Origin of the sequence: Paenibacillus sp. SZ31, from assembly GCF_012912005.1 — a bacterium.
Lineage (GTDB): Bacteria > Bacillota > Bacilli > Paenibacillales > Paenibacillaceae > Paenibacillus.
Genome location: NZ_JABBEA010000008.1, coordinates 115344 through 173014, shown reverse-complemented (window position 1 = coordinate 173014; position 57671 = coordinate 115344). Strand labels below are relative to the sequence as shown.

At 46.0% G+C, this 57671-nt stretch carries 42 protein-coding genes (1 of these 42 only partly in view); 27 read left to right on the top strand and 15 right to left on the bottom strand.

Translation table 11 applies throughout. The features are described from left to right. Positions 1–1766, top strand: the 3' portion of a protein-coding gene (locus HF638_RS17145; RefSeq protein WP_169481286.1) for a carboxylesterase/lipase family protein. Its footprint begins 478 nt before the window's first position; the window shows 1766 of its 2244 coding nt (coding positions 479–2244); its start codon lies beyond the left edge, outside the window; its stop codon occupies positions 1764–1766. 499 nt (positions 1767–2265) lie between these two features. Here HF638_RS17145 and HF638_RS17140 read toward each other — a convergent pair whose 3' ends face one another. Continuing rightward, positions 2266–3852 (bottom strand): choice-of-anchor I domain-containing protein, encoded by a 1587-nt coding sequence (locus HF638_RS17140; RefSeq protein WP_169481285.1) that lies wholly within the window; start codon positions 3850–3852, stop codon positions 2266–2268. Between the two features lie 231 nt (positions 3853–4083). Here HF638_RS17140 and HF638_RS17135 point away from each other — a divergent pair, with 231 nt between their 5' ends. After that, a complete protein-coding gene (locus tag HF638_RS17135; RefSeq protein ID WP_169481284.1) occupies positions 4084–5043 on the top strand; it encodes a helix-turn-helix transcriptional regulator in 960 nt (319 codons plus the stop codon). 111 nt (positions 5044–5154) lie between these two features. Beyond that, positions 5155–6348, top strand: a complete 1194-nt coding sequence (locus HF638_RS17130) for an MFS transporter (protein WP_169481283.1) — start codon at positions 5155–5157, stop codon at positions 6346–6348. A 72-nt stretch (positions 6349–6420) separates the two neighbouring features. Here the strand turns inward: HF638_RS17130 and HF638_RS17125 are convergent, their stop codons facing one another. Together HF638_RS17125 and HF638_RS17120 are read right to left on the bottom strand one after the other, a co-directional pair. Then, positions 6421–6984, bottom strand: coding sequence for a DUF1697 domain-containing protein (locus HF638_RS17125; RefSeq protein ID WP_169481282.1), 564 nt, complete (start codon positions 6982–6984; stop codon positions 6421–6423). A gap of 33 nt (positions 6985–7017) precedes the next feature. Continuing rightward, entirely contained in the window at positions 7018–7668 is a 651-nt protein-coding gene (locus tag HF638_RS17120; RefSeq protein WP_169481281.1) for a hypothetical protein, read from the bottom strand. Between the two features lie 326 nt (positions 7669–7994). On the opposite strand from HF638_RS17120, the gene HF638_RS17115 reads away from it, so the two are divergent. Continuing rightward, entirely contained in the window at positions 7995–9629 is a 1635-nt protein-coding gene (locus HF638_RS17115) for a DUF1593 domain-containing protein (protein WP_169481280.1), read from the top strand. 85 nt (positions 9630–9714) lie between these two features. On the opposite strand, the gene HF638_RS17110 is transcribed toward HF638_RS17115, so the two are convergent. Continuing rightward, positions 9715–10278: a TetR/AcrR family transcriptional regulator gene (locus HF638_RS17110; protein ID WP_169481279.1), complete on the bottom strand. Its 564-nt coding sequence runs from the start codon at positions 10276–10278 to the stop codon at positions 9715–9717. After that, a complete protein-coding gene (locus HF638_RS17105; protein WP_169481278.1) occupies positions 10271–11485 on the bottom strand; it encodes an MFS transporter in 1215 nt (404 codons plus the stop codon). The genes HF638_RS17110 and HF638_RS17105 overlap by 8 nt, the downstream gene beginning before the upstream one ends. 219 nt (positions 11486–11704) lie before the next feature. On the opposite strand from HF638_RS17105, the gene HF638_RS17100 reads away from it, so the two are divergent. Both HF638_RS17100 and HF638_RS17095 read left to right on the top strand, forming a co-directional pair. Continuing rightward, positions 11705–12511: an alpha/beta fold hydrolase gene (locus tag HF638_RS17100; RefSeq protein ID WP_169481277.1), complete on the top strand. Its 807-nt coding sequence runs from the start codon at positions 11705–11707 to the stop codon at positions 12509–12511. A gap of 24 nt (positions 12512–12535) precedes the next feature. Further along, positions 12536–13519, top strand: coding sequence for a sensor domain-containing diguanylate cyclase (locus HF638_RS17095; RefSeq protein WP_169481276.1), 984 nt, complete (start codon positions 12536–12538; stop codon positions 13517–13519). Between the two features lie 126 nt (positions 13520–13645). Here the strand turns inward: HF638_RS17095 and HF638_RS17090 are convergent, their stop codons facing one another. Then, complete coding sequence (locus HF638_RS17090; RefSeq protein ID WP_169481275.1) at positions 13646–15133, bottom strand: right-handed parallel beta-helix repeat-containing protein; 1488 nt, start codon at positions 15131–15133, stop codon at positions 13646–13648. 102 nt (positions 15134–15235) lie between these two features. Here HF638_RS17090 and HF638_RS17085 point away from each other — a divergent pair, with 102 nt between their 5' ends. Further along, a complete protein-coding gene (locus HF638_RS17085; RefSeq protein WP_169481274.1) occupies positions 15236–15892 on the top strand; it encodes a DUF2625 family protein in 657 nt (218 codons plus the stop codon). A gap of 147 nt (positions 15893–16039) precedes the next feature. Here the strand turns inward: HF638_RS17085 and HF638_RS17080 are convergent, their stop codons facing one another. Then, the gene (locus tag HF638_RS17080; protein ID WP_169481273.1) at positions 16040–17380 is read right to left on the bottom strand and encodes an MFS transporter; all 1341 of its coding nucleotides are present in this window, start codon (positions 17378–17380) and stop codon (positions 16040–16042) included. Between the two features lie 270 nt (positions 17381–17650). Between HF638_RS17080 and HF638_RS17075 the strand changes: the two genes are divergently transcribed. Continuing rightward, complete coding sequence (locus HF638_RS17075) at positions 17651–18034, top strand: VOC family protein (RefSeq protein WP_211175676.1); 384 nt, start codon at positions 17651–17653, stop codon at positions 18032–18034. A 405-nt stretch (positions 18035–18439) separates the two neighbouring features. Here the strand turns inward: HF638_RS17075 and HF638_RS17070 are convergent, their stop codons facing one another. Beyond that, positions 18440–21091 carry a cation-translocating P-type ATPase gene (locus HF638_RS17070; protein ID WP_169481272.1) on the bottom strand — a complete coding sequence of 884 codons (2652 nt, stop codon included), beginning with the start codon at positions 21089–21091 and terminating at the stop codon, positions 18440–18442. Positions 21092–21408: 317 nt separating this feature from the next. Here HF638_RS17070 and hcp point away from each other — a divergent pair, with 317 nt between their 5' ends. The 6 genes from hcp (at position 21409) to HF638_RS17040 (ending at position 28982) form a co-directional block, all read left to right on the top strand. Next, the gene (gene hcp / locus HF638_RS17065; RefSeq protein WP_169481271.1) at positions 21409–22701 is read left to right on the top strand and encodes a hydroxylamine reductase; all 1293 of its coding nucleotides are present in this window, start codon (positions 21409–21411) and stop codon (positions 22699–22701) included. A gap of 298 nt (positions 22702–22999) precedes the next feature. Then, a complete protein-coding gene (locus HF638_RS17060) occupies positions 23000–24403 on the top strand; it encodes a PTS transporter subunit EIIC (protein WP_169481270.1) in 1404 nt (467 codons plus the stop codon). Between the two features lie 230 nt (positions 24404–24633). After that, a complete protein-coding gene (locus HF638_RS17055) occupies positions 24634–26259 on the top strand; it encodes a helix-turn-helix domain-containing protein (protein ID WP_169481269.1) in 1626 nt (541 codons plus the stop codon). A gap of 102 nt (positions 26260–26361) precedes the next feature. Beyond that, complete coding sequence (locus HF638_RS17050; protein ID WP_169481268.1) at positions 26362–27378, top strand: ABC transporter substrate-binding protein; 1017 nt, start codon at positions 26362–26364, stop codon at positions 27376–27378. Between the two features lie 6 nt (positions 27379–27384). Next, complete coding sequence (locus tag HF638_RS17045; protein WP_169481267.1) at positions 27385–28410, top strand: NAD(P)/FAD-dependent oxidoreductase; 1026 nt, start codon at positions 27385–27387, stop codon at positions 28408–28410. Positions 28411–28583: 173 nt separating this feature from the next. Next, entirely contained in the window at positions 28584–28982 is a 399-nt protein-coding gene (locus HF638_RS17040; protein WP_076332907.1) for a hypothetical protein, read from the top strand. 598 nt (positions 28983–29580) lie between these two features. On the opposite strand, the gene HF638_RS17035 is transcribed toward HF638_RS17040, so the two are convergent. Then, a complete protein-coding gene (locus tag HF638_RS17035) occupies positions 29581–30555 on the bottom strand; it encodes an ABC transporter substrate-binding protein (protein WP_169481266.1) in 975 nt (324 codons plus the stop codon). Positions 30556–30755: 200 nt separating this feature from the next. Between HF638_RS17035 and HF638_RS17030 the strand changes: the two genes are divergently transcribed. Together HF638_RS17030 and HF638_RS17025 are read left to right on the top strand one after the other, a co-directional pair. Continuing rightward, positions 30756–32606, top strand: coding sequence for an AraC family transcriptional regulator (locus HF638_RS17030; protein ID WP_169481265.1), 1851 nt, complete (start codon positions 30756–30758; stop codon positions 32604–32606). Between the two features lie 218 nt (positions 32607–32824). Next, positions 32825–33595, top strand: coding sequence for an SDR family NAD(P)-dependent oxidoreductase (locus HF638_RS17025; protein ID WP_169481264.1), 771 nt, complete (start codon positions 32825–32827; stop codon positions 33593–33595). A 107-nt stretch (positions 33596–33702) separates the two neighbouring features. On the opposite strand, the gene HF638_RS17020 is transcribed toward HF638_RS17025, so the two are convergent. Next, positions 33703–34335 carry a TetR/AcrR family transcriptional regulator gene (locus tag HF638_RS17020; RefSeq protein WP_169481263.1) on the bottom strand — a complete coding sequence of 211 codons (633 nt, stop codon included), beginning with the start codon at positions 34333–34335 and terminating at the stop codon, positions 33703–33705. A gap of 164 nt (positions 34336–34499) precedes the next feature. On the opposite strand from HF638_RS17020, the gene HF638_RS17015 reads away from it, so the two are divergent. The 3 genes from HF638_RS17015 to HF638_RS17005 all read left to right on the top strand — a co-directional run bounded on the left by HF638_RS17015 (position 34500) and on the right by HF638_RS17005 (position 38270). Continuing rightward, positions 34500–35042, top strand: coding sequence for a CueP family metal-binding protein (locus HF638_RS17015; RefSeq protein WP_169481262.1), 543 nt, complete (start codon positions 34500–34502; stop codon positions 35040–35042). A 181-nt stretch (positions 35043–35223) separates the two neighbouring features. Then, complete coding sequence (locus HF638_RS17010) at positions 35224–36225, top strand: ABC transporter substrate-binding protein (RefSeq protein WP_169481261.1); 1002 nt, start codon at positions 35224–35226, stop codon at positions 36223–36225. Next, complete coding sequence (locus HF638_RS17005) at positions 36222–38270, top strand: iron ABC transporter permease (RefSeq protein WP_169481260.1); 2049 nt, start codon at positions 36222–36224, stop codon at positions 38268–38270. The genes HF638_RS17010 and HF638_RS17005 overlap by 4 nt, the downstream gene beginning before the upstream one ends. A gap of 285 nt (positions 38271–38555) precedes the next feature. Here HF638_RS17005 and HF638_RS17000 read toward each other — a convergent pair whose 3' ends face one another. Both HF638_RS17000 and HF638_RS16995 read right to left on the bottom strand, forming a co-directional pair. Next, entirely contained in the window at positions 38556–39728 is a 1173-nt protein-coding gene (locus tag HF638_RS17000; protein WP_169481259.1) for an aminotransferase class I/II-fold pyridoxal phosphate-dependent enzyme, read from the bottom strand. Between the two features lie 96 nt (positions 39729–39824). Continuing rightward, positions 39825–41897 carry a methyl-accepting chemotaxis protein gene (locus HF638_RS16995; protein ID WP_169481258.1) on the bottom strand — a complete coding sequence of 691 codons (2073 nt, stop codon included), beginning with the start codon at positions 41895–41897 and terminating at the stop codon, positions 39825–39827. Between the two features lie 268 nt (positions 41898–42165). Between HF638_RS16995 and HF638_RS16990 the strand changes: the two genes are divergently transcribed. Next, complete coding sequence (locus HF638_RS16990; protein WP_169481257.1) at positions 42166–43911, top strand: methyl-accepting chemotaxis protein; 1746 nt, start codon at positions 42166–42168, stop codon at positions 43909–43911. A gap of 96 nt (positions 43912–44007) precedes the next feature. On the opposite strand, the gene HF638_RS16985 is transcribed toward HF638_RS16990, so the two are convergent. Then, complete coding sequence (locus tag HF638_RS16985) at positions 44008–44727, bottom strand: SDR family NAD(P)-dependent oxidoreductase (RefSeq protein ID WP_169481256.1); 720 nt, start codon at positions 44725–44727, stop codon at positions 44008–44010. Positions 44728–44960: 233 nt separating this feature from the next. On the opposite strand from HF638_RS16985, the gene HF638_RS16980 reads away from it, so the two are divergent. Continuing rightward, positions 44961–46913, top strand: a complete 1953-nt coding sequence (locus tag HF638_RS16980; RefSeq protein ID WP_169481255.1) for an AraC family transcriptional regulator — start codon at positions 44961–44963, stop codon at positions 46911–46913. A gap of 182 nt (positions 46914–47095) precedes the next feature. Here the strand turns inward: HF638_RS16980 and HF638_RS16975 are convergent, their stop codons facing one another. Continuing rightward, on the bottom strand, positions 47096–47926 hold the full coding sequence (locus HF638_RS16975) for an AraC family transcriptional regulator (protein ID WP_169481254.1): 831 nt from the start codon (positions 47924–47926) through the stop codon (positions 47096–47098). A 180-nt stretch (positions 47927–48106) separates the two neighbouring features. Here HF638_RS16975 and HF638_RS16970 point away from each other — a divergent pair, with 180 nt between their 5' ends. The 3 genes from HF638_RS16970 to HF638_RS16960 all read left to right on the top strand — a co-directional run bounded on the left by HF638_RS16970 (position 48107) and on the right by HF638_RS16960 (position 51344). Beyond that, the gene (locus tag HF638_RS16970) at positions 48107–49048 is read left to right on the top strand and encodes a dihydrodipicolinate synthase family protein (protein WP_481856161.1); all 942 of its coding nucleotides are present in this window, start codon (positions 48107–48109) and stop codon (positions 49046–49048) included. Between the two features lie 459 nt (positions 49049–49507). Beyond that, positions 49508–49867 carry a hypothetical protein gene (locus HF638_RS16965; protein ID WP_169481252.1) on the top strand — a complete coding sequence of 120 codons (360 nt, stop codon included), beginning with the start codon at positions 49508–49510 and terminating at the stop codon, positions 49865–49867. Positions 49868–49901: 34 nt separating this feature from the next. Then, positions 49902–51344 carry an exosporium glycoprotein BclB-related protein gene (locus HF638_RS16960; protein WP_169481251.1) on the top strand — a complete coding sequence of 481 codons (1443 nt, stop codon included), beginning with the start codon at positions 49902–49904 and terminating at the stop codon, positions 51342–51344. Positions 51345–51490: 146 nt separating this feature from the next. Here HF638_RS16960 and HF638_RS16955 read toward each other — a convergent pair whose 3' ends face one another. Beyond that, positions 51491–53452 (bottom strand): AraC family transcriptional regulator, encoded by a 1962-nt coding sequence (locus tag HF638_RS16955; protein ID WP_169481250.1) that lies wholly within the window; start codon positions 53450–53452, stop codon positions 51491–51493. 213 nt (positions 53453–53665) lie between these two features. Between HF638_RS16955 and HF638_RS16950 the strand changes: the two genes are divergently transcribed. The 3 genes from HF638_RS16950 (at position 53666) to HF638_RS16940 (ending at position 57601) form a co-directional block, all read left to right on the top strand. Then, positions 53666–54604 carry a DUF5050 domain-containing protein gene (locus tag HF638_RS16950; RefSeq protein WP_169481249.1) on the top strand — a complete coding sequence of 313 codons (939 nt, stop codon included), beginning with the start codon at positions 53666–53668 and terminating at the stop codon, positions 54602–54604. A gap of 247 nt (positions 54605–54851) precedes the next feature. Further along, entirely contained in the window at positions 54852–55880 is a 1029-nt protein-coding gene (locus tag HF638_RS16945; protein WP_169481248.1) for an ABC transporter substrate-binding protein, read from the top strand. A 113-nt stretch (positions 55881–55993) separates the two neighbouring features. Next, positions 55994–57601 (top strand): helix-turn-helix domain-containing protein, encoded by a 1608-nt coding sequence (locus HF638_RS16940; RefSeq protein ID WP_169481247.1) that lies wholly within the window; start codon positions 55994–55996, stop codon positions 57599–57601. The last annotated feature ends 70 nt before the right edge of the window (positions 57602–57671 follow it).

The window sequence follows — 57671 nt, the reverse complement described above, 5'->3', positions numbered from 1 at the left end:
CAGGTAAAGGAATTAAGGCGCTTCAAGGGCAGGGAGCGAGTCAACTTACTAATCGCCTGATGGCAGAGGCAACCGCACAGGCTTTGCAGACGCAGCTCAAGAATGGCAGTGGAACCTTGGAGCAGAGTTGGTTGAAACATAAAGAGGCTGGGGCGTTCCAACCTCAAACGGTGCAACAGACCAAATATGGTGCGATTGATGGCAAAACCTATGAGCAATATGGCACGCTCGGCTGGCTCGGTGTTCCTTACGCGGCACCTCCGGTAGGTGAACTGCGCTGGAAAGCTCCACAAGAACCGGAAGCATGGACAGGAACGAGATCGGCTAAGGAATTTGCAGCGAACAGCTTGCAGATCTCTGGTAAAAATACTGTAGGCAGCGAGGATTCGCTGTATCTCAATATCTGGCGTCCCGACACAACGAGTTCGAAACTTCCGGTGATGGTGTTCCTGCACGGCGGCGGGAATATGACCGGATCAGGTAAAGATTTTCAGGGTGAACAGCTTGCACGGAGTACCAACAGCATCATTATCTCGGTGAACTACCGTTTGGGAGCCCTTGGATTCTTCGAGAATGCAGCGCTGAAAACAGGTAATGCCCTGGATGACTCCGGTAACTACGGTCTGCTTGATGCATTCCGTGCACTAGAGTGGGTACAGGATAATATTGAAGGGTTTGGCGGAGATACAGGCAATGTGACATTAGCCGGACAATCTGCGGGTGCACGTGATGTGCTGGCAACTCTGATCTCTCCACTTAGCAAAGGACTGTATCAAAAAGCCGTTGCTTTCAGCGGAGGATTGACGACAGCATCACCGGAAGAAGGCGAACAAAAATCTGAGGATGTACTCATGAAGCTGCTCGTGCAAGAGGGGAAAGCGGCTAACGCGGAAGAAGCAAAAGCATGGATTAGCAAGCAATCTCAGGCACAGCTAGAGAGCTACCTCCGTGCACTGCCTGCGGACAAGCTGGTCACAGCATTTGGTGCAACCGCAATCCGTATGGAACCATTCCCGCATCTATTCCGGGATGGTAGCGTGATTCCAAAAGAAGGATTTGACGCCATCAATAGCGGCAATTATACAAAAGTTCCTGTATTGCTTGGCAGCTTGGAAACGGAGTTCTCTGGCTTTGCCTTTGGTGATCCGAACTTCGCTCCATCCATCGCTGATGAGACTCTGTTTACCGATAAAACCAAAGCGGAGCAATATGCTGCTGCGTTGAAATACGGTAGCGAAGCTTATGCAGGCTTTAATGCAGAGCGTGTAGCGGAGCAATTGACGAGTGAAGCAGGTCAGCCACCGGTATATGCGTATCGTTTTGCATGGGGTACACAACCTGGAGTCATCTCTGAGCGTTTGCTTACATTACTGGGCGCACCACATGGTGCAGACATGGACTTCTATACAGGGCACGCAGACGGTATTGCTGCCTATTTCCCTGAGGGGTACTTTAGCGATACGAACAAACCAGGACGTGATCAGTTGTCCACCGCGATGGCAGCATACCTGAAGCAGTTCCTGTACACAGGCAATCCAAGTACGGGTGGGTCCCCTGATCTGGCGGCATGGACACCTTGGACGAAAGATGCCCAAGCCTCAATCATGCGTCTGGATGCAAGCAATACAACGGCAGAGATTGGCATGTCCACACAATATAATCAAGACAAAGAAGCCGTTATGGCGAAGATGAAAAAAGAATTGCCTGAAGAAACGTACAAACTGTTGACGGAAAAAGTGTTCGCAGGTCGTTTCTTCTGGGAATAAGGATCACCGGATAGGAAGGTATATATAGATATAATGAAAGCCAAGAGAGCATGCTCTCTTGGCTTTTTGTACTGTTTGTTATACTTAAATATGGTATTGTTGTAAATATAAATTAATAAGATATAGGAAAGAGGAAAACGTACATTATGGATGGAGTTAGTAATTTTGGTATTGCTGGGATTATAACGCTATTAATTTTCTTTATTATGATTGGTCTTGTATTATATCTGGTTTTCTATCTTGGGATGAAGAGGTCTGGCGTCAAAGAGGAAGTATCCGCATTAAGGATGGAAGTACGAGTGTTACAAGAGGAAGTAGAGCGGAACAGGCGGGAATTGGAAAATATAAAGTCTCGTTAACTGTTTGAAGCACTAGTTGTGGAAATGTGAAATAGTGTGGCGTGTACAACAGTATGAGAGGATAGGGGCTCTTCGCCCCCTCCTGCTCAATACAGCGTGAAAACGTTCAATTCAGCCTTTGCATACTAAGGACACTTGATCTATTTCTTGGCAAAAAAGCTAAGTGTTCCTGTGCTTTCATCAGCACTCACAAACAGGTTACGTCCATTTACCCGATGGATTCCCTCCGGCGACTCTCCGGCTGTAGGGATCAGACCGAGATAGTCCGGATTGACCGGATCAGCAAGATCGAAGAACAAAATGGCATCTGCCCGTTCGGAAGCTACCGCGGCATATGTTGTACCATCTACAGTAGCAACGGTTAGATTCTCCACTTCACTTCCCTTGTTGGGACTGCGATCATCCGGGTACAAGCCAACCATGGCGGTTGCCCCGTCAATGAGGTTCTGGCTATCGTACATCCGCTGGCCTTGTAGATCCCAGACAGCAATATTACGTCCGCCTGCTTTTACACCATCCTCAAATTCATTCTTGCCCAAGTCCCCTTCATTGGCTGTCAGCAGGTATTTACCATCTGCCGAGAAAGCAATACCATCCGGTTCATAACGAGCGGTTAATGTCTCTTTAAACTGAACGATACCGTCATCTTTCAGGTCTGCTTGATGTGAAGTGGTACCAAGCGCGAAGATCGAGCTGATCTTTTTTGTCTCCAGATCTACGATGGCCACGACATTGTTCTCCTGTAACGTGATCGCTGCTGTCTTGCTATCCAGACTCATGGCAACATACTCGGGTTGTGGATCATGCGGATAGATGGCGCCTTCTACATTTTCGAGAGATACCGGTAAGTTAGTGATCTCGCCCTCCAATACGTTCCCGCCAGCAAAAGATACAACCATTATGCTACCCGGACGTTTGGTGTTGGCATAGTCAATTTCATCGGCAGCTTTATTCAGCTCTTCATCCTCTATCGCGATCACCGCATGCAGACCGTCAGGTGACAGTGCAATCGAGTCAGGACCAATACCAAGTTCATACGTTTTGACGGTTTTGTAGGTTGTCAGATCTACAATGGCAAGCAATCCTTTGTTTGCTTCACGGTCCGTATCACCTGTACGAATAACAGCCAGACCATATTTGCCATCTTTGGACACGGTAACGCTCGTGACTTCAGCTTGGGCGGAGAGGTCATGGAAGCTGACGGTCTTCAATACATTGATGTTTTTCAAGTCAGCGATGTCCAGCACGGAAATACTGCCATTGTCCGCCTCGGTTACGAGCAGGCGCTGTCCATCTGGTGTAGAGGCTGATATTTCTGCTTTGCCACCAGGCATCTGGAAGGATGCGGTCCGTTCAAAACCGGTTTTATTTTGTTTCAGGATCAATTGATCCGTGATTAATTTTAGCGTTTGGGGAGATACATAGGTTGTCCCATTGGTGATATAGCTTTTACTATCCAGAGGAATTTTCACACCGTTGATGGTGGCTGAGGACGTTCCTACAGGAATTTGTACTTTAGTATCTGCGATCTGGATATCAACACCGCGGCTGCTTCCGTTCCATGTGACCGTACCCTGCATGTTTTGGATGGCTGTACGCAGGACGATATGATCATTGGCAGGTTTAGTTGCGTCAGCGGCATGGATCATGGATGTGTAGCTAGTGGCTCCTGCGGTAAGAATGGCAGTCATCGACAGAACGGCAAGCCATTGATTTCTCTTTTTCAATGTTCCAGATCCCCTTTATCGTTTCGTGTGTGATGGCATGTACAATTGTTTTAGTATGGGGATGAAATGTTAAAAAGAAATATGAGAAGTCAGCAAGTTATGTAAAACATGTTGTCTTTCCAACTAGCCGAAAAGAAGAAATTGCGGTAGAATTAATTGAGAATAATTATCAATTAATTCAGGCTTTTTTTATTGACGAGTCTGATCAAGATATAGGCGAGGTGAATACCTATGCGCACGGATGATGCATTAGGCGTAGTATACCAACATTACCTGACCCAGGAGCCTTACAGTCAGCAAGATGAACACACGTATCTGCTCTCTCCCAAGGCGGGTAGCGGTAAGGTCAAAAGAGTGACAACATACAGTGGCATTGAGATTTTATATTCCCAGGTTGAATATCATCAGCCTTATCCAACGTATTTTGCGTCCGAGACACCCATCGTGGAATTGCAATTTGCTTTGTCTGGTCAACGTCATGTTGATATTTCCGGCATGGATTATTCGTTATCGATTGGGCAGGGTGCCCTCATTTTCATGCATGATTTCGAAGCGTGGTTTCATCCTCCGGCCGGGGAGCCGTATACTTCTTTTTCGCTGGGGATTCCGGTATCTCTGTTCAATTATGCAGCGGCACAACTGGGCAGTTTCAAGCCGATTGCGTTTAATCAGGTATTGGGGCGAAAGGTGTTCAAGCCGATTGTCTTTCAACTGGATAGCCGGATACGAACGATGATTGACAGTTTGATTGTGGAACTAAACAACAGTTATCGATCATCTTTAATGATGGAAGCGACAGCCTTGGAGATCTTGAATCGATTTATGATCCAACTGTTTGATCTGGCGCCGATTCCTGCGGGATTCTCCAGAGAGGACATCCGGAAGTTACATACGGCACGGGAGATTATGGAGGCTTGCATGGTAGATCCTCCGTCCTTGCTAGAATTGTCCAGACAAGTGGGGCTTAACGATTTCAAATTAAAAAAAGGATTCAAGGCGCTTTTCGGAAGCACGGTCTTCGAATATTTGCGTCAGGTTCGTCTCGACAACGCCATGAAGCTGCTGCGCAATCAGGATAACAACGTCACCGAGGCCGCGATTGCGGTCGGTTACAGCAATGTCAGTGCCTTTTCGCAGCAATTTTATCGTAAATTCGGCGTGAAGCCCTCTGAAATGAAAAAGATTTATTAATAAATCCGCCTTGCGGTGAATTGTTCCGTATAGAGGCAGTGGGGATTCTCTCAGCCTTGTATACTCCAGGTACAGTGGATACTGTACTGAAATATAGAGGAGTGTATAAGCATGAACCGAATCAGAGGAAGTATTTTTTTTAGCGTATTTGCAGCCATGTTGGGTCTGATGCTGATTGCACCCATTATGCCGCCGCTTATTCGCGAGTTGGGCATGAAAGAAAGTCATTCCGGTCTTATTATTTCGCTTGGGTCCATTATGATGGCTGTTATGGCTCCGGTATGGGGCAGATTCAGTGATCTGAAGGGCAGAAAACCCATCATATTGATTGGATTCATAGGGATGTCTGTTAGCTGTGCATTATTCGCCCTGGCATTGTATGGGGGATTGAATGCATGGATTGGAGGAGGCGTGTTGCTTACCCTTCTGATTGTGACGCGAAGTCTGATCGGCATGTTTATACCAGCCGTACTCTCTTCTGCTCAAGCCTATATGGGTGATGTGACAGAAGGGGAGGAGCGGGGAAGCGGGATGGCGATTATCAGCGCTGCCAATGGACTGGGCCTTGTATTTGGACCCGCCATTGCAGGAGCATTTACTATCATCGGTCTGCTGTGGCCGCTTTATTTTGGCATTTTTATAGCGATCGCTGCGTTTATTATCGCTTTGTTGTTAATCCCGGCAGCCAAACCCGTCATTCAGGCAAAGCCGCCTAAAGTCAACCCGTTCCAACGTGGGTTACGAATGTACCTTGCTGCCGGCTTGGTTACGATGATTGGCATCATGACATTGCAGGTTGTCGGGGGATTTTATTTTCAGGATCAACTGGCTCTATCTCCAGCGGCGACGGCCCGAATGGTTTCGTTTGGACTCATGTTCTCCGGAGTAGCGATGTTGATCATGCAGGTCATTCAGATGAAGTGGTTGAAATGGCAGCCGCGTCCGATGATTTTGCTTGGGTCCCTTTTTCTGATCGCAAGCATGATCCTGTTTCTTGTGTCCACCCAGTTGCCCCTGTATTATTTCTCATTCTTCCTGTTCGGTATGGGTTCGGGTCTGATGATGCCGGGCTTCATGGCAGGTGCTTCGCTCGCGGTCAGCAAAGAACAACAGGGAGGAGCAGCCGGATTGGTAGCAGCGATTCAGGGGATATCCGCTGTCATTACTCCGATACTTACAACGACACTTTACCAGGTGGACAAACATATTCCATTTATGCTCGTGGCCGTTCTTGTTGTTTTAATGGCAATCATAATGCTGGGAATGCGAAAGAACCAGCCCCAATCGGTAGCTGGATCTCATTAGTTAGCAACGTGATTTAAACTACAATGTTTGACATAGAGGTACGGTGCTGCGAAGCTGGAAACGGCGTCCCTTTCAATGCGAAGTAGCAGCGGCTGCCTGCATTAGTGCATAGATTTTACGTGTGGTATTCACATTTCTAACCGTCATATAGGCATAGACTTTGGATCCCACAAGCTTGTTCATGCCACTTTTGGACGCATCTTCTCTGCTGACCGAATATAAAATGGCTCCGGGGATATAAATTAGCGTGCCGATTCCCGGTTTGATTGGCAGCTTGTCCAGCACGGAGGGCTCATTGATCTCATCCCAAAGGAACAGTACATCACTTTTGGCGGTGTCATCATTAGCCCATTCCGCTGGCAGTGCCTGAATAACGCTTTGGATTTCATCCATATTCCGCACCATTACCCTGATCTGTAAGCCGAAATCGGCGGCGATGGCCTGTTCTAACACATGGGATATCTCCGCATTCGCATCGGCACGTTCCTGATGATCGGCAAAAATAATATTGCCAGAGTTGATGTAGGTCACGACATCCAGCATGCCTGCTTGTTCAAACGTTTCTTTTAGCTGCTTCATGTTAATCTTATTGTTACCACCTACATTAATACCCCGCAGCAAGGCTACATAGTTCATATGGATGTTCCTCCAATTCCTTAATTCAACGGTTTAACAAAATGACAGATACTCGAAAAGATGTGCAATATACTCTTCTCCCAATAGGGCCTGCAATAAAGGCTCCACTTGCTCCAGATATTCGGGCTTGGTTTCATAGGTTTCTTCATCTTTCACTTCCCCGGCATAGCTCCGTGCCGCTTCGATCAGGATAGCTAGTGCACTGAAAAAATCAGACAGCGAATCAGCGACACGATTGGCTTCTCCACCTGTAAAAGCGGCATATACGGGAGAGTTCGGTGCTTCCACATCTACAATGATCGGATCATCGTTTACATTCGCGATGACGACGTGATTTTTTGGCCAAGTGGAAGATTCCTCATAGGGTTCATTCATGCCAATCCAGCGGTAACCTAGTTGCTGACGGTGCAGATGTTCAGGTGCAACAAAAGAGATTAGCGCTGCATCACCGATCTCGACGGCGGCATTTTTCATTTTGAGTGTACCTTCAGCTTCCGCATCCATCATTTCATAATGACTGTACAGATACTGAAGTTCTGGAGAAAGGGGTATTCGTGTATCCACTTCCGGCTGTTGATGTTGTTCGCGAGGACGCAGATCATGATTTTGGAAAAGTCCATAAGCTTCATTATATAAATCCTGCTGTTCCACAAAACGGCTCAAGGCCGCATCCAGTTGTTGCATGGTGTCTGATTCCTCCTGGTAAATTGGTTTAGTTCTACGCCGATCCAGTTGATTCTTGGCTATAAGCATTATACTATATCAAAGATAAATTCGAAAAAACGTTTGAATGCGTTTACAATAATTCGTGAACATGATATAATTTCATTCAAATAAGGATTGTTACTGCTTCGGGCAGGCAAAACCTGAACACACTATGCGTGGACTTTGTGCCATTCATATTGTTGTTCGGGTTTTTTTGCATTCTACGGTCCATATTAAGGATAGAAAACAGAGGACGTATTTATCCCGACACCAACATCACGCTGTACACAAGAAAGGGGAGCATTATGAACAAGAGAAAATGGTTAAACGGTTTTGCAGCAGGTTGTCTCAGTATAATCCTGGTGATTAGTGGATGCGCATCCAAAGCACCACAAACCGCGAGTGACACACCGAATCAGGCAACAGAGCAGACGGAAAATGAAACTCAGGAACCTGCAACCAACCAAGCTGCCAAAGGCAGAACGGTCATTACAACCGACGGTGAAGTGGATGATATGAACTCGGTCATTCGTTTCCTGTTGTATTCGAATGAGATGGACCTTGCCGGAATTGTACTGACCAGCTCCGTGTATCATTATGCTGGAGACGAGGAAGCGGGGATCAAACCGTTCCGCTGGACAGGCACACAGTGGGTGTACGACATGATCGATGCCTATGGCGAGATCTACCCGAACTTGTCCAAACATGCGGAGGGCTACCCGGAGCCGGAACAGCTGCGAGCGATGACCAAGATCGGGAATATTTCCGATAAAGGGGAGATGGAGAAGGAAACGGAAGGTTCCGAATTCCTCGAAACTCTTTTCCTTGACGATGATTCCCGAGATCTGATTGTACAGACATGGGGTGGTACCAATACGACAGCCAGAGCGCTGAAATCGATTGAGGAACAATACAAAGACACGGCTGAGTGGGATACGATTCGCAAAAAAGTGAGCGACAAACTGGTACTCTACATCATTCTCGATCAGGATGATAGCTACAACGAATACATTGCGAAGAATTGGCCGGATATCCGTATTCTCAATGACCAATCGAACTTCTGGCATTTTGCCTATGCATGGAAGATGCATGCTGAAGAAGTGAACAGTAAGCTTCATGGCGACTGGATGGTCAAGAACATTCTGGACGGACATGGCAAGCTGATGGATATGTATGCGTCAATGGGTGACGGCAAGATGATCGAAGGCGAACTGGCGGAAGAACAACGTGGAAGTGCTGAATATCTCAAGAACAATCCGCAATATGACAAATACGATTTTATATCTGAGGGGGATTCTCCATCCTTCTTCTATCTGATCGATAATGGGCTACGCAGTATGGAAGACCCTTCTTACGGCGGTTGGGGTGGACGCTTTGGCGTTGTGAACGATAAGTTGTTTAGAAATAATGTGCTTGATTACGACCCCTACACCAAACGTTATGAAGCCGAATACTCTCTGATGAGATGGTTTGACGATGTGCAGGATGATTTTGCAGCACGTGCAGACTGGGCAGTTGCAGACACTTACGAAGGTGCCAACCACAATCCGTCATTAACGATTAAGGAAGGGCTGGATCTGAGTGTTAGTCCTGGGGAGGAAGTTACTCTTCACGCGGAAGGCACAGACCCGGATGGAGATCAACTGACCTATACGTGGTGGAGATATTTCGAAGCGGACACATATGAGGATTCCAAAGTAGAACAGAATAAAGTTCAGCCAGAAATGGCTGGTGACCTGTTGCTTGGATTACATCGTGAACTTGCCAAGGATGAGCAGGTGGATACGATAAAATTGCAGGGCAGTGACACCGAAGCGGTGACATTTACTGTTCCTGACGATGCCAAATCGGGCGATACCATTCATATCGTTGCCGAAGTACAGGATGATGGAGAGCATCAGTTGAAGCATTATCAACGTGTGATTCTAACTGTGAAATAAAGAAATAGAGGGGCTGTCCCAAAAGTCATTAACATGGCTGGCGGGACGCCCCTCTTATTTGTGTACTCTTATCGTAATTGATTCGTTAGCGCTGGATGCCTGACCAGAAGACATTCCAGGTGATCGCCAAAGCTTGTTCATAGGATTGCCGTGTCTCATACACGAGTTGTACATCCAATCCATCCATCACGGTGACAAAAGCTACGGTGGCTTCTTCCGGACTCAGGCGTATATCGGAATGTCTGGTAAATACGGCTGCCAGCTCTTCCTTCAGTGTCCCGAGGTACGTACGATACTGGGCCAGTACAAAATCATGCACCTCCAGCGGTGTGATAAAGGACAAGATATACATAAAAGCAACGTTTGGGTGAGTCAAAAAGCGATTTTTGTGTTCATGCAAAAAGGCATATAACTGCTGTTCCAGAGTTTGGGTGGCAGACTCGCTGAAGAATTGGCGTACAAACTGTTGTTCCTCCTGCACGACTTCCTCATATAACTCCAGCAATAACGCTTTTTTGGATGAATAATGATAAGCCAGGGATTGCTTGCGAATGCCTGCCTCTTCGGCAATCTGCGCCATCTTGGTCCCCTCGTAACCCAGACGATTAAAATGTTGAATGGCAATTTCTTTGATTCGTTTTTTACTCAATGTCTACCTCCAGTTGGCGAGCTGTATACCTCTGCTGTTTTTGGGAGTATACCAAATATAACAAGATATATACCACAAAAATGCCTATAGAGATAGCATACACCACCGTATAGGAAAATGCAGAAGCCACCACACCCAGGATCAACGAACCACCACCAATTCCGAGGTCAAAAAAATTAAAGAAGGAAGCCATCGCATTTTCATGCTCATGTTCTTCTACAAGATTCACACACCAGGTCTGAATAGCCGGGAATATGGCACCAAAGCCAAAGCCGTATAACGCGCCAGCGATCAGGAATTGCACATCACTCTGGGCGATCGTCAGAACCAGTAGTCCTGCGATTGCAAACACCGCAGAAGGCAATAACACGGAGCCTGGTCCCCATCGATCAAACATTTTCCCCGAGAACAGTCGAACGGCGAAGCTGGCGATGGCGACGATAAAGAAAAACCAGGCGACATTGTTGAACCCTCTTTCCGCAGCAAATAAAGCTACAAAGGACATGATTGAGCCGGCCGCAATGCCAACCAGCATGATCAACAACGAAGGGAACAGTACTTTCTTTTCAATCAACTTGACGGTCGCAGCAGGAAGGTCAGAGCTTTCGCTACCAGATAACGGTCTGGGCTTTCTGGATACAAACACGGCCATTAGAAGTGCTAACAGCAAAATGCACATGCCTCCCATAAACAGGCTCTGATAATCGTATTGAAACAACAGGCTGGTGCCGATCAGCGGACCAATGGATATAGCGACGGTTTCCCCTACCCCAAAGTACCCCATACCTTCTCCCCGGCGATCCCTGGGTATGTTTTCTGTAGCTATCGTCGCAAAATATGTCGTTGCCAAACCAAATCCAAATCCATGAATTACCCGGAACACGAGGATTATCCAGATACCTGACGATAGGTAGTATGCGCCAGTCATTAATGCACAGATGGTGATGCCAATAATCAAGAGATATTTTTTATCTATTCGAGCTGCCAAAACAGATGTGAAGGGCCGAATCAAGATGGCAGAGAACATAAATATGCCAGTAACAAGCCCAATCTGGGAAGCTTCTCCACCCAAACTTGAAACGAATAAAGGTAAGGTGGGAAGCAACATTTCAAAGGCCATGAACAATAATGCGTTGGCTAACATGATAAAAATGAATGATCTTCCCCAGAGTTGCTGAGGAGTCGGGCTGTGTGTTGAAGTAATCATGGTATTCCTCCGTAAATGTAATCTCTGTCGCGCGACATGTTAAACTGATTTTACCTGACGTTCGTCAGATTGTAAAGTGCGTATCCAGAGCATGGATTAATTAGTTTTTTGTAGATGAAAGAAGTGATTAATAATTTTTAATCCATATCCCAACATTTTCCGATATAATAATCAGATAGATTGACTTAAGTGAGTACTACCTCAGAGAGGTGATATGAAATGACGATTGATGTGCTTGTAAGAAATAATGTTAAAGTGCTTGGTTCAGGTAGCCAAACGATTGTATTTGCTCATGGTTTTGGATGCGATCAGGATATGTGGCGTTACATTGTTCCAAGTTTTACGGAGAACTACCGTGTGGTTTTGTTTGATTATGTTGGATCTGGTGAATCTCAAATTAACTATTATGATGCTGGAAAATATAGCAACCTCCAAGGATACGCCCAGGATGTGCTGGAAATTATGGAAGTACTTGAACTACAGGACACCATATTTGTCGGGCATTCCGTCAGCAGCATGATTGGCATGCTGGCATCGATTCATAACCCCAAATATTTCAAACAAATTGTTATGTTGGGGCCTTCCCCGCGTTACGTGAATGATCTTCCGAATTATTATGGAGGTTTTGATCGGAATGATATCGATGAATTACTTGAGATGATGCAGATGAATTTTATTGGATGGGCGAGTTATCTGGCACCCATTGTGATGAACAATCCGGAACGGAAAGATCTGACGGAAGAATTGGAGAAAAGCTTCTGCTCCAGAGATCCGCATATTGCGAGACAATTTGCCGAAGTGACGTTTTTATCTGATTGTCGTATTGATCTGGATCAGGCTACTGTGCCGACACTCATTCTTCAGTGCTCCGAAGACAGCATTGCTCCGGTTGAAGTAGGGGATTACTTACATGCTCATCTGAAGAATAGCCGATTGCAACAGATGACGGCCAAGGGACATTATCCGCATCTAAGTCAACCGGAAGAAACGATCCGAATGATTAAAGATTATTTGACGAGCGCATAAAACTCGGTAGAAAGGCGTTATTCCATGGATATACAATTAGATCTGGCTCCCTGTGGATACTTCTCTATCTCAGATTCGGGCATCGTACAATCGATCAATCAAACCTTGCTTGCGATGCTTGGATATGAACGCGATGAGCTTGTGGGGCAACATATTGAGTCCACCATGTCGGTGAGCAACAAGGTGTTTTTCCATACGTATTTCTATCCCTACATCCAGTTATATGGACATGTGGACGAGATGTACTTCACGTTTCGTACTCGTGATCAGCAGCCTGTTCCCGTGCTGCTTAACGGTATTCGTCAGACCCGTAACGGGGAAAGCGTGGTAGATTGTGTCGTTGTAGTCATGCGTAAGCGAATCGAACATGAGAAGGATATTTTGCATACCAAAACGAAGCTACAGGAGCTGTATCAAGCGACCCAAGAAGCGAACAAGGAGCTTGAACGATTACACGAGGAATATAAGATCAAAGAGCAGGCGCTCATTAAAGTGAATGATCAGTTGGAGACACTGGCCTCCACAGACTTGCTGACAGGACTGAAGAACCGCAGGTTTTTCCAGGAAAAAATGGTTGAAAGCTTGCTGTTGTTCCAGGAGAAACAACGTTATTTCTCTCTTCTCGTTGTGGACATTGATCATTTCAAAAGCATTAATGATACGTACGGACATCCGATCGGAGATCTGGTACTCGGCAATCTGGCGGGGCTGCTGCAATCGCTGTCGCGCAGTACGGATGTGGTGGCGCGTTACGGCGGAGAGGAATTTGTTATCATTCTTTCGGATTGTGAAGAGGAGCAGGCGAGCGGAATCGCAGAGCGATATCGGTCACAGGTTGCTTCAGCCGATTGGGGCGAATATAACATTACCGTGAGTATCGGTGCGGCCACTGTAGTCGAGGAAGATACGGAACAGACCTTGTTCCAAAAAGCGGACAACGCCCTGTATGCCTCCAAAACCGGAGGACGAAACCGGGTGACACATGCAGCCCAGATGGTAAGAAGTTAAGGGTTGGATTGGATTGAAAAACGAGAAGGAGCCTGTGCATGATGAGGGAGATGATCCCATATAGCACAGGCTCCTTTTATTTGTGTAGAACAGAATGCTAACTTGAGATGGGTTCCTCATAATTATTTAACGTGGAGCAAGGTAGCCATACGCTTTCGCCGGAGAATTCGCCTGAAGACGGAAATCTTCGTTGGACACATCCATAAATGCCGGGTTCACATATATGGAGTGTGTATCGTTGCCAGATCCTTTGATGTAGGCGGCGATGCCGGAGTAGGTTTTATTTTTCCAAACCCACAGGGCATCCTCCTGCTCTCCTGGTGAGTAATAGACATTGTGGTCAAACACATTGCCGGTATTGCTGGTATATTCATTGTATATCAGGACTTCCGAGCTGCCCGATACGAGAATGTTATGCATAAACGTATTATTCTTCGTCCGTGATTGCATGAATAACTGTCCATTGCCTGCATTTAGCGTATCATTTCCCACAAGCGTATTGAACATAATCTTGCTATCCTCGGTAGCTCCCCGTTCCTCGTCATATCCACCCATCGCAATGCCCGTCAGTCGGTTGGCATAAATTAGGTTATCCCGCACGGTAATGTTACTTGTCGAACGTCCGGCATGCTCCGAGGCAATCTCAATTCCGATATCGCTCCGATATACCCGGTTCTGGTCGATGATATGATCTTTCCCGCCATCTACATAGATACCGCCCGCCGAGTTGGTATCATTGGGCAGATCTGTTCCGTAGGAGGGGTTGTCGTTGGACGTAATATCGTATACTTCATTCCCGCGCACGATACCGTTCCGTGCCTGATCGTATGTGTCGTCCTCGGACGTACCCTCGTACCCGATCAGATCAATACCAATGTTGTCGGAATCATGGATGGTATTGTCCAAAATGGCGAAGGTATCGACATTGCCGTTAACTGCGAGTGACTCGCTCGAACCAAGTATCAGATCATACAATTCATTATCCTTGACGATGATATCGCGTAAAGCTTGAGGGTGCTCTGTGCCATATATGGCAATACCGTGTGCATCTCTGCCCCTTAAATCGGGACCTTCAGGAGTTGCGTAATTGGCGATTGCGTGTATGGTGTTGCCCAACAGCTGAATGTGCTCACCTGCTCCGTGGACATAGATCCCGGTTGGAACCTGCCCCCGAAGTGTGGTTGTAAAGTTACGAATTTCGAGATTCTGAATCGTGATATAACTGGCATTTTCAATTTCAATCAACCCTTCGATCCCTCGAACGGATAGATCTTCCCCATCAATGATAACCTTATCCTGAGGATAGCTGGAAAACAGGGTGGGATTACCTGAGGAATGACCGCTCCGGGTGATTTTGACTTTCTGATGATAGACCCCTTCACGCAAATAGATCGTGCTTCCTGGCGAAGCATGGTCGGCAGCGTGCTGTAATGTTTTCCATGGAGATTGAATGGTTCCTTTATTCGAGTCGTTTCCTTGGGGTGATATGTAACGGATGACCTGAGGATCGGACTTTTGAACAGAAACAGGTTCCTTCATGGAAGATGTATGATCCTGACAACCGGATACGAGCAGCATCAGAATCGGAATTATAAGTATAACTAAGCGAGTCAAATCGCTTCCCCCTTGCATTTAGCTTTGAAGATAGATTATAGCAGATTTGAACGGATTAATAAGCCATGATATGCTCTTATAAAATCAGCGAGGAGAGTGCTCATGAATACATTAACCGCAGCTGAATTAGTGGATCGGGAGAATCACGCATGGGAAGAACTCAAGGAACTCCTGGACAGCGGGCAAAATACATATGTGTATGTTCCAGCAAAGCAGGAGGTTGGAGAGGATACTCTCTATCGTCTGCAAATAAGCACCAAATCCTATTTGGGAGCTGTTGCTTATGAGACAGAAGGCATTGTACTTGACCATGGCTGGATCATGCTGCTTGGTGCGGGTGGTGACAGTACATCGGGAAGTCTAACCAGTTGGAATGGTGTGAGTGAGCAACCTTGGGTAGATGTACTGGAAGGCATGATGGTCGTCGCATATGATGCGGCAGGAGGTTTCTTCGGACTGGATACAGGCAAGTATGGTCGTACGGGACAAGTCTATTATTTTGCACCGGATACACTGGAATGGGAATCGACAGAACTGACATATTCAGGTTTCATCAACTGGCTGGCGAATGGCGATCTGGAGCAGTTCTACCAGACGTTTCGCTGGAAAGGCTGGCAAGAGGATATGTCTCAGCTCCAGACAGGACAAGTGTTTGCGTATTATCCATCACTTTGGACGCAGGAAGGTGGCGGCGAGAGCAGCAGTAAAGCCCCAATTAGCATAATAGAGGCCTGGAAGTTTGCACTGGACGGGAAGTAGTTGGCATCCTTCTCTAGGATGGAATAAAGAAAGTAACCAGTAAGTTCATTGAGTGATCTACTTCTAAAAAAAAACGGAATTTCTGTTCCAAACTAAAAAAGGCTCGCGCTTGGCGCAAGTCTTTTTGTTCTGAACTTTAAACATCAATTAATTGTCCAATGTAACAGGTTTAATGCTTGAGCGTGAAGCTCTGCTATGCCAGATGGCCACCCCCAGTGAAACGACACAGACAAACAACAGGCATGCATATACCACATGATAAGCTTCCTCTACCGAGATCCCCGGAATGCTATGCAGGAGCAGCCCACACACGGCTACAGACACCGAACCACCGAAGAATTGAATCAGTTGTAACATGCCCATACCGGAACCGATGTGCGCTTTGGGCAGCACTCGTGACGCTTCATTATTCAATGAAGCCATGGAGGCTGAGAGTGCCGGTGAGAAAAAGAGATAACCACTGGTAATGATCAGGGCAGACTGATCAAGTCCGAGCATGAATAAGGCAAGGACAGCTGCGAGCAGAATGTGTCCGATGATCATAAATCGCATATTACCATAACGGTCGATCCAGCGTCCGACGAAACGAGTACAGAATGCCGCAACGATAGCTCCAGGTGCAATCAGCAAACCAATGGCGAGCGAAGAGCGTCCATACAGATCAGCGAGCACAAGTGGCATCAAAAACAGATTGCCCAGATTCACGACCAGCACACAGAATCCGATCAGGATTAACCGGGTGTATCCTGGCGTTCGGAACACTTGTGGATTCACAAACGGCAGATTCGCTTTACGAATATACAAGAGGTGTGCAATAAGAGAGATAACGCCGATGGCAAACCAGAACCAGGATTGCTGGGTGATCGCGACGAGAAGTGTAGTGGCGTTAATGACGGTTAATATGGCACCAATAACATCGAACGGCTGATCTGTTTTGACCGTTTCCCGTGGGAGGAAATAGAGCAATACAGGCAGGGCGAGCAGGACAAGCACCGTTATGGCAAAAAGACCGTTCCAACCCCAGTACTCGCTAATGAGTCCACCGACAATGGGGCCAAGTCCAAAAGCCATGGCGCTGCCTGACGAGATGAGTGCAATGGCAGCTCCGCGCCGTTCCACCGGAATATAACGACTCGCAATGACGAGGCCCAGACCGGCCATAACTCCTGCACCCGCAGATTGCAAAATACGTGTCAGCAACAGAATCGCGAAGCTATGCGCGAACAATCCGAGCAACGAAGATAATCCCAGGATCAGGAGTCCAACCGTTAGCAGTTTGCGTACCGGGATGCGGTCTGACAATCGACTGTAGATCACCGTCGACAAAGCGTAACCAATCGAATAGCTTGAGATAACCCAAGACCCCAGGTCGGAGGTAATATGTAGATCTTGAATAATGACTGGCAAAGAAACATTGAACATGGTGGTGTTCATCACAACGATGAACAAGCAGCACGTCCAGAGTGGCATGACAATTTTATCTTTCACGGTACCATTCCTGTCTTATCTATGAGAATGTGAATTCGGATAGAAATGTGATGAAAATTTGATGCAAAGCAATATATCATTTTACACTCCATTTCGTCATATGGCAATAATGTCATACTGATTCGTTCGGAAGTGATGAGCTTAGAAAGATATTAATAATAAACAATAGACGAATTTCCTGTATTTAACTAAAATGATCATTGAACATACATAACAGCATTAGAAACAGCAACACATAATAGCATACTGAAAATGAAGGGGATTATACCGATGACTCATGCATTATTAATGTCCCACAGCGTATTTCCGACGCTGGATATGAAGCGAACGGCGCAGTTTTATGAAGAAAAGATGGGCTTCCGGGTGGTTGAATATTTTGATGCCGTGGAACCTCATATCTGCCTGTATCGTGATCTTACCGAGATTATTTTAACCCAAAGCAATGGACAGAAGGTCATTCCCAACAGAGAATTATATGGCTATGGATATGATGCATATTTTATTACCAAGAACCAGGAAGAGCTTCAACAGGAATTGATCAACGCAGATGTGAAAATCGTACGTGCCCTCAATCACACAGACTACAATAACAAGGAGTTTGTAATCGAGGATGTCGATGGACGATGGATTGCTTTTGGCATTAAACAGGGATAATTAGATACAGAAAAAAGACTTATTAATCGTTAAGTATGTTCAAATCGATAACGGAGTATGTGAGGGAGTAATATACATGGTAGAAGGAATTTTGTTGTTGTTTGCCCAGATCGGCTTAATTATTGGAGTGGCTTTAATAGCATCTTGATTAACAAAGGGTTCAAACGGGAAAGAAAAGTTCAACTGGTCGGCGACCATCCCCTCGGTATCATGGGGATTATGTACCCTTATCCTGTCCATCTGTTGGTTAGTGTTTAGATATCAAATTAATGCTTAAACATTTTGTGAGGATGTCTTAGATAACAACAGTATGTCTCTAAATTGTACTCTAGTCTGTGTGAAAAATGTAAACAAACAGGCGCTCCGATCACGGGCGCCTGTTTGTACATGTTATATCTGCAGATCTTATGCCGCAGTAACTTGTTTACCGCGATTGCGAATCCACTTGATGACATCCATCAGTATGACAGCAACAAGAGCAAGTCCGCCTGCAATCAGGAATTCATTCCAGCCGAATGTATCCGGGATGGCGAAGACGCCGCGTACACCTGGAATCAGTGTGATTGCATAGAGACAGAGACACACCAGGATGGAACCGAGCACGAGTTTGTTAGTCGTGAAGCCCACCTGGAAGATCGTCTGTGTGTTGGAACGTGCTGCAAATGTTTGCAGACTGCGTGCCAGAATCAAGGTTGTGAAGGCCATTGCGACACTGATTTCCTCCGAGATGCCAAGCCCGATATATTGGGACACGATAACAGCCGCACCAATCAGGACACCACGCGTAATCACAGCCTGCAGGGTTCCACCTGCGAAGATACCTTCGTTAATATCGCGCGGTTTGCGTCGCATGACATCTGGCTCGGGCTTTTCGGTACCTAAGGCAATGGCAGGTAGGGAGTCGTTCACCAGATTAATGAACAGTAGCTGAAGGGCCGTAAACGGGTTAACCCAGCCGACGATCAGGGCAAACAAAATGGCGATAATCGCGCCGAGGTTACCGGCGAACAGATATGCGATGGCTTTTTTGATATTATCAAATACCATCCGCCCGACACTTACCGCATTCACGATGGAGACAAAGTTATCATCCGTCAGAATCATGGCAGCCGCATCCTTGGCGACATCTGTTCCGCTACCCATCGCTACGCCGATATCGGCTTGTTTCAGCGCAGGCGCGTCATTAACTCCATCTCCGGTCATGGCTGCAACTTTGCCTTTGCGTTGCCATGCACGAACAATCCGGATTTTGTTTTCAGGAGATACCCTTGCGTAAACCGAGATGTGTTCGAGTTGTTGATCCAGCTCTTCATCGGACATTTTGTCCAGCTCGGCGCCGGTAATGGCGAGATCGTCCGGTTCGGCAAGTCCGATATCCACACCGATGGCCTGAGCCGTCGTTTTGTGATCTCCGGTGATCATAATGGTGCGAATGCCCGCTTTTTTGGACTCTTCAATAGAGCCGTATACCGCTTCACGCGGTGGGTCAATCATCGCTGTCAGGCCAACCAGTGTCAGATCATGCTCGTCATCAATGGTGACCTGGTTTTTGTCATCGAATTTTTTGTACGCATAGGCCAGCACACGGAAGGCGCGTTTGGAGAAGGCCTCATTTTTCTCTTCAAACTGTGTGCGAATCTCGGGTGTGAGTGGCTGAACTTCTCCGTTGATAAACACATGACTACAGCGGCTGAATAGCACATCTGGACCACCTTTGGTCAGCAAAGCCGTCTGTCCTTCAAACGTATGAACCGTACTCATGAGCTTTCGATCCGAGTCAAAAGGAAGCTCGGCTTCACGCGGGAACTGGTCACGGATTTCATTGTAATCCTTGTTCACCCGGTTGCTGAAGGCAATGAGAGCCACTTCGGTGGGGTCACCCAGTTCCTTGCCTTCCTGGTTAATATTCGAATCATTGCAGAGCACTGCAATATGTAACAAACGTCGTTCCTCTTCCGACCACTGATCGGGATCATCGGGGAATTCGTCTTTGGTGCCATGGGGAATGTAATAATCAACGACAGTCATCTTATTCTGAGTTAGTGTTCCTGTTTTATCCGTACAGATGATACTGGCAGAACCGAGCGCCTCAACGGCAGGCAGTCTGCGAATGATCGCATGCTGTTTGGCCATCTTGTTCGTTCCGAGTGACAATACAATGGTCACAATGGAGGATAGCGCCTCCGGAATAGCAGCAACTGCAACAGCTACAGCAAACATCAGTGCATTTACGATGGATGGTCCGATATTTTCCGTACCTTCGGTCAACCACACACGACCGGCTTCAATGGCAAAGATGAGAATCGACAAGCCAAGGATGAAAAAGCCCAGTTTTTTGCTGAATGATTCCAACTTGCGTTGTAGTGGTGTATTCTTGGCTTCGGCATTTTCAATCAGTTCGGCAATTTTGCCGATTTCGGTTTTGAGTGCCGTACCTGTAATGACAAGCATGCCGCGTCCATATACAACAAGTGAACCACTGAAGGCCATATTGCGACGATCTCCAATAGGCGCTTCATCCGGGATGGCATCTGCGTGTTTTTCCGCAGCTTCCGATTCTCCGGTCAGCATACCTTCGTTGATTTTCAGACTGCCTGATTCCAGAATACGCCCGTCAGCCGGGACATAATCGCCTGCGTCCAGCATAACAATATCACCGGGAACGAGTTCCCTCGCTGGAATGGTCTTTTTCTGGCCGTCACGAATGACCTTGGCTTCGGGAGCAGACATTTGTTTCAGCGCGTCGAGCGAGCTCTCCGCTTTTTTGGTCTGCACAACACTGATTACCGCGTTGAGCAAAATAACCAGGAATATGATCAATGATTCAATCAGATGTCCAAGTACCACCTGTACAGCGGCTGCAATCAGCAGCACGATGACCATCGGATCTTTGAAATTTTCGAGGAACAGTTTCCAGACAGGCGTTGCATCTTTGCCTTTTAACTCGTTATATCCTGCCGTTTCAAGTCTCTTAGCAGCTTCGGAGGTCGTGAGTCCCTTGGAGGAACTCTGCACATCCTGAAGGGTTTCCTCTGCACTGTGTCTGTAATGTTGCAATTGACCAGCTCCTTGAATATTAGATTTCTCTCTGTGTATTACCCTTACGGGCAAAATCTAGAATCGTTTCATTTCCATATTTTTTTAGATTATCGAATTTATAAGTTTTCAGCTGTTATGTACACAGTATTTTTCAGAATGAGCCGAGATATGCCTTTTTTCGAATGTTTTTATTTCCAGTGTGGATAATGTCTCACAGAACCAAATATAGCTGTTGGATCGGAAACTGTGTGCACCATCACACTCGCTCCTATCGGGGTCTGTTACGCTATTTCATAACGAAGCGTGTTTAATCTATGTTTGGAGGGGAACCCATTATGTTTTGTTATCAGTGCGAACAGACGCCGAGTGGCGGGTGTACCGTCGTTGGGGTATGCGGCAAAAATGAAACAATTGCAAGTTTGCAGGATACGATGATCTTTGCGTTAAAGGGCATCGCTGCTTATGCTACACATGCACGCCAGTTGGGATATTCTGATCCTGAGGTGGATCGGATTACACATGAGGCATTATATATGACATTAACGAACTCGAATTTTAATGTACAAGAACATCTGGAGATGGCAATGAAGGTTGGTAATGCAGCAATCCGCATTATGGACGTGCTGGATCGTGCGCACACGGACCGCTTTGGTGTACCGCAACCGATTACGGTTAGTCAGAACCAGATCGAAGGACAATGTATCGTGGTGACAGGGCATAATCTGTATGCATTGGAGGAGTTGCTGCGTCAAACCGAAGGGAAAGGAATCAACGTCTATACCCACTCGGAAATGTTGCCTGCGCACGGTTATCCGGCGCTGAAGAAATATGCCCACCTCAAGGGTAATATCGGTAAAGCCTGGTACGATCAGCGTAGACTGTTCGAACAATTCCCGGGTGCTATTCTCGCAACGACCAACTGTGTCATGCCGATCAAAGGCACCTATGCTGACCGCTTTTTCTCATACGAAGTGGCGGGTCTGGAGGGAGTTGCCAAAATTACAGAGGATGACTTCTCACCTCTGATTGAACGTGCATTGTCACTACCAGCGGCTAATGTACAGTCTGAGCAAGTCTTAACGACAGGATACCATCACGAGACGGTGATCGGACTTGCGCCCGAGATTATTCAGGCGGTAAAAGATGGTCATATCCGTCGATTCTTCGTTATTGCAGGTTGTGACGCGCCAGGTAAAGGCGGCAACTACTATCGTGAACTCGCTACATCGTTGCCAAATGACACCGTTATTCTGACAACATCCTGTGGCAAGTTCCGCTTCAATGATGTGGATTATGGTACGGTTGGAGACACGGGTATACCGCGTTATATCGACTTAGGTCAATGCAATAATTCCGGTTCTACGGTGAAAATTGCTATGGCTTTGGCGGATGCTTTTGGCTGTACCGTGAACGAGTTGCCTGTCAGCATCGTCCTGTCCTGGTTTGAGCAAAAAGCAGTTGCGATCTTGCTTGGCCTGTTCAGCCTCGGTATTCAGGACATTCGGATTGGACCGAAACCGCCTGAGTTCATATCGGAAGGTGTCTTGGATGTGCTCGTGGACATGTTCGGTCTGAAGTTAATTACAACAGCAGAAGAAGATATGAACGCGATGTTGGCACTGTCATAGGATGAAGGGTGTACATTTATGTGCATCGATCATCTGATGACCGCGAATGTCGGCTGTGAATATGGCGAGTATGACTCATAAATAAAGATGGATAAGAGCCTACATAAGAGTAGGCTTTTTTGCTTTTCGACCTTAGTAGGTCAATATACCTTGTATAAATGAACATGAAATGTAAGGAAAATTAGTTTTATTATCCTATTGAAGTTTTTTCGTGGAAATGTCTATATAGATAGAGGCATATTAGAACGTAATACATCACAAAACACGGATTTACCGTAACATGAGGAGATTGTACATAATGCATGACACACAGATTGAAGATTGGTTGAAACTCGCAGGTGGCAAGGAGAACATCAAGCTCGTAGAACACAATAAAGGTACAACGACGTTGGTACTGAAGGACAGTACCCAATTGAACATGTCGGTTCTTGCCTCCACAGATGTTGTGGCAGATATTCGGGCAACAGGTGAGCAGTGTCATCTGGCAATAAGAGATGAATCTTCCCGGATCTACAATGCGCTTCAGGGCGTGGGGGCAGCGGAAGGAACAGCATTGCAGGAAGCAGGACACGCGAAGAAGAACAGGTTCTCGATCTTACATTTTGTATCCGATGTGTTTCGGCCCTTGATGCCTGCGATTCTCGGAGCCGCCGTAATTAAGATTTTACTCGCTATAATTACGTTAATGGATACTTACGGTTCAGCGGATTCTTCTGCACTGATGGACAGTCAGACCTTTACGATATTCAGTATCATTGGAAATAGTGTGATTTATCTACTGCCTGTACTGGTAGCAATCAGTACAGCGTATCGGTTGAAGAGCAATATCTATGTTGCAGCATCTATTGGCGGATTGATGTTCCATCCGGAGATGACCATGATGATGTCAGGTGAACAAGATGTCCATTTCCTGGGCTTGCCACTTGTGTCCCAGCCTGCTTTTTATACTACTGCGATCTGGGTCATTCTAACAATCTGTGCAGCGGCCTATCTGGAAAGAGCCGTTCAACGAATAAGTCCAAAATTCTCCAAAGGGATGGTTGCACCATTCCTGACGTTATTGATTCTTGTTCCACTGGTATTCATGATCCTTGGTCCAGTCGGCACTTGGATCGACGAATATCTGCCAGAGGCATTGGATTCACTGTTAGCTAACGCTCCGGTGGTGACGATAATGTTACTGGGAGCGCTCTTCTCGCTGATGTTAGTTATGGGATTACACTATTGGTTACTTGCCATCATAATTAATGAAATGGTTATGGAAGGTGGTTCCATGGTGATTGCGGCTATGATAGTGGCGATTATTGGACAAGCAGGGGCCTCGCTCGCAAACGGTCTGCGCTCGAAAGAGCCAGCATCCAGAAGACTGGCTTTCTGGGCTACTGGAACAGCACTCCTGGGAGTCGTAGAGCCTGCGTTGTACGCGGTCAACATGAGAAAGAGATCCTCTTTCTACTCGGCACTGCTGGGTGGAGCAGCGGGTGGACTGTACTTCGGGTTGTTATCTGTCAAGGCTTTCGCTATCGTTGGCAATCCGAGCTTGGTCAGCCTCCCGCTCTTCATCGAAGAGGGGAGCCTGAATCTGTTACACACCTGTATTGGTGTGGTTATTGCTTTCGTTGTCTCTGGTGGACTGACGTATTGGATGGCAGGAAAAGGACAGAAATCGGGACAGGCAGCACCGAAAGCTAGCATCGAGTAATACGTAGAACGTACTTTTGAAAAAGTAGTATTAAAGTTGTAAGAAAGAGCTTGTGCCTGATGGTGCGGGCTTTTTTTTGTTTTTTTATCTGAAGAATACAAGTGTGAAATGTATAATAGCTGTCCTCCATTTTATTCAAGCCATAGCTTGTTGGTTATGGAGTTGTCATGTATTTTGATATAGTGAAACGTATAAATCGGGATGATTATTCCCCTTGAAAGGATAACGATATGTCTGACAACATGGAATGGATCGCTCAGTGGAAGTCGACGAAGGCATTAACCAATGCATGGATAACGAAAGGCGAACTGCACCACTTTTTCAGTCACACCTTGATATTTATTATTGATGGAAAAGCGATCTGGAATATAAATGGACACCGAGTTCACGTCTCCTTTGGAGAATTAATTGCGCTCGAAGAGAACTCCGTAATGGAGGTCATTGAAGGTGGAAATCTGGATCTGGCAGGCTGGCATGTTCAGTTCGATACATATTCGGTGTTGCAAGAGCGACGGGAAGCTGAGAAGTTCGAATGGCGTTTACCGTCAGGAGAGGCGTATCAGAAGGTGCAACTGTCTGGTGGAAGTCTGGCAAGTATCATTCAGCATTGGAGTGAAGAGGATACACAGGATCAGGGTGCAGGATGGGTTGGGAATCAACATTTGTTATATGAATTGTTAAGAAATCTGTATCGGAAACAGCCGGATAACGAGTTGAAGCCGGAACACGGCATACTTCGCTCCATTGACTACATGCAGCAGCATTATGATCAGGTGATTACCCGCATGCAGTTAGCTCAGATTGCCGGCATTAGTCCATGGCATTATTCCCGCAAGTTTAGTGAACGATATGGTAAGCCACCCTTGGATTATCTGGCCCACTACCGGATCTATCGCGCTCAGGAAGAACTGTTATTGACCGCAGCAACCTCTCAGGATATTGCCAAAAAGTCTGGATTTGAAGATGCACATTACTTCAGCCGGCGCTTCAAACAACTGACTGGCGTATCACCTAAGCAATATAGACAGACGATGCCGCAGCGAAAGATCGTATCACTGTCTCCCATCTGCGGCGAAATGATGATTCATCTCGGAGTGATCCCTCATGCCGTAGTGGTTACCCCAATCCTGCTGTCCCCACATCATCGGGAACAATTTATAGCGCATGGAGTTCAGATGCTGGAGGTTACACAGTATGAGGTGGAGATAGAACTTGTTCGACGAGTTCAACCGGAGATGTTGATAGGAAACGTATTGACGGAAGAGGTCAAAAAGGAGCTGCGCACAATTGCACCGATTCTTACCGGACTTCATCAAGATGTGGAGCCATTGCTCGATCAATTGGCAGCCTGGTTTTTCAAAGAAGAAGAGGCTCATAGACTGCATCAGCAGATGAAACACGAAGTCAGTGTAGCGAAGCAACAGTTGCAACCGATCATTCAATCCGCATCCACAGTCATGCTGCTGAGGGTAGAAGCATTTGGTTATCGATATCTGGGGGGGCATTCACACGGGGTATCACAATTGTTATATGAACAGCTTGGATTAGCACTGCCGCAAGTACTGCAACCAGGTACAGCCTGGTTTAACCCGTGTTCGCTTGATCTGCTGACACAAGCCAATCCCGATTATCTTTTTGTGGAGAAGCGGATTATGCAGCACTTCAGTGCTGAAGAGAATATGAGGAAACTATGGGAGAGTCCGCAATGGAACGAGTTGAAGGCTGTAAAAAATAATCGGATATTTTACGTAGATACCCATCTGTGGGTAGACGGCCACGGAATTACAGGACATGCCCTGATTCTCAATCAGATCATTCGCAATCTTACGGAACCTCTTCATGATAGAGCACAATAATCCAAATGAATGCGCACGATATGCTATGGAAGCAACACTTCTTATTTGATACTATTTGATAATAATTATCATTATCAACATATATAAGGGGCGAAGTATATCATGTCACGAAGATTTAAAGGGTTGGGCATTATGCTGTTGGTGATCAGTATTATGCTGGCGGCATGTTCCAGTGGAACCAATGAAGAGAATACTGCAGCTGGAACATCAAGTGCCCAGACTGAAGGAGAAGCAAGTACAACCGAAGAAGCAGCGAATGAAAGTGCGACTAAGGTGGTGCAGGATCAGTTCGGAGAAGTAACGATTCCGACCCATCCTCAAAATCTGCTTGTGTTCGATTCGATCTATGCGGAGTATCTGATAGAGATGGGTGTCACACCCCAAATCGTTATGTTAACTCCAGAGGTTGAAGCGGAATACCGTCCTGATTATTTGAAAGAACACGGAGTCCAGATCATTGAAGTCGAGCAATATCAATATAACTATGAGCAGTTGCTTGCGCTGTCACCGGATATGATCCTTACCGCTGGCGAAGGTATGGAGCAGGGCGTATATGACGAGTTGTCGAAAATCGCTCCAACGGTGGCTGTGGATGCCAACAGTGAAATGAAGCGTGCTATGCCGAAGCTGGGTGCCATATTCGACAAGACGGAAGAATCTGCCAAAGTACTGGCTGAATTCGACGAGAAAGCTTCCCAAGCGAAAGAGAAAATTGCGGCAGCCCTTGGAGACAAGACGATATTGGTTCTGAGGGTAGAGCACAATCGTTACCGTTTCATGGGTCCCAAAGGAGGAAGCAGCAGTGTCTTCTTCTATGATATCCTGGGCCTGAATAGTCCTGAAGCGATCAAAGACTCTACAGATTGGTTTAGCCAGTTCTCCCTGGAATTCTTGCCTGAGATGAATCCGGATTATATTTTCCTGGAAGACAGAACCCTCGTAGGTTATGACACGAAGAAATCGATGGAAGATCTGAAAGCAAGCCAGGTGTGGGCGAATCTGGAAGCTGTGAAGAATGATCATGTCTTCCCGTTGAAGACAAGCCAATTCGTATCCGGTGTGGGTCCGATTGGTTCTGTAAAATTGATGGATTACGTTGTTGAAAAGTTGGTGCCTTAAATGACGATGGAGACACAATTGGATATCTACGATATTACCATCGTAGGTGGTGGGCCTGCTGGAATGTATGCCTCATTTTATAGTGGTATGAGAGCGATGCGTACCAAGATCATTGAAGCCAAACAGGAACTGGGTGGATTCATGCGGACATACCCGGAGAAGCTGATCTGGGATGTAGGCGGGATTGATTCGATTCGCTGTGAGAAACTGATTGAATCACTGGAGAGACAGGCGAGAACGTTCGAGCCAACGATTGTGTTTGGGCAGGAAATTGCCGAGCTTGAACGACGTGAGGATGGTGTATTTGTACTGATTTCCAAAACAGGCGAGCGTCATTACACACGTACCATCCTGTTATGTGCGGGCAGAGGCATGACTCAGGTGCAAAAGTTGGATGTCGAGGGTGCCAATCGGTATGAGCTGACGAATCTGCACTATACCGTAACTGATCTATCCCGATTTGCCGGGAAGCGTGTTCTGATCTCGGGTGGTGGTGACTCCGCAGTCGACTGGGCGAATGAAATGGGCAAAATAGCAAGTGAAGTTACGGTAGCCCACAGGCGTCATGAATTTACCGGACATGAGTCGCCTGTTGCCCAGATGAAAGCTCAAGCGAACGTCATGACGCCATATAGTATCTCTCGCTTATACGGTGCAGGCGACAAAATAGATCGTGTCGAGCTGGCCCATGTGGAAACCGGTGAGATCACACTTGTTGAAGTGGATGAAGTTGTCGTAAGCCATGGGTATGATCGTGATTTCGGCAACCTTGTGCAATGGGGACTGGCGCGTGAAGATTACGGCGTATCCGTTGATCAGCGCATGCGTACCAACATTCCAGGCATATTCGGAGCTGGTGATTTCATCACTTATGGAAGCAAAGTCAGGCTGATCGCAGGTGCTTTTAACGATGCAGTGCTCGCAGTCAACAGTGCCAAGACGTATCTGGAACCTGCTGCTTCCGATATGGCGGGTGTATCTTCTCACAATGCCCGGTTCTATGAGAAAAACAAAGCGCTCTCCAATACGTAGATAGGTTTGTGCGGAAAGAAGGCAATCTAAAGAAGCCCGAACAAGTTCGAGATTTTCTCGAAATTGCGTCGGGCTTTTTTAATAGAATGGTGCAGTAAGGAAATGAAATACAAGTTGAAGAAATGATATAATCATAACAAAGAAATATGAAAGATCACTATGGGAGGTAGCAGATGAAAAAAATAAACAAATTTATATCTTCTCCTCTTGAGTTTGAGGTCTTGGAGCATGACCAGGTGATTGCCAAAGTGAAGTTGGATTATAGTAATCAAACGGTTGATGTATGGCAAGATAAAAGTGTATCTCCTGTTTTTCTCCCTTTTCCAAGCAAGTCCAAGGTAACCGTAGGAGATGTATTGGATTACTTCGAATCCAGATGCTTCCCTCGCACCAGACACCATGCCGATAAAATTTTGCAATCATTGGGTCTGAATGATTATGTAGCTTCGGAGATCGTAAAACAAACCCATGGTGTGTTATATGATGATTATGTCTGGATTAGATTTTCTAATGAGGAGTTGTCTTGTGCTGATGTCCATCCCCGTTTTGCAGGTGAGCAAGGATTCTCGTAAGACTTTTGTCAGATACAACAGACTATCTGCTAAGCATGCCAACAAGTATTGCATTGCGTAAGATTAAGGCGAAGCCATTTAGCAGTGATTTTTCAAAACAAGAACGTGCGCTGGAAACAAATCTTCGATTCGATCGATCTTCAGTTATTCAATTCATTGAACAACATGATCAAGATCTTGGGAGAGTTGCTCAAATTTTAAGATCCCAGATTCGAAAGTATGAACACTTATTTGTGTAACTATATAAGTTGAACTAAAGATTATTTACACTGACACTACGATGACAGAATAACCTTCCAATCGCTGTTATCCCCAGGATTTTTTTGATCCCCTTTTCCGAAGGGGAAAATCCGGGGATAAAGGCGAACGCTTCGCTTTTTCAGGTTTTTTCTGTCCTCTACGTTATCGTGTAAATGATTAGTTCAACTTATATAGATATAATGTTTCGGTAACAGCGACATATTCAAACCAAATAAAACAGCGCCACCTGAATCGTTCTGGTGGGCGCTGTTTGTGTAATCTTTTTTGAGCTGGATAAAAGTCTTGAATCCCAGACAGTAGGTTCGGTTTCGGGTCTCACTAGATTTGAAAACTCGCTCTAATTCAGCTCAGTCTGTCCACTTGCGAGTCGATCTGCGATCTCTTCGGCTTGTAGAATGGAAGTATAGGGATCAGCGGTGAAATATTTATGGATATCCAGTTTGAAGATATGGTTGTTCTGCACCGCAGGCAGATTATCCCAGACGTTAGGCAACAGGGAGTGATCTTTCGTACCTTCTGTAACCATCATCAGCAGGTAATCACCCACGTACTCTCCGAATACCTCCGCGCTAGCTTCCAGGTTTTCTTTATCTTGATCCAGAAGATCCGACTTTACCTTGGGTGCTGGAGTCAGTCCTAGCAATTCATAGGCTGCTCTTCCGCCACGATTGGCGCTATTGCCGATAATGGCTGGATTTTTCAAAAAGTTGAAATCGGCAACGGTAAAGGTGGCGCCGTCCGGAATCACATCTTTAATTTTGGCCTGAGCAGCTGCGATCCGTTGTTTAAATGATTCGTTCCACGCTATGGCCTCTGTCGGACGATTCAGAATCTCGCCCATGGCGGTTACTTCGGCTTCCATGGAATCATACTGATCTGGTACGAATACGACAGTCGGAGCGATTTTGGAATAGGTCTGAAATTTCTCCTGGTCCCATGTGATAATCAGGTCCGGTTCCAGCTCTACCATTTTCTCAAGCGAAACCTCACTGTGGTTACCCAAATCTGCGCTATCCGTAAGCTTGTCACGCAGGAACATTCCATAATCCAGCAGGCTACCCGGCACACCAACGGGTGTTACTCCGACAGCCAGAACATGTCCTATATTCCAGTCAACGACAACCCTCTCCGGGTTGAGGGGTACGGTGACGTCTCCCATCATCGTAGAGAGTGTTCTTGTCTGTGGTGCGGCGTTTTCTGTTTCTGTCCTGACGGATTCCACCGTCTCTTTTTGGGTACAACCACTAATGAATACAGCCATGATCAGCAAAAACGGCAGGGCCATACGATACCAAGCTTTCTTGAACAACATGACGAACCCTCTTTCTAATTGATAATGATTTTCATTTATATAACTCTAGAGGGAAACTTGCAATTGCACAATAACCGATTCGGAAGCGGCAGCATAACCATTTCAGAACAGATCGACAGGTTGAACTGAGAATGGTTATCATATATGATGAGGCAAAGCTTTGGATGTGGTAACGAGGAAATAAAGAAAGGTCCTTGACGATGAACATAGAAGAATACGGCGCATTATGGGAGCATATAACGATCCGATTACTGGATATTCGAATCATTACCGTTAACATCAGTGAAGAGCCTAATACGTGGACGCTCCCCTCGAATGCTTTTTTATTAATTACGAATGGCAAGGGGAAGATCTGGCTGGGTCAGGCGATGCATCACATTAAAGGGACATATATTCTGCATGCCTCCAAAGGAATGCGTCTGGATTGTCTGGCTAAGAAGCGAATGGAATTACATGTGTTGTCGTATTCGTCACCAGAGTCAGAGAAGCCAAATGCTGAAGAATCCCAAACATATACTGGGGCGGAGTCTCTGCAAGTCAGTTTTGGTTTTGAACCAACGTACCCTTTGCCATTAATTGAAATTATGCAGTTGATATACAGACAGTGGAATGAAATACAGTCAGCAGGCCGGATTCAAACCAAGGCGTTGTTCTATCAATGGCTCGCCGAGATGCTGAAACAAATGCAAGAGAAGAGGAAGAACCGTACGAAGCTGGATCGGGTAGATCAGGCAGTCCGTTATCTGAAACGTCACTACGCGGAATCACTCAAGATGGAACAGGTTGCTGAAATGCTGGATTGCAGTCCGAGGTATCTGAACCAATTGTTTCAGCTTCAATTGAACACGAGTCCCAGTCGTGTGCTGTTACAGATTCGGATGGAACAGGCGCTGAAACTACTGGTGAGTACGAAAGGGACCTTACAGGAAATCGCGGAAAGAGTAGGCTATGAGAATGGCTATACACTAAGTCGTTATTTCAAAAAACATTATGGGGTTTCTCCGGAGTTCTACAGAAAGCGTCGAGAGAGCAGTATTCCAGATGTAGCCCCGAAAACTTTCCAACCACACGCCGCTTTGGAAAGTCACTATTCCGGATGGAGCGTACGAACAGTATCCATAGTTGAAGCTGACCAGCCCCAGCCAGAACAGGAGACTATAGATTTGAAAGGAGTCCAAGTGTGGAAATCCTCGGCGGCCGCGTTGCCAAGAGCCAGAACTCGGTTGCTTGCCACAAGCATGGGCGAGATTACGGTACCGAACAAGCCTAGCCGTGTTGTTGTGGACTGGAATTTGGGAGAAGTGCTAGCATTGGGGGTAACACCTCTTGGAGCGCCACATTCACTCATTGAAAGCAACCAAATGCTGGAGCCTTATATCTATGACCAAGTACAGGATATCGGGAATCATAATTTTATCTCCATTGAAAGAGTGCTTGAACTGGAGCCAGATCTGATCATCACCTGGAATCCTGCCGCCTACGCTTCCTATGCCCGGATTGCACCTACGGTGGTCTATGGAGGGAATGGTTACAGTTCTGTCGCGGAGGAGATTCGTGAGATGGGACGTATTCTGAATCGCCGGACAGAAGCCGAAACATGGATTAAGGAATACGTGAGGAGAGTACATACTTTACAGCAAACGATCAAAGGCAAAGTCTCCGCAGAGAAGACATTTACTGTTATTGATCCGAATTGGGGAGAACATATTACTCTTGTGGGAAATACGGGAACTCGTGGGGGGAAGGCAGCCTATGGCTTACTGAACTTGAAGCCGGCAGGCAAAGTTCGTCAGGAACTGTTGGAGCCAGGCTTGGAGTACCTGGATATTGCGAGGAGTGCGGTTGGAGGGTACGTGGAGGACTACCTGTTGGTGTTGGATAATGGTCCAAGACCTGGGCTTGATCAAGCTTCAGGCAAACCATGGCAGAAATCCATCGAGACAGATCACTGCAGGATTATTAACCTTGATTGGAATAGATATTTTCTCTCTGACCCGTTGTCTGCAGTGCTGCAAGCCGAGGAAATGGCAGAGCGGATTATGGCACGTTGAGATGGAATACAGTATGAGAGTGAAAAACAACAGATTGGTTTAGATTTGTGGATTAACTTTGACATAACAGACAAAAGGAGGCACACACTATCGGTTATCCCACAAAAGCCTGTCTATTTGCTGATTGAAAGAGCTTTCATTTCATCCGTATACTAAAGGTGTTAGCAGGTTGGATGTCATAATGAGGCATTCATCGTAATAGGAAAGGATGATATGAAATGGGCAGATTAACTGGAAAAGTTGCAATTATAACCGGTGCCGCAAGTGGCATGGGATTGGCAGGTATTCAATTATTTGCAAAAGAAGGAGCCAAGATAGTGGCTACCGATGTGGCAGTCGAAGCTTTGGAGGAACAGGTTAAACAGATCGTAGCTGATGGCGGAGAAGCCATTGCGCTGAAGCTGGATGTGTCCAGCCCAGAGTCTTGGAACGCTGTTGTGGAAGAAACCGTATCGAAATACGGCAAAATAGATATTCTGGTCAACAATGCTGGAATCCATATGGCCAAAGGCATTTTGGAAGCTGAGTTAGAGGATTGGGACAAGGTTATGTCCATTAATGGAACAGGTGTATGGCTCGGCATGAAGGCAGTCATTCCTTATATGCAGAAGAATGGACAAGGTTCCATCGTTAATACCTCTTCCATTGCAGCAATCATTGGTGGAATCGCAGATGCCCAGGGCGCGGCTTATAGTGCTTCCAAGGGATCTGTACGTTCATTGACCAAACACGGGGCACAATGGTTCGCCAAAGATAATATCCGTGTGAACTCCGTACACCCGGGTGCTGTGTTTACGGGTATGGTGGAGAAAGCAGGCATCAAATCCCAGGTGGAGATGGGGGAGCATTACAAAAATCTTGCACCACTGCCTCCACATGCTGGTGAATCTATGGATATTGCTTACGCCTACCTGTTTTTGGCATCTGATGAATCCAAATTCATTACAGGTGTTGAGTTGCCTGTAGATGGTGGCTGGATCAGCAACTAACTACAAAGAATGTTCCGAGATAATAAAGAGGTACTGTATTCTCAAGCTTCAGGGGAGACAGTACCTCTTTTTAAGAGCAGATACCACTACAGAGTTGTAGCGTAACTTTATTTTGATGGACTCGTTGCAGAATGGAGATTAGACCGATAAATCTCTTGGGAGCGGTTCATGCGTGTGAATTCCAACAGTTGTTCCGCCATATAGGAGGCACTGTATTTGAAGTTGCTTTGCACCCAACCCGTAACTAAACCGAGAACGGCATTAGCCTGATAACAGGCGAGAAGTTCCTTATCCAACCGTGGATCAGGCGACAGATCGGTTACATCCTCCAGATACAAGTTCTTAAGTGTTATATAAAGTGTATCCCTGAAATCCAACAGCACGTTAGAACGAACCAGTAATGTATAGAAGGAGGCATGAGCCAGTACATGGTCGAAAATTTGAATTGCTGAGGCGTTAAGGTCCTTCATATCGAAATCTCGGAAATGCTGATAGGGTGCTCGATAGGCTGATTTGAGATCGTCAAGCACGTCATTTAACAATTCATCAAACAGGTCTTCTTTGTATACATAATGCTTGTAAAATGTGCTGCGGTTCAAATCGGCGGATTTGACAATATCGGTGATGGTTATACTGGCCAATGGTTTACGGGACATCCATTCCAGAAGGGCTGTCTTCAGAGCCAGTTTGGATTTGTGTACTCTTCGATCAGTGTCAGATACAGATGGAGACTTAAACATATACACAACCTCCCTTACTTATCAATGATACAGTGCACAGGCAGTAGATTAATCTTACTACAATACAAAAATGTGAATATATGGTGACTTTGGTGTCGTAATCTGTCCGTCTCACTGTGTTCTACCTTATAATAAACCAAAACGGACGAGGAGATGGACTCCAGATGAAAAAACAAATGTGGATCATTGCAAGTGTTGCAGTTGTAATTGTGATCGGAACCTATCTGTTTGCAAGCAATACGGGCAAGGATGAGGCGGGTACAGCCAGTGCGCCCAACATCAGAAAATTGGTGGAAGATATCAGCACAGGTAAAGAGACACCGGAATCTGCCTCCATTAATGCCAAACAGTTAATTGTCACCGATCAAGATAAAAAGACCACTACATACGATTTGCCTGAAAATGAATTTTTCCTTTCCATTGCGCCCTACGTGGACCAGACCCATCCCTGTGCAATTCATAGCTTGACCGGCTGTCAGGGGGAACTGAGCAACGAGGAGTTCAATGTAACCATTCACGATTCCGAGGGCAACACCTTGATGAAGGATACCATGGTGAAGTCTGGTGCAAACGGATTTATGGATCTATGGGTACCCCGAGATAGAACATATCTTATTCGTATACTTCATGATGGAAAAATTGCTGAGACTCAACTGTCTACATATGACAACGATGATACGTGTATCACAACGATGCAGCTGAGTTAAACATCCATTTGATCTACCTGTGCGATAGGGATTGCCTAGTGGCAGTCCCTGTTCCTTTTATTCGGAGAATCTGAATTACATGGTACTTTGCATTGACAAAAATCCATTCCTACGGCATAATCCAATAGTGATAATGATAATTGTTATCATATAAATACATATAAACAGGGGAGATAAAGATATGAAAAAAGGGTTGAACGGACTGTTGATTATGCTTGCCTTTGTGCTGGTTTTGGCGGGTTGTGGTAAAACCACGACTACAACAGATACAAGTCAAGGTACTGATTCGGGTAGTGCTCCAGCTGAAGAGACAGCAGGTCCTGTTACCGTGAAGCATAAACGTGGAGAGCTTAAGCTGGACAAGCCAGCAGAGCGTGTCGTTACACTTGAATGGACATATACGGAAGATGTCGTTGCCCTGGGTGTTCAACCAGTAGGTAATGCAGATAACGCTAACTATAAAGTATGGGTAACATCCGAAGCAGCACTGGATGACAGTGTAACGGATATCGGAACACGCAGTGAACCGAATCTGGAGGCTATTGCTGCTTTGAAGCCAGATCTCATCATTGCTAATGCAGATAATAATACGGCGGTCTATGATCAACTGAACGCGATTGCACCAACGATTGAATATGATCCGTACGATGGTAACGGCTATGATTATGACAAAATGACAGAGATCTTTAATAACATTGCAACTGCTCTGGGTAAAGAAGACAAAGCAAAAGAAGTTCTGAGTGATCTCGATCAGCACTATGTAGAAGCCAAAGAAAAATTGGCTGCTGCGGGTAAAGAAAACTTCAACTTTGCACTGACACAAGCGTTCACTTATCAAAATGCAGTTAGCCTGCGTATGTTTACCGATAACTCCGTTGTGATTGGTACATTGGATAAAATCGGACTGGTTAACGATTGGAAGCCGGACAAAGTTGAAAACTATGGCTTCTCCACAGTAGGCATTGAGTCTTTGACTGCTGTAAAGGACAGTAACTTCATTTATATCACCCAACCAGACGATGATGTCTTTGGCACAGCCATGAAAGATAACTCTGTATGGAATGGACTGAACTTCGTGAAGGACAAACGCACTTATCAACTGGATAGCACAACATGGACATTTGGTGGACCGATCTCCTCCAAAGTATTGGTTGATGGCGTAGTAGAGGCGATTACCAAATGAGTTCGGTTCAAGGATCTAAGCCAACTATGAATTGGCGCACAATAAGCATATATGGGGGCGGTCTAACCGCTCTCATCGTGCTTTTTTTTGTAAGTCTGTGTTATGGAGAGGCATCCATTCCTTTGTCTATCGTTTGGGACGCACTTACAGGCAGACAGGATACATTAGAGCACAATATGGTCTGGGATTTGCGTATGCCACGCACAGTGATTGGTATTCTTGCAGGCGGCGCATTGGCTGTGGCGGGTGCTTTGCTGCAAACGATTACTCGTAATCCATTGGCTGCTTCAGATACGCTGGGCATTAATGCAGGAGCGTACTTTGTAGTGGTGCTGGGAGTTATTGCTTTTCCAGGACTGTTAAGTCAGTCGCCTTTTCTCTTCGCAGCTCTTGGTGGTCTGCTGGCAGCCTTTGCGGCTTATTTCATGGGCGGCGGACGAACATCAAGCCCGGTTCGGCTTGCGTTGTCCGGTATGATTGTATCGATGGTGCTCGGTTCATTTACAAGCGCATTACATATTTTTTTCTCCATGGAGACGCAAGGGTTGTTCCTTTGGGGCTCGGGAACACTTGTCCAGAATGACTGGAGTGGTGTGTCCTATGCTTGGCCTTGGGTGATTGGTATTACGCTTCTCGCGTTAATCCTGTCCAGACAGTGGGATATGCTAGAGCTGGATGAATCAACGGCTTCTTCATTGGGGCAAAAGGTTGGATTGGCTCGTGCGGGTGGTTTAATTCTCGCGGTACTGCTGGCTGCAGTCATCGTCAGTGTAATTGGGCCGATTGGCTTCGTGGGGCTGGTTGCGCCACATCTGGTTCGATTGAGTGGCGTACGTTCCAACCGATTGCTGTTACCAGGTGTGTTCATATGGGGAGCAGCGCTCCTGGTTGGGGCGGATGTACTTGCCAAAATGGTGCATAACTCCAGCATGGAGCTGCCGACAGGTGCGGTTATGGCGATCATTGGTGCACCGTGGCTCATCTGGCTTGTCCTTACACGCATGAAGGCAGCGAACGGCTCAAGCATGTCCACTTCAATGAGTACAGGAGGAGCTGCGCGTCGCTTTGCATTTGGCCCAATGGCTGTATTATTTTCAGTCATTACCGTCGCGCTAATCTTGCTCAGTACGATGTTTGGCGGTATGCGAATTCCTCTGGCCGATTGGTTACCGAGTCTATTCCAATCGGATGGACTGTTCTCGGCGCTGATTCAGCTTCGAATTCCGCGTACACTTGTTGCCGCAGGTGCAGGAGCTGCACTGGCAATCAGTGGTGTGCTTATTCAGATGGCGGTACGTAATCCTCTGGCAGATGCTTCAATTGTCGGTGTATCCTCAGGTGCAGGGCTTGGAGCAATGATGGTCATCATCTTATGGCCGGGTCTTCCGATATACTTGCTGCCAATTGCGGCAATCATCGGTGCAGCCATTGCTGCAGTGGTTGTGTTCTCCCTCGCCTGGAAGAAAGGACTGAACCCTTCGGCGGTTGTGTTGCTGGGGATCGCGATGTCTGCCATTGCTGGAGCAGGGATTCAGATTCTGATTGTCCGTGGTGCCGTATACGGTAGCAGCGGGTATATCTGGCTGACGGGAAGCACCTATGCTCGTACCTGGGAACAGGTGAAGGTTATCGGATTATTTTTAGTTATTCTGGTACCTGTGGCCTGGTGGCTGGCGCGTAGATTCGAACTGTTGGTATTCGACGATAATAGTGCATCTGGACTTGGACTGGGTGTACGCCGTACACGATTACTGGCCATGACCGTGGGTGTATTACTTGCAGCAGGTGCTGTTGCTTGTGTAGGAACTGTTGGTTTTATCGGTCTGATTGCACCACATATGGTTCGGTTACTGACGGGGAATAAGTTAAGACGTTCGATGTTTTTATCCGCATTAGCCGGTGCAGTCATGTTGGTGCTGGCCGATACGATCGGAAGAACCGTCATGGCGCCAACAGAGATTCCATCAGGCATACTCATTGCGATTATCGGAACGCCGTACTTCCTGTATCTGATGTATCGTTCCAACTGGCGCAAGTCTGTATAAATAGTTCAAACCAAAAGCCTGCTCCCGGAGCAGGCTTTTTGCTGTCAAGTGGTACCATTCGTACACGATCTTACAAGCTATTTAACTCGTTTGCACAGACAATGGTTTGTCAGACCCTATATCGGCACAACACACAAAGCACCTAATGAATGTCTAGTCCTCCGGAAATGAAAAAATCCCCTTAGGTCTACAGGGAATAGAGAGTCACGTTATTAAGCGTGAAGCTCTTACTCCCTGTGTACCTTGAGGGGATTTTGGGTTGAGCACATGTGAATCGTGCTGTCGTTAGCTGGATTTCAGAATCCCGCTGTCATCGACTGACTGTACGGCTTGCTGTAATATCTCATGATCCTGAACGAGGGCGAATCGCACATAACCTTCACCTGAAGGGCCAAAGGCACTTCCTGGCGTTGCGATGACTCCCGCATGTGTAACCAGATCCATGGCGAATTGCTCCGAGCTGTCGTAGTGCGCCGGAATCCGGCTCCAGATGAACATGGTCGCTTCAGGTTTGGCAATCGGCCAACCGAGATTGCTGAAGCCCTCACAGAGGATGTCTCTGCGCTGTTCATAGATCGCTCTGACCCGTTCAACCTCGGATTGATCTCCGGTTATGGCAGCAATCGCTGCTTTTTGGATCGGTAGGAACATGCCGTAATCCATATTGGATTTTAGCTTTTTCATCATGGCGACCATAGCTGCATTGCCCACACAGAAGCCAATTCGGGCTCCGGCCAGGCCATAGGTTTTGGATAAGGAATTGAATTCCACACCGACGTCCATAGCGCCAGGAAACGCGAGGAAGCTTCCACATGACTTTCCGTCAAATACAAGTTCACTGTACGCGTTATCGTGGAGCACGATAATATCATACTTCTTGGCAAAGGCAATCAGATCAAGATAGAACTGATCCGGTGCCATCGCTGTTGTCGGATTGTTGGGATAGGAGACCAGCATGAATTTCGCTCGATGAGCGATATCTTCCGGAATATCCTCAAGCTGAATAACATATCCGTTCTCTTCTTTTTGCGGCATATAATACAGCTCTGCTCCGGCCAATAAAGGCCCATCGGCGAAGACAGGATAGCAGGGATCAGGTACCAGAACGAGATCTCCTTCGTCCACGATGGAGAGGGAGATATGTGCCAGTCCCTCTTGTGAACCGAGTAAGGAACAGACCTGTGTTTTCGGGTCCAATTCGACCTCATAGCGCTGCTTGTACCACTCACTTGTAGCTTGCAGCAGCTCACTCTGGTCATTCACCGCGTATATATAGTTCAACGGGTCAGCAGCAGCTTCACATAGTGCAGTGATGATATGCTGCGTAGGTGGAATATTCGGTGTACCTACACTGAGATCGATGACAGGTTGTCCATTCTCCAGGCGCTGGCGTTTGATCTCCAGCAACCGGGTGAAGATCCCTTCACTGAAGTGGTCCATACGTTTAGCAAAGTTCATGATGATGTATTCCTCCAATCCTCTTCGTACACACATATCTATTTATAATAAATGGATCAGGCGCAAATGAGAAGAGGATGGAGACCGTTACTTATACTATTCGACCTTGAACTGGCTCAATTCGTCTTGCAATTTATTGGATAACTGATTCAACTGCTTCGAAAGATCAGCCACCTGTTCAATACTATCCAATTGTTCCTGTGTGCTGGCGCTAACTTCTTCTGTGGAAGCAGAGTTCTCTTCTGTAGTGGACGAGATAATCTCCAGCGCTTGGAAAATCTCATCTTTATGCTTATGAACATTGTTTGTATTGCCCGTGATCTGGACCATGCGTAATTTCAAATCTTCCAGGTCCTTGTTAATACTAAAGAAGACTTGTTTCGTGTCCTCTACGGATTTGGCATTTTCATCCGCAATTTTCATGCCGCGCACGGTATGTTCAACCGAGATGTTGGTTTTCTCTTCAATCACACGTACCTTCTTGTTGATTTCCTCTGTAGCCTGTGCAGTTTGTTCCGCAAGCTTGCGCACTTCTTCGGCAACGACAGCAAAACCTCTGCCTTGTTCACCAGCACGTGCAGCTTCAATCGATGCATTGAGTGCCAGCAGGTTGGTCTGTGAAGCAATTTGTTTTACGGTGTCCACAAAACTGGATATTTCATTACGGCTCAGATCAATCTCCTGAATAATGGAGGACATCGCCTGTGTAGAATTGTGGTTCTCCTCAGCCCATTTGGAGAGTTGTTCAACGACTAAGAGTCCTTGGCCGCTCTGATCAACAGATGTCTGCACCATCGTCTCGATCGCTTGAGCATCCGTCGCGATTTCATCGATTTGATACGATAATGAACCTGTTTTACGTAAAATATTTTCTGTCTCAATCGATTGATAATTGGTCGCATTAGCAATTTCATTGATGGCTGTAGACGTGTCGTTCATGGTCCCTGCCGTTCTTGAAGATATCGATTGCAGATCGTTAGACGACTGATTCAAGACATGCGCCGAGCTGCCGACCATCTGTAACATTCCTTGAATCTTCTGCACCATGGAGTTCAGGCCCTGAGCAATCTGTCCGATCTCATTATTGGACTTCGCATCCAGCTGAACCGTCAGATCCCCTTGTTCAATCAGCTTGATCTTGGCAAGCAGTTGTGGAATTGCTCTGAGCAGATAACGAAGTGTAATGTAACTGATGATCACGAGCAAAATGGTAGCAACGGCAAATCCGCCAAGCGTAATCCATGTGAATGTTTTTAATTCCGCGAGAACTTCTTTCTCGGATATGGTCAGACCTACTGACCACCCTGTATCTTTACTGGTTGCGTAGCCGATATAACGACTTTCCCCATTGTCATTAATCAACTGCACACCGGATTCCCCAGCGATCATCTTTTTGCCGATGTCCCCAATACCGCCAGTCGTGTCCGTAATCTTTTCTTTCAAAACTTTCTCCTGATCCGGATGGTAGAGAATATCTCCGGTCTTGGAAAGTAGAATGGAGTAACCCGTGCTTCCCAGTGAGTAGCTCTCCATAATGGCCGGGATATCCTTGAATGCAATATCAGCCGCGGCAAATCCAATAAGCTGACCATTGTCATCTTTGATTGGATAGAATATGCCCATGAGCACACTGCCTGTTGCAAGATCAATGTACGGATCAGAGAAATATAACCCGTCTGCGGCTACAGCCGGATTATAGTATGGGCGTGTTTGGATATCAAAATCCGGGGCGGAAGCCGCACCATCATTTTGCAGCCAGAAGCCTTTACCTCCTAAACCTGCGATCCAGGCATCGGCGAACGAAGGCTCTTCCTTAACAATGGCTGCGAGTGTTTCCTGAGTTTCCGCTGCGTATGTGGAACTGGCTGCAACCTCTGCCGATTCGGTCGTTTCTATGTATTGTCGAAATAACTTATTGGTAGACATTTGCTTGACCAGTGAACCTTTTTCTTTGAATAATGCATCGAACTCACTTACAATCGCTTGTGTCTTGGTCTGAAGCATAGACTCCTGTTGTTTGACCAAAATGTTTTGTGTGCTTGAATACATGAACGTCCCCAGAACGGCAAAGACGACCACGATAATGACCAATAGCACAATGGATAATGTGTTCGCGATGCTGGATGTTCGTGTTTTCTTTAATACCCGATTCCTTAAAATGTTTGACATGTTCCATCTCCCCAGATGTGTATTAAGCTAAAAGCTTCTAATTATATGTCGGAATAATATATATAATTATGTAGATTCCTGTAGGCTAAACGAAAAAAATCAACAGAAATGGGAATAAGATCGGATCGAGAAAGTATGGAAGTGACATCATAGTGGGGACAGAACGATGCAGAACTTTACATGCAGCTAACAATTGAGACCACTACACACCGATACTATAAGTATCACGTTGTGAAATATAGACCTATGGAGAACCGGAGGAGCATGAATGGCTAAGAAATCAGAGAGTAATAAATTAAGGGGGAGAGGGATTCAACAGCTGAAGATAACGACAACCTTGATATTAATGATTGCCGTTAGTTTGATTGGACTCGTTGTATTATTTCTATTCGGCATATTTGGCATGAATGACGTGAGAGTGGCACAGGGCGCGTTATATACAGATCGATTCTTGCATCAGACTAATATTTTGGAGATTAAGGCTGACTTCTATAATATGCGTGCCAACTATACCAAGCTTCTCGATAAGCAAGAATATACGGACAAGCAGTATGAGCAAGTTCAGAAGAACAAGAAAAAGGTTATGGGTGGGATGGACGAGTTTACCGCAAGAACTCTTGATACAACAGAACAAGAAATCTTTAATGATCTCAAGGCGAAGCTGGAAGTTTACGACCAGGACATTGAACAGATCATGAACGTCAAGAAAACAACGGGTACTTATGATGATGAAGAGAGAGACCGAATTAACAAAAGCAGTACAGCCATTGTGGAAACGGTTACGAAGTTAAGTACATATAATGAAGAAGAATCTGCGAATTTATATGCGCAAACCCAAGACACCATTCGAGATACAGCGCTGTTTCTTGGCATTGTGCTTCTCACTTCACTGTTCATTCTGGTCGTTGTGTCTTATCTGACGATTCGAAATATTCGCTCTCGGATGCGTGCAATCAATAGTTACTGTGAAGAGATTACACAGGGCAACCTGTCAGCTACCATTGCTCCCCAGTTGCTTCAAGGTCAGAATGAAATTAGTGTCATTGCTCGTGCCATTCATAAAATGACGGGTTCCACTTCGAATGTAATTACGAGTGTGGTGAATGAGTCTCAGCAGATCAATGAGATGAGTGACCTCACGAATCAGAACATGTCGGAACTCAATGAGCGTATACGTGAGGTATCTGCAACGGTAGAAGAGTTGTCGGCAACGATGGAAGAGACTTCTGCATATACGGAGAATATGAATCAATCCGTTAATGAGGTCCTTCGAGCAGCTGAATACATCTCCGCCCGTACCAAGGAGAAGGCTGAGTCTGCTAATGTTACTAGCGGCAAAGCTGAGGTTCTGAAGCAGGAGGCTAGTGTATCTAGTAAGGCAGCCCAGGATATGTATACGAGTGCGAGCGTGAAGATGAATGATGCATTGGAGCGTGCCCATGCAGTGGACCAGATCGGTGTTCTGTCCCAGTCCATTCTGGATATTACCTCGCAGACCAACTTGCTCGCATTGAATGCTTCCATTGAAGCGGCTCGTGCAGGTGAAGCAGGACGTGGCTTTGCCGTTGTAGCTGAGGAGATCCGAAAATTGGCAGATGGCTCCAGACAAGCTGCAGACGAGATCCGGCATGTTACAAGTGAGGTCACAGAGTCTGTCGCTCTTCTGTCTTCTAGCGCGAAGGAAATGCTTACCTTTATGTTCAACCAAGTGGGCAATGACTATAAGTTGTTGGAAGATACGGCAGATGAGTATTACACTCATGCAGTTGAACAAGCCAACACAGTGAATGATCTCCACACGACGGCGCGTCAGGTGAATGAAACCGTTGAGACGTTGGTGAGAGCCATTCATGAGATTGCGACGGCCAGTGAGCAATCCGCTGCATCGAGTCAGCATATTGCTGAACATATGGTGTCCTCTACTGAGCAATCATTGCAAGTAACGAGTCAGTCGGATCAAGTGAAGGAAAGTGCGCTACGTCTTAACGACCTTGTAAAAGGGTTTAACATTTAAATGCATTGCCCGTTAAACTGTGCCAAAAGCCCGCCCTCATTTAAGAGAAGCGGGCTTTTTTCTGTACCGTTAAGTATTGGAATATTCTTATTCTAGCTAGGTGTTCATATCCGTTAGTGCTGGCATGTTGATCTCTTTTACACAAGCTGCTTTGGATAAATTCACGATACAACGAACGATAGAAACCATGTCCTGAAGTGGAATACGTGTCCCGTCATACTCAGCAAGAGCTCGATCCGGTCCTTCTTCATAAGGGATCTCCGCTGCCAGCTCTCCGGGGTTAATACATGTAACGGCAATGCCGTCATGTCGGGTATGTTCTCTCAGAGCCTCTGTGATTCCGCGAATGGCAAACTTGGAGGCGACAAAAGATACTTGTGTACTATTGGCATTATTCAGACCGGCTGTTGAACCAATGAGAATGATTTTGCCCGCTGCAGATTGTCGTAGATGAGGCAATAATGCCTGAATACATACGATGGTTGAAGTGATATTAACATGGATCAGATGACTGATGTCCGCAGGCTCGTCTTTATCGAACGTATAGTGATCCTCGAAGCCTTCTTTCTCCCAAATGCCTACATTGTATATGAGTACATCCAAAGGTTCATTCTTCAACTGGTCCGTGACAATGGTGGCGGCGTTCAGCTCAGAAAGATCGGCCTGTATCCATATCCGCTGTACACCATCACTCAAATCCAGGCTTTCCGGTCTGCTTCGAGAAACGACCCAGACTTTATCGCCCTGTTCGGGCACACCTCTGACGAAGGCATCTCCTAATCCTTTGCTTGCACCGAACACAAGATAACTTTTCATATGGAAATCCTCCTTGTGGAATTGCAGTATCTAGTTTATGGGTAAGTCCACATCATCTTACTATAGAAGTGAAGGGAAAGAATGAAGCTTGAATGAAGATATCTTGAATGTCGATATTTCTATGAAATTGGAAATATTTCTTTTTTTACTAACCGAAGGATGTAGCAGTTAAAAATTTGTTGTAAATGATAATTGTTATCAATTATACTTCCCATAGGAAAGGGGGAATTATTTTGAACGACGATGATTTAATGTTATGGGATTATGCCAATATTCAACTCATGGATATTCGCTATAAGTTTCTAAATCCAGGTGAAGCGTTGAGCTCCTATCGTTTTCCTGCATCTGGATATTTATATATTGCTCGTGGTACCGCTTGTTTTCGGCTCGATGGTGTGAAGCATGATGTTGAACGTTTTTATATCATCCATAGTGGGAAGGGAGGTCATCTGGATATCGGTCCGGTTAGAGAGAGAATGGAATACTATCTGGTGTTATATAAAACTTCTCTCTCCAACACGGCTGTACCGTCTGTCCAAAGACAATTTGAGAGCAGCAGTCCATTTCAAAGGCAATATGCTTTTGCTCCCAATGATTCGGTGGAATTACTGCTTCAACTTAAGAAAATGCTCCACATCTGGCTGAAGCCTAACTCACTGGAACGATTGCAGGTGAAATCGCAGCTGTATCAGTTTGCGTACGAAGTCGAGAGACAATGGAAGATACATACGGAAGCTAATGTTAAACCTGATCTAGTTGAGCAAGCCACTCAATACATACGTGAACATTACAGGGAATCAATAACGTTATCCACGGTTGCTGAGCAGCTTAACTATAGTGCTGCATATGTAGCAAAACAGTTCAAAATGAAGACCGGAAACAGTCTCATTGATTATCTGATTCAAATTCGAATGGAAATAGCCTGTGAATTGCTGGAACAAACGGAGGCTTCTTTACAGGAAGTGGCGTCGGGCGTGGGTTACACGGATCTATCTTACTTTATCCGCATTTTCAAGAAGACGGTGGGAGTGACACCCGGTAATTATAGGTCAGAAGCTCGTGATCAAACCAAAAGAATGGATCGTCCTATAACCAGGCTTAGATTGTCTAATGCAGAACGCAGAAGACAAGGTTATATTGGTAATGAATATGATAATCATTATCAACATATGGAGAGGAACGATTTATCGATGTACAGAAATACCAAAGTATCATTGGGGGCTGTCATGCTGTTATGCCTGACCATTATGGTCAGCGCTTGCGCACCTGCCGGGGGGAATGCAAGCACAACCTCTACATCCACTGTAGAAACGCAAACGAGTCAACAGGCAAGTACAACGCCTTCCGAAAGGCTATACACGGACAACCAAGGACATGAAGTCAGTATACCGGAGAAGCCGCAACGTGTTGTGCTTCAGGGCAATTCCATTGGAGATCTGCTTGCGCTGGGTGTACAACCTGTCGGGATCGACCGTAGATTTATTGCCAATTCGGCATATGAGGATAAAGAGATCACGCCAGCAGAGGATATCGGTTTTCCCACGAGTTTTGAGAAAATCCTGTCCCTGGAACCTGATCTGACCATGCTGGGTTATGTACTGGATAAGCAGTATGATGAAATATCCAAAATATCACCGACCGTTGTCTTTGATCAGAATCTGCCATTGAACGAACGTCTTCCGGTGATCGGAGAGATCGTAGGCAGACAGGATAAGGCCAAGCAATTGCTGGCTGATTATAATGTCAAGGCAGAAAAGATGTGGAGCGAGATACGGGCTCAAGGCCAAGTCGCTGAAGGCGAAACGGCTGTGGTGCTGATGTATTATTGGGATCGGACGATGTACCTGATGAAAACAGGCGGCGTGCCTGAACTGTTGTACCAACCGCAAGGCTATAAGATGTCTGAGAAGGTGAAAGGCATTGAGCCGGCCGCAGGCTCCCCGTTCATTGAAATTTCGCCTGAGCTGATGCATGAGATGCTTGTAGGTGACCATCTATTCGTATTGTATCCTGAGAATGATGAAGCCGAATCGTCCTTCAAGGAACTGCTGGAAACGCCACTTTGGAAAAAACTCCCCGCTGTGCAAAGCGGAAAAGTCACTTTCATCGAGTCCAAATGGAATTATGAAGATATGCTGACGAGCGACATGCTGCTGGATGAGTTTCCTAAAATGATTGCTGAATAAAGCAAAGTATGGGGAAATTTTGATCCGAGTATATTCGGAAAAAAAGCCTGCGCCATATGGTGCGGGCTTTTTCAATTGATCATGATCATGACGCTGACTACCTGGACGTACGGTTCTGACTTGATCGTCAGAATCTGACATTTGAAGCGGTTGGGAGCATCGTATGGAACGATTCGGACAGGCTACTCCTTTTTTTCGTTGCGGTAATCTCGTGGAGCTGCGCCCATTACTTTTTTGAACATACGAGAGAACTGGAAGGGGTCTTTGTATCCGACGCTGCATGCGATCTCATTCATCGAAAGGGAAGACTTCTGAATAAGCTCGCTGGCGCGATTCATCCGGTATTGAATCACATACTGTTGAGGTGTGAACCCAGTGGTGTCTTTGAAGATTTTGGACAGATATTTGCGATTGATCTTCAAACGTGCAGCCAGTTGTTCGACACTCAGATCCGTTGCATAGTTATGTTCGATGAATGCAATGGCTTGTTCCACATATTGACCTCGTGCACCTGGTGAGGTAACGGGCATGGAAGCTGGGTCCAATATGACAGACAGGAAGGAATAAAGGGCGCCCAACAGCCGAAGTTCGTCTGTCAGGTTATGCTCCGTTGCTTTGAACATCTCCAAAAAGCAGGATTGAATGTACTCGTCCCGATTGGACGAAAATACGGGCTGTTCGTTGGATAAGGATGATCGCTTGAGATAGCGTTCCACCTGCATGCCGTTGAATGCGATCCAGGAGTATGTCCATGGAGCTTCATCATCGGCCTGGTAATGCGCCAGCTTCTCTGGACTGATCAGAAATCCTTGCCCTTTTCCTAGTGTGTACGTCCGGCCTCCGGTATGAAAATGTCCCTTACCACTATGGATATAATGGATTTTGTAATAATCACGCACCATAGGGCCGACCTCATGTCCAGGCAAGCACTGCTCTGTACCGCAATAGTATAATTTCAGATCGACGTTATGGATTTTGGAAAAATTCGAGAATTGATATTGAACGATGTCCATTTCGATTCACCCACACTCTCTCCAGCACGACACGCATGGCGACATGATGTCATGAAATGGCGTTATTATGTCATTCGATAATAGCGTTTACAATTTTATAATAGGGATAGGTATGAACTTATTATATCAGGAGGTCGCCATCTCTGAGAATGGAATTGGCGTCAGCGAGGAGGCAGTATGTTGAACGATACTTTATTCCCGGACGGCGTGTGGCCAGTTATGCTCACTCCGTTCACGGAGGACAATGAGATTGACTATACGGCATTAGAAGAATTAATCGAGTGGTATTTGGGTAAAGGGGTGCATGGTCTATTCGCGGTTTGTCTTTCTAGCGAAATGCTCCATCTATCGCTACAAGAGAGAGTAGACTTGGCCACATTCGTAGTGGAAAAAACAAAAGGGAGAGTGCCAGTTGTTGCTTCCGGTCATAATTTGGATGATTTGCAGGAACAAATTACGGAGTTAACGGCAATTGCGCAGACAGGTGTTGATGCTGTCATTCTTGTGACAAGTCGTATAGCAGGTCCTAATGACGACGATGAGGTGTGGAAACGCAATCTGAGCACTATCATGGAACGGTTGCCAGATGTGAAACTGGGTCTGTACGAATGTCCAATTCCATACCATCGCTTGTTGTCTCCAGAATTGCTGAAGTGGTGCGCAGATAGCGGACGTTTTTTCTTTCTCAAGGAAACAAGCTGTGATCTGGAACAGATCCGTCAGAAGGTCGCAGCCGTTCAAGGGACACCGCTCAAAATTTATAATGCCAACGGCACTTCGTATCTAGGATCGCTGCAAGCAGGTGCACACGGCTACAGTGGCATTCTGACCAACTTCCATCCGGATCTGTACGTGTGGATCATCGAAAATTGGCAGCAGGATCAAGCAAGAGCCGAACGATTACAGACATTGCTGGGGCCCCTTCATCTGTTTGAGGGACGTCATTATCCGGTCAACGCGAAATATTTGCTGCAACAAGAAGGGCTGAAGCTTACGCTTCATTCCAGAGCCAGAAGTAGCGAAGAGTTCAGACCGGTTCACCGTTTGGAGATAGATCAGTTCCTGGAGCTAAGCCAGCTATTCCGGCAATCTTTGATTACGAAGGATGAGTCTTTTAGATAGGAAATGAATTGCCCCGCTATTATTTTATTTTCAGGCTCTGGATGTTGATGATATCGGTGTTCAGGCGGAGGCAACACCTGCTTTTAGGTTTTTAATATGCGTAGTTCTAACCTCATCAAGTAAATACGAAAAAAGACGTCTTAAGCTGCGGCCGTTTCCCTGTAATTTAAAGGGGGAACGGTCGTTTGTTTTTTCGGGAATTGATGCTAGTAGTTATAAAAATATACTCTCTTATTTTCTGTTTATCTTCCGGTAGCATAAATTCTTCTCCTTGTTATACATATTCCCGCTTTTGTTAGCTAAAGCCTGGGGCTTAGACAGTTGTTGTTTATTGATAATGGTGGATTGCCCCCTGTGTTTTGTCCACACCGTTGGTTGAGTGATTGAATATTACTATCAGGTGAGCTTATGCCAAATACTGCTAGAGTATGAGGTTCTTAAAAAGGTGGGATGGGGAAAATGGCTATTTTATCAACTGGGCCGATAGAAAATAATCCGGTTTCCGGGGTTAGACCGACACAACAGGTAACGATCAGATTGGTAAGTCGGGCTGTTGTGGACTCGGTAACAATATCCGTGCAGGGTTATGTGCTAAGCACAACTAGAACGCTGTATGTGAGTGAAGTGATCAGTATTGCACCTAACGAAGCAGTGACCAGAAATTATTTTGCAGATTTAGATGCTTTTGAGTTTGTTTTTGGAACAGATGTGGAAGGTGTGGAGGAAGTAGGAATTTCAGTGTGGGGCAAACAGGCGTCTGGACAATTGGTTGATGCACACCGGGTGGTAGCCCACGAAAAAACAGTTAATGACATCTAACAGATAAGATATACCCAAAAGAGGAGATGTAGCGATGAGCTTTTTATCAACCGGGCCGATAGAAAATAATGCTGTTAGCGGTGTAAGACCGACTCAGACAGTTACCGTCAGAATGGATAACCGCAGTGATGTGACAGCCTCAACCGTACAAATACAAGGGTATTACCTGGATGGTGGAATAAGAGTTTTGTATGTCAGTGAGTCTCTTGACATCATACCCAATCAAGTAATAACCAACAATTATTATGCCAATTTTGATGCCTTTGAGTTTACTTTTACAACACCAGCGACGGTTAATGATCCTGTTCAAGTATCCGTATGGGGTAAGAGCAGCACAGGCGCTTTGGTAACAGCCCATCGTTTGGTTTCTTCCGAACTGCTGGGTGAAACCCCAAGCATCACCGGAGCCACAGGTGCAACCGGAACTACGGGGGCGACAGGGACGCCAGGTACAGCGGGAGTGACAGGAGCAACAGGGACGCCAGGTACAGCGGGAGTGACAGGAGCAACAGGCACACCAGGTACAGCGGGAGTAACGGGAGCGACAGGCACACCTGGTACAACGGGAGTGACAGGGGCGACCGGCACACCGGGTACAACGGGAGTGACAGGGGCGACCAGCACACCGGGAACAACGGGAGTAACAGGAGCAACAGGCACGCCAGGTACAACGGGAGTGACAGGGGCGACCGGCACACCGGGTACAACGGGAGTAACGGGAGCGACCGGCACGCCAGGTACAACGGGTACGACGGGAGTAACCGGAGCAACAGGGACACCAGGAACAACGGGAGTAACAGGAGCGACAGGCACGCCAGGTACAACGGGAGTAACAGGAGCAACAGGCACGCCAGGTACAACGGGAGTGACAGGAGCAACAGGCACGCCAGGTACAACGGGAGTGACAGGAGCAACAGGTACACCAGGAACAACGGGAGCTACAGGTGTAGCAGGCGCTGGAGCAATCATTCCTTATTCATCAGGACTTCCAGTGGTGTTGACTACAGTATTGGGTGGACTTTTGAATACCTCCAGTTTAGTTGGTTTTGGTAACAATGCTACAGGAGTAAGTGTTAACGGAGGAATTATTGATCTCACAGGCGCCGCAGGCACATTGCTTAACTTCGCTTTCTCGGCATCGCGTGCAGGAACGATTACTTCGCTGGCTGCTTATTTCAGCACGACAGCTGGACTGAGCTTGGTTGGATCCACAGTAACCATAACTGCACAATTATTCCGTTCCACTGCACCTAATAACTCTTTTACAGCTGTACCGGGTGCATTGGTAACCTTGGCGCCTCCACTGACCGGTATTCTAGCACTGGGAACAATATCCAGTGGTTTGACTACAGGACTGAGTATTCCGGTAGCCGCCGGTGACCGCCTGCTTATGGTCTTCTCAGCATCTGTAACAGCCGGAATTGATGTGGCTACAACCGTAGCCGGATATGCAAGCGGAGGCCTTACCATCACTTAACGGAAATTAGCTATATAACAAGTTCATAGACAGGGACCCCTTGCGATCATGGTGAGAGGTCCCTGTTTATATATGAGCACAACTAGTAGAGCATAAAAAAGGCGAGGATTGCTCCTCGCCTCGTACATAACGTGGTTTACTGAATTTCACTCTGTTGTGGTTAGGCTGTCTACGACAAATTTAAGTTGGGCTTCCAACGAAATCGGGTCACTAAACACGAAGCCACGGCTGTTCTCACGATAAACGTGATTATTCTGGACAGCAGGGAGGTTATCCCAGATCGGACCTTCAAAAACGGAATCCCCACTCTCATCACCTGTCCATCCACTTATAAAGATATAATCTCCTGCATATTGTGGTAACAATTCAAGTGATAACTTGGCCCAACCTTTGCCGCTATCGATGGCTTCCTTCTGAATGATCGGCGGTGCCTTCAGGCCAAACTCGCCATAAATAATATCTCCACCTCTACCAAAGCTCCCGTAGGCATAAAATTCTTTGGCACTTCCCGTATCAAAAATCGAAACCGTGCGATCACCTACCGCTTGCTCCACGAGTGGTGTATATTCAGCGATTTTAGCATCCCACTCTGCGATCCAGGCCTTTGCTTGCTCTTCTCTACCAGTCATCTTGCCAAAATCCATCAATTGCTCCCGCAGAGGTACTCCATATTCAACAGCGACGGTCGGCGCAATTTTGGACAGCTTTTCGATCGTTTCAGGGTCATTCCAAACGACAATTAAATCGGGCTGCAACTCCATGATTTTCTCGTAGGGTACATCGTTACCGATGTTGACAACGTCATCGAGTTTTCCTTCTGTATAACTGTTAAAGGACTCATCACCAGTTCCAACAGGCTTAAGGCCCAGCGCTAGCAAATGACCAGTAAAGGCTCCTGCCACCATTACGACCCTTTGAGGTTTTTTTGGGATTTGTACTTCACCGTTAACCGCAGAATAGGTTACCATCTCCGAGCTGCCGGTTGTTGTGTTACTGATATTACTCTCTGCACCTACAGTTGGACTCTGCGTACTGCCAGTGCTTCCATTCGTGTTTGCTGGTCTGGAACATGCGCTAACCAATAGAGTTAGGCACAACAGCAGGGTAATTCCTACAGGTAGTTTGCTTCTATACATCCGTAAATCTCCTTTTTCGCTATGTTGATAATGATTATCATCTCTGATATCAATATAACGACGGAGTTTACGCGGAGCAATGGATGATCGAAGCCTAAGAATAGGACGATAAGAACCTCTCGCCACTTGTCCGGACTCATCCTTGAATTGCTTTGGTGTGACTCCCGTATGCTTTTTGAACATTCTTATAAAATAGGATACATCACCATATCCGACGCTTGCAGCCACTTCTTGCAGAGATAACTCGGTCTTTTGCAGCAGCGTTCCTGCTTTGTTCATCCTAATACCGATTAAGTGATCGATTATACTTGCGCCAGTTTCACGTCGGAAGTACTTGGACAGATAAGGGACGCTGTAATGGAATGTATGCGCGAGTGTTTCCCGCGTCAGCGGCTGGGCGTAGTGCTCCTGCATATAGCGAATAAGCTGAGAAGCAAGGTTAGGTCTAACAATGCTGACCTGCTGTTGATCCATTTGCCTGAGCAATTCATATACAAATTGATAGAATAGTGTTTTGGTATGGAGCCGCTCCAAGCGTCCCGGTCTATTCCATTCGCCCAGCATACGCTCAGCGATTTCGTAGAGGATGGCAGGATGGTATGGAATAAAACCGTACTGGAGGTGGAATGGCAATGGTTGATCTGGTTGTTGAAGTGTATGCTGCTTGCCAGGTAGCGGGAAGGAGGCTTTATAGAAAATTAGGTAATAATGAAAGGATTCGTCCGTTGGCATGATGTCCAGACGGGTGTTTTTGCCCCCATGAAGCATATAAAATGGTTTGGTAGCATGCTCATTTCCGTCTAAAATCACGGTTGCACTGCCATGCGTTACGTACAGAAAGGCGCTGGCAGGGAACAGGTAAGGACGCACGCACTCGTCGGCTTGTATGACAATATGTCGTACATCCATGATTTTGAGCGATGCACAATTCCAGATGAGTATGTGATCTTGTACATTCAAGGTTGCTTTCAATAGAGAGTTGTCTTCCTTCCATGAGCTGTTGAAGCCAGCCTTTTATGTGGTGAGGTTATTATATAATAATATTAGTGGACTCTTGCGAAAAAACTGAAATAAAGCGTTTGTAATGCGATATACATATTCCGAAGTCTAAATGAATTGTGTTGCAAGTAAAAAACGATTTATAATAACAGATGTATAAAAATACATATTTTAGGGAGAGTCAAGATGGGAAAAAGATTGTTAGTAGCACTATTAAGTATGATCATGTTATTTGGAGTGGTACCCGCATATGGTGCTGGAACTTCGGGGAATTCTTTAATATGGGAGGGTTATAACGATAACGGAAGATTGGTGGGTATTAATTTCACTACGTTTACAGGCAAAAAAAGCACAACGAAATCTATTTATAATAAGCAAGCTTCACAGCAAAAAGTTATTGGGAATTGGATTTATTTTTTAGTAGAGGACGAAGAAGATCATTATTCTATCGCTAAGATTAAAACAGATGGTTCAGCATTCGCTTATGTATCCCAAGATGATAATTTTGCAAGTTTTGATGTTGCTGGAGATACGATTTACTTTGTGAAAAGTGAGTACAATGGTAATTTGTACGATGATTTGTCCTTTGGCTCAATGAAGACAGATGGCACGGAGAAAGAGATTATTTTGCCTGTATCTCCTTTTTATAATTTTGAGATTAATAAAGAGTATGTATACTATACGGAGCGGCATACAGATTTGTTTTATCGTATGAAAAAAGATGGTACCGCAACTAAGGCATTATCCTCAAAAGGTGTGTCGGTATACAATTTTTATGGTAATGGGTTGTTTTTTTCTGAGATGATAGATGGAGGCTACAGTTCCAGAGGTGTCTTTGCAGAGTTGGATGGAACAAGGAAAAAGACATTTGCATCAGATGGTTACATTCATCCCTTAGCATACTTGAATAATAAGTTCTATTACCGAAAAAATACGATAGACAAAGTAGGCAATACTAAAAGTACTATTTATGTTTATAATCGCTATACAGGTAAGAAGAATAAATTTGCTTCTATAGATTATTATGATCGCTTTTTAGGACAAGTTGGAAACAGTCTTGCATTCCTAACCTATCCAAAAGGGGATGTGTATAAAATTGGGCTTGATGGTAAAGTAAATAAATAAATCTGGTTAGATTCGCCCGCGTTCTTCGTGGGCTTTTTGTCACTTTCCAAAACGTTTCCACGGTAGTACCGAATTCTTCTCATAACTATGGAGTATAAAGACGAAAAACGTTTGATGTCTTGACCTCTCAATGATCTAAAGAAAATCGCCGAATTCTCCATGTGCAAAGTAGAGGACTGTCCGGTATTCTATTCTAAGTGATATTGATTCTCATTACTGAATACTGCAAAGCGAGGAGATTTATTTAATGAAACGAAGAGGTACGTATAGCATGATGTCTGCAGCAATGATATTACTGATGGTCCTTATTATGGCGGGATGTGGCACACAGGCCGATAGCGGTTCTTCCACCGGAAGTCAGACGGCTTCTACGGGCGCAGGAACTGCGAGTCAGGAAGAGACGGCATCCGCCAACGCTTCACAAACGAAATCTTTCACGGATCCTACCGGAACAAAAGAGATTCCCGTGACACCGCAGCGCATTTTTTCCATCAGTGCAACAACGCAACTGTTGGCTCTGGGCATTACGCCAGTAGGTGGACTTCAATATGAAATCGAACAGGATTATTATCTAAAAAATGCTGCCAGCGAAGTTGAAATTGCCGGAGACTATCCACCTAATATGGAAGCAGTGGCATCACTTCAGCCTGATCTAATTATCGCTTCTTCCTTTGTCGAAGCGGATATAATCGAGCAACTGGAGAAAATCGCTCCGACGATTATCTATCCATGGGAAGACAATCTATACGATCAACTGAGATACATTGGCGATATCGTGGGTAAAAAAGCGGAAGCAGAAGAATGGATCACGAAACATGAAACCAAAGTAGTAGAACGCAAAGCTGAAATGAGCAATCTTGTTGGAGCAGACGAGACAGTAGCGGCTGTAGAAATCTTCAAGGATTCCTTCCAAGTAGCAGGTAGCCGAAACATGGGGTATGTATTGCACGATCTGCTTGGATTAAAGCGCATGCCATGGGTTCAGGAAGAGGTTGATAAAAGCGATGGATTCGTCGTGTACACGGAGCCGCAGTCACTGGAGAAATTGCCGGAGCTTACCGCGGATTATTTGATCATTAAGGTCAATGATACCCAACCGGGTTCGACGGAATTTTATGAAAAAATGCAGGAATCGAGCCTGTGGAAAAACCTCCCTGCGGTCAAAAACGGCAACGTCTTCATTGTGCCACATGACAAATGGTGGTCTTACACGTTATTCTCCACGGATGCTCTGCTAGATGAAGCCGTGGAATTGTTCAAACAACATAATCAATAATGAAAAATTGGTGTAAAAGCTCCCTGGATTAAGGGGGCTTTTCTGCATATTTGAATTGTCGTACAATAAGTTGTAGATGAGAATTGTTTTCATTTAGAAAAAGGTGACATACGGTGGAGTGGCAGAACTTCGATTTGCCCATGGATAACGTACGATTACGTTGGATTGGGCTTGATGTATATACGTTTCATTCGGGTATAGAACACACGATGTTTGCACCCGACAATTATGAACTATGGGTCATTGATGAGGGAGAAGGCGTTGCCGTTTTGGACGGACAACGCCTTACAATCGTTCCAAGCAGCAGTATTCTGGTTCTTCCCGGTACGATCTTGGAGTGGGAGCATCAGCCTGGACATATCGTGCATGGGCATAAGCTAGAGTTTGATGCAGACTGGCAAGGAGAACCAGAGGAACATCCATTGGCAATGATAGGAAACCGAATGGTTGCAATTCAGCCGTTGGCCAATCTGATGGAACTACTCGATCAAATTGCTGAGCTACGGACGACCGATATGGGGATGAGCCGCTTTAGGCGGGAAATTTTACTGCAAGAAGCGGTTTTTCACTTTGCGGTCAAGGCTTGTGCGAATCAGCCGGCGAGTACCAAGGAGGCTGTGCTGCGGACCATCACTCATATGGAGGAAAATTACCAGCACAATTGGAAGGTGGGGGAGTTGGCTGCTATCGCCTGCGTTGGCACGAGGCAGTATAGCCATATTTTCAGGCAGGTAACAGGAACAAGCCCAATGGATTATTTGCATCGTGTGCGAGTCGACCATGCGAAACGTTTGCTGAGATCATCAAGCCGGGACATGCACTCTATTGCCACACAGGTTGGATTCAAGGACGAGTTTTATTTCAGCCGAAGGTTCAAACAGCAAGAAGGCGTATCTCCCAGCGTCTATATTAAGAAACATGAGCCGCGTGTTATCGGTCTGCTGTTCACCTCCCATTTGCTTGCACTTGGCATGACGCCGATCGGAGCACCGGATTATCATTTATTCCGCAACGAGTACGTTCGTCCGTATTTGCCTGAGATGAAACCGTTTGTATGGGCACCATACGATCTTGAGGCGATTCGCGAAATGGAGCCAGATCTTATTTTGGGATATGAGCATATGACGACAGGGGAATACGAACAATTTTCCACGATCGCCGAGGTGGTACGTATCCCCTGGCAATCTCAGGACGTATACCAACAGTTAGACAGTGTATCTGCCGTTGTTAACAAACGTAAGAGAAGCAGAGAGTGGATGGAACAACATCAGCTTAAGGTTGCCCAGACAAAGGAGCGACTCTGTTCCACTATCGGATTGCAAGATACGTATGCAGCACTGGTGATCGATGATACGGGCTTTCGCGTGGCAGGTGACCGGAACATGGGGCATGTGCTGTACCGCTCTCTTCAGTTGAAGCCTCATCCGCTCGTGCAGCAATTCATTAATGACTATAATGGTCATAACGCTTTCTCGGAAAAGCTTCCATTCGAAGAACTCTGTCATTATGACGCGGATCGATTGTTTATCATGGTCAATGGGCAAAACCCACGTGCCGAAGCCGCCTTTCGCAAACTGTGTCGTTCGGAAGTATGGAGGAACTTGAATGCTGTTCGGAATAGAAACGTGCATAAGGTATCTTACGACAAATGGTGGATGTACACACCGCTGGCGGTCGATGGGCAATTGGACGAGATCGTTAAGTTGGTGGAGAATGTCTAATCAACGAAATAGGAGCAAACCCTTCCGAACTTTGGAAAATCGATTCCTTGGGGTGATAGGGTAACAAGGG

What these genes read in the sequence shown, in the direction of transcription:
- HF638_RS17135 (WP_169481284.1), top strand. Translation starts at nt 4,084, where the DNA reads ATGCGCACGGATGATGCATTAGGCGTAGTATACCAACATTACCTGACC.
- HF638_RS17130 (WP_169481283.1), top strand. Translation starts at nt 5,155, where the DNA reads ATGAACCGAATCAGAGGAAGTATTTTTTTTAGCGTATTTGCAGCCATG.
- HF638_RS17125 (WP_169481282.1), bottom strand. Translation starts at nt 6,984, where the DNA reads ATGAACTATGTAGCCTTGCTGCGGGGTATTAATGTAGGTGGTAACAAT.
- HF638_RS17120 (WP_169481281.1), bottom strand. Translation starts at nt 7,668, where the DNA reads ATGCAACAACTGGATGCGGCCTTGAGCCGTTTTGTGGAACAGCAGGAT.
- HF638_RS17115 (WP_169481280.1), top strand. Translation starts at nt 7,995, where the DNA reads ATGAACAAGAGAAAATGGTTAAACGGTTTTGCAGCAGGTTGTCTCAGT.
- HF638_RS17105 (WP_169481278.1), bottom strand. Translation starts at nt 11,485, where the DNA reads ATGATTACTTCAACACACAGCCCGACTCCTCAGCAACTCTGGGGAAGA.
- HF638_RS17100 (WP_169481277.1), top strand. Translation starts at nt 11,705, where the DNA reads ATGACGATTGATGTGCTTGTAAGAAATAATGTTAAAGTGCTTGGTTCA.
- HF638_RS17095 (WP_169481276.1), top strand. Translation starts at nt 12,536, where the DNA reads ATGGATATACAATTAGATCTGGCTCCCTGTGGATACTTCTCTATCTCA.
- HF638_RS17085 (WP_169481274.1), top strand. Translation starts at nt 15,236, where the DNA reads ATGAATACATTAACCGCAGCTGAATTAGTGGATCGGGAGAATCACGCA.
- HF638_RS17075 (WP_211175676.1), top strand. Translation starts at nt 17,651, where the DNA reads ATGACTCATGCATTATTAATGTCCCACAGCGTATTTCCGACGCTGGAT.
- hcp (WP_169481271.1), top strand. Translation starts at nt 21,409, where the DNA reads ATGTTTTGTTATCAGTGCGAACAGACGCCGAGTGGCGGGTGTACCGTC.
- HF638_RS17060 (WP_169481270.1), top strand. Translation starts at nt 23,000, where the DNA reads ATGCATGACACACAGATTGAAGATTGGTTGAAACTCGCAGGTGGCAAG.
- HF638_RS17055 (WP_169481269.1), top strand. Translation starts at nt 24,634, where the DNA reads ATGTCTGACAACATGGAATGGATCGCTCAGTGGAAGTCGACGAAGGCA.
- HF638_RS17050 (WP_169481268.1), top strand. Translation starts at nt 26,362, where the DNA reads ATGTCACGAAGATTTAAAGGGTTGGGCATTATGCTGTTGGTGATCAGT.
- HF638_RS17045 (WP_169481267.1), top strand. Translation starts at nt 27,385, where the DNA reads ATGGAGACACAATTGGATATCTACGATATTACCATCGTAGGTGGTGGG.
- HF638_RS17040 (WP_076332907.1), top strand. Translation starts at nt 28,584, where the DNA reads ATGAAAAAAATAAACAAATTTATATCTTCTCCTCTTGAGTTTGAGGTC.
- HF638_RS17035 (WP_169481266.1), bottom strand. Translation starts at nt 30,555, where the DNA reads ATGTTGTTCAAGAAAGCTTGGTATCGTATGGCCCTGCCGTTTTTGCTG.
- HF638_RS17030 (WP_169481265.1), top strand. Translation starts at nt 30,756, where the DNA reads ATGAACATAGAAGAATACGGCGCATTATGGGAGCATATAACGATCCGA.
- HF638_RS17025 (WP_169481264.1), top strand. Translation starts at nt 32,825, where the DNA reads ATGGGCAGATTAACTGGAAAAGTTGCAATTATAACCGGTGCCGCAAGT.
- HF638_RS17020 (WP_169481263.1), bottom strand. Translation starts at nt 34,335, where the DNA reads ATGTTTAAGTCTCCATCTGTATCTGACACTGATCGAAGAGTACACAAA.
- HF638_RS17015 (WP_169481262.1), top strand. Translation starts at nt 34,500, where the DNA reads ATGAAAAAACAAATGTGGATCATTGCAAGTGTTGCAGTTGTAATTGTG.
- HF638_RS17010 (WP_169481261.1), top strand. Translation starts at nt 35,224, where the DNA reads ATGAAAAAAGGGTTGAACGGACTGTTGATTATGCTTGCCTTTGTGCTG.
- HF638_RS17005 (WP_169481260.1), top strand. Translation starts at nt 36,222, where the DNA reads ATGAGTTCGGTTCAAGGATCTAAGCCAACTATGAATTGGCGCACAATA.
- HF638_RS17000 (WP_169481259.1), bottom strand. Translation starts at nt 39,728, where the DNA reads ATGAACTTTGCTAAACGTATGGACCACTTCAGTGAAGGGATCTTCACC.
- HF638_RS16995 (WP_169481258.1), bottom strand. Translation starts at nt 41,897, where the DNA reads ATGTCAAACATTTTAAGGAATCGGGTATTAAAGAAAACACGAACATCC.
- HF638_RS16990 (WP_169481257.1), top strand. Translation starts at nt 42,166, where the DNA reads ATGGCTAAGAAATCAGAGAGTAATAAATTAAGGGGGAGAGGGATTCAA.
- HF638_RS16985 (WP_169481256.1), bottom strand. Translation starts at nt 44,727, where the DNA reads ATGAAAAGTTATCTTGTGTTCGGTGCAAGCAAAGGATTAGGAGATGCC.
- HF638_RS16975 (WP_169481254.1), bottom strand. Translation starts at nt 47,926, where the DNA reads ATGGACATCGTTCAATATCAATTCTCGAATTTTTCCAAAATCCATAAC.
- HF638_RS16965 (WP_169481252.1), top strand. Translation starts at nt 49,508, where the DNA reads ATGGCTATTTTATCAACTGGGCCGATAGAAAATAATCCGGTTTCCGGG.
- HF638_RS16960 (WP_169481251.1), top strand. Translation starts at nt 49,902, where the DNA reads ATGAGCTTTTTATCAACCGGGCCGATAGAAAATAATGCTGTTAGCGGT.
- HF638_RS16950 (WP_169481249.1), top strand. Translation starts at nt 53,666, where the DNA reads ATGGGAAAAAGATTGTTAGTAGCACTATTAAGTATGATCATGTTATTT.
- HF638_RS16945 (WP_169481248.1), top strand. Translation starts at nt 54,852, where the DNA reads ATGAAACGAAGAGGTACGTATAGCATGATGTCTGCAGCAATGATATTA.